We start from the raw sequence: 57671 nt of genomic DNA, 5'->3' as shown, positions 1-57671 counted from the left end.
CGATGGAATCGACGGTGACGCAGGTTATCGAGCAGCAGCTCACCGGTATCGACAACCTGCTGTACTTCAGTTCGACCTCGGGCAGCAACGGCACGGCAACGATCACGCTGAGCTTCGCAACGGGCACGAATCCGGATATCGCCGAAGTGCAGGTGCAGAACAAGGTGCAGCTCGCGCAGCCGCTGCTGCCAACCGCCGTGACCGAGCAAGGCGTGGTCGTGGCCAAGGCCAGCCCTGACATCCTGTTGTTCATCGGCCTGACCTCCACCAACCCCGCCATCGACGCCGCTCGCCTGAGCGACATCGTCGCTTCGCAGATCCAGCCGGTGGTCGCGCGGATCAACGGGGTGGGTAACACCTTCGAACTCGGGTCGGAATACGCGGTGCGGATCTGGATCGATCCGGACAAGCTGCAAAGCTACGGGTTGTCGACGACCCAGGTCGTCAACGCGATCAGCGGACAGAATGCCCAGTTCGCCACCGGGTCGCTCGGCGCGGACCCCGCGGTCAAGGGGCAGACGTTCACTGCGACCGTGTCCGGCGATGCGTTGTTCTCGTCACTGCAGCAGTTCCGCGACATCATCCTGACGTCGACCAACACCGGTACGGTCGTCCGCCTGAGCGACGTTGCGCGCATCACGTTCGGCGCGCAGACGTACGGCTCTTCCGCGACCTATAAGGACAAGGAAGCGGGCGGCCTCGGCCTGTACCTGCTGCCGGGTTCCAACGCGCTGGCAGTCGCCAAGGCCGTCAAGGCCGAGATGGCGATCCTCTCGAAGGATCTGCCCACTGGCGTGAGCTGGGACGTGCCTTACGACACGACACCGTTCATCACGGCGTCGATCACCGACGTGGTCCGCACGCTGATCGAGGCCATCGTGCTGGTGTTCTTCGTGATGTTGATCTTCCTGCAGAACCTGCGGGCGACCATCATTCCGACGCTGGTCATTCCGGTCGCGCTGCTCGGTACGTTCATCGGCCTGAAGGCGCTGAACTACTCGCTCAATCAGCTCACGCTGTTCGGCATGGTGCTGGCGATCGGGATTATCGTCGACGATGCGATCGTGGTGATCGAGAACGTCGAGCGGATCATGTCCGACGAGAAGCTCGCGCCAAAACCCGCGACGCGAAAAGCAATGGGCCAGATTACCGGCGCCATCGTTGCGATTACGGTGGTGCTGATCGCAGTGTTCGTGCCGTCCGCCTTTCAACCGGGCGCGACCGGCATCATCTATGCGCAGTTCGCGCTGACCATTGCGATTTCGATGGGCTTCTCGGCGTTCCTCGCGATGTCGTTCACGCCGTCGCTGTGTGCTGCGATCCTTCGGCCGACGCACGATGAGAAACCGAACAGGATCTACCGGTGGTTCAACGCGGCATTCGCCAAGCTGAGCGACACGTATTTCGGTCAGGTCACGCGTGCAGTTCGTCATGCACCGCGCTGGATGGTTCTGTTTGCACTGGTCGCCGTGCTGACCGGGTTCCTGTTCACTCGCCTGCCGACATCGTTCGTGCCTGACGAGGATCAGGGCTTCATGCTGGCACTGGTCAGTCTGCCGACCGGCGCGACGCTCGAACGCAACAGCCAGGTAATGGCCGAGATCAACAAGAAGCTCGAAAACAGCCCGATCGGCAAGGACATTGCCGGTATCTTCAACGTGAAGGGCTTCAGCTTCGTCGGTAACAGCGAAAACGTCGGCATGATCTTTATCAAGCTGACCGACTGGAAAGCACGTTCGAAAACGGCCATGCAGCTGATTCCGGAGGCCAATGGGATCTTGCACAGCATTACCGACGCCCAGATCTTCGTGGTGAATCTGCCGACCATCCGCGGGTTGAGTCAGTTTGGCGGGGTCGACATGTACCTGCAGGCGCGCGCCGGGCAATCGCGTGCTGAACTGGGACAGGCCACGGGCATGCTGCTGGGTCAGGCGGCCAAGAATCCGGTCCTGTTCGGTGTTCGTCCGAACTCGCTGCCTGAAGCACCGCAACTGCAGGTAACTGTCGATCGCGTACAGGCGCAGTCGATGGGGCTGTCGCTGAACGACGTCTACAGCACGATCCAGTCGCAACTGGCGCCCTCCTACATCGACCAGTTCACGTATGCCGGCCGCGTGAAGCGCGTCTATGTGCAATCGGATGCGCCGTTCCGGATGGGTCTCGACTCGCTCCAGCATCTGTACACGCCGACCAATGTGACGAGTTCGTCGTCCACGACCACGAGTTCGAGCAGCACGGCCAGTGGCGTCAACTCGAGTGGCTACCAGACGCCGGTCAATCCGTCGGTCAGCAACAGCGCGATCAGTCCGTACAACATGGTGCCGCTGTCGAGCGTCGTGAAGGCGACCTGGGGTGTGGGTCCGCAGGCACTGCCGCGCTATAACGGCTATTCGGCAATCGAAATCGTCGGTAACTCGGCGCCCGGCTATTCGACCGGCCAGGCGATGGACACGATTCAAGGCATCATCAACAAATCGTTGCCGCCGGGCTTTGCCGCGGACTGGACAGGACAGTCGTATCAGGAAATCCTGGCCGGGAATTCGGCAACCCTGCTGACCATTCTGTCGATCGTGATCGTCTTCCTCTGTCTCGCTGCGCTGTACGAGAGCTGGTCGATTCCGGTTGCGGTGCTGCTGGTGGTTCCGCTGGGCTTGCTGGGCATGCTGACGTTCTGTCTGCTGACCGGTGTGCCTAACGACATCTACTTCAAGATCGGCATGGTGACGGTGATCGGGCTGGCGGCGAAGAACGCGATTCTGATCGTGGAATTCGCGGTGGATGGTCAGGCACACGGCATGACGCTTTTCGACGCGACGTTGAATGCGGCCAAGCTGCGGCTACGACCGATTCTGATGACGTCGATGGCTTTCATACTCGGTGTGTTCCCGCTCGTGATCTCGTCTGGTGCAGGTGCCGCGTCGCGACATGAAATCGGCATTGGTGTGATCGGCGGGATGCTGTTTGCTACGGTCTTCGGCTTGCTGCTGATCCCGGTGTTCTATGTGTCGGTACGCCGCATGCTGGGTGACAAGCTCGATGAAGTGACACACAAGCTGCGGCTCGCCGAGCACGACGGCCAAACCGATACCTGATGAGCAATACCCCTGCCGCTTCCGGCAGGGGGTGCTTCGTGAGCGTTGGCCGGCAACCTGCCGGGAAGCCAGATGGCCCAACGCCACGAATGCACCAGTCAAACTGTTTCGGCGCTACCCCGGCGCTCGCCAACGTTCGGCAGGACTTCCGGCAATGAAACGGACCAGGAAACACGCCCTCGATACCCGCGCGCAGATATTGCAGGCGGCCGAACGCGTCTTCATGCAACGCGGCGTTTCGCGTGCATCGCTATCGGATGTGGCCGAAGCCGCCGGCGTCACGCGCGGCGCGGTGTATGGGCACTTCAGAAACAAGCTGGCGGTCTTCGAAGCCTTGTTCGAAGATGCATCGTTGCCGGTGGATCCGTTTATCGCGGCGTGGAGCGAGTGGGACGACGATCCACTCGGCCAGTTGCAAAGAAACCTCACGTTTCTTCTCACGCAGGTGCTGTCGGCGGGTGCCGCGCGACGCCTCTACACAATCATCCTGTCGCGTTGCGAGCCGGCCGTCGAAACGGAAGTGTTCTGGCACAGGATCGACGAGAGCCGGCGCCATGCCGAAACCCAGATCGAGCACGCCTTACGGGCGGCGATCGATCGCAACCAGTTGCGTCCCGATCTGAACGCGCAGCGTGCTGCCGCAGTCATTCATGCGAGCCTGACCGGATTTTTTCTCAGAAGCCTGCGCGAACCACTGCCCCCGCTACCCGAAGCGGAGGCACGCTGGGTCGTCGCATCGGTCATGCGCGGGTTTAGTTTTTCCTGAGGCATTGCGTTCGCGTTCGCCCTATCTGTCGCCGAGAAAATGCTCGATCGCGAAGTTGAATGCCTCGGGGTCCTGCAGGAACGCAAAGTGACTGGTGTTCGGCAATATCATCAACCCGGCGCCCGGAATCGTCGCAGCGATATATTCGGTGTGCTCGCGGTGGATCGCCTCGTCATGATCGCCATCGAGTACCAGCACAGGCGCCTTGATGCCCTTGAGCTGCGCATCGGTCCAGTTCGGTTGTGATGCCCACATGTGACTGATCTGCTCGACGAATGCGTCATATTCGTTCGGTGTCGGCGACAGATGGCGGTACTCATTGCCCGCACGCTTGATGAATGCAGCGAACGTCGGGTTCTTTTCGACATCCTGGATCACACCGTCCGTCTTTGTATTCGCAGCGAACGCGATCACCTTGCCGACCCGGTCCGGGTAACGGATCGCCAGGTCGAGCCCGATGATCGCGCCGTCGCTCCAGCCGACAATGTCGGCCTTCTGCAGCTTCAGTTTGTCCATCAGCGCGACGACATCGTCGGTCATCAAGTCGTATCCGAAGGGCCGCGCGTCACGCGTGCTGCGCCCGTGCCCACGGCTGTCGACGATCACCACCTCGTGGTGCTTCATCAAGGCGCGGATCTGATTGCCGAAGTAGTCGGAATTCGACAGACCGCCGTGCAGCAGGATGACCGGCGAGCCGCTGCCGATCGTCGCGTAATACAGGTGAATGCCATTGACGTCGGCAATGCCGTGGTGCTCGCCAGCGACAGGCGCGGGAGTGGGCGGCAAGGTCTGCCAGCGCGCTTCGGCTTGTGCGTATTGTGCGTAGTGCACGGCAAACACGGTGCAGGCACACAGGAACAGGCGTTGTACTCGCGACCTGCTTCGATTCGATTTTTCTCGCATGGTATGTGCCTCGGACGCTTGATTGGCGGGACATGAAGAGGCTCCAAATATACGCCTCTTCTCCAGATGCAAATAATGCACTGCGAATACCAGATCCTCATCCGCGATTGAAATTCCACTGCCCCTAGTGATACTACGTCAGACAGTACACTAATATGCAACTTGGCTTTTTAACGCTCTATATGGAGATTCTTATTGCAAAAGAGGTACGTTATCTGTCTACTGTGGTTTCGCATTCGATGTATAGCTCATGATTTTCCAGGCAGGTTCGCCGCGGTCCCTTGCATGGCTCATGCATAGCGTCCGCGCCGTTGCCCTGCTCGCTCCGAATGCGATGCTGCGCATTTAAACCGGTGTGGAAACCCATTTACTGGAATGAGCATTCCTATGAGATTCCTTTGTTTCGCATAAATGGAATGCCATCCAATGCAGTCCGGATATCTGTTCGGAGACGCCCTATTGAATCTCCAGAATATCCGATGCAATCGACTGCTTTATTCAACATTCTTATTGTCTTTCCTTAAAGAAATTTGCGGTCATTGACTCAATCGTCCCGGAGATCTTTATGAGCATTTCACGTCGCTCGTTTCTGAAAGGCAGTGCTGCCGCCGCTGCGCTCGGCGCAATCGGTTCGCCATCGATGTCCGGTGCTGTGGCGGCGCCGGCGGCTTCCGGAGTGGCGGCCGTCAGCGCACCTGGCGATGTGGTCGGCAAGGTCACCGTCGGCTACCAGGGCTGGTTTGCGGCACTCGGCGATGGCGCGCCGATCAATGGCTGGTGGCACTGGTCGCAGAACTGGTCGCAACCACCCTCGCCCACGAATGCAGGCATTCGTGCATGGCCCGACATGCACGACTACACGCATACCTATCCGACGAATTTCGCGCCGCTGCACAGCGGCGCAGCCGCCACCCTGTTCTCGGACTACGACCAGGATACGGTCAACGCGCAGTTCGCATGGATGCAGCGGAACGCGATCGATACCGTCGCGCTGCAACGCTTCAATCCCGATTCGAGCGAAGGTCCGACGCGCGATGCGATGGCCACCAAGGTGCGCACCGCGGCGGAGACCTACGGCCGCAAGTTCTACATCATGTACGACGTGTCCGGCTGGACCGACATGCAGTCGCAGATGAAAACGGACTGGACCTCGAAGATGTCCGCGCTGACGGCCTCCCCTGCTTACGCGAAGCAGAACGGCAAGCCGGTGGTATGCATCTGGGGCTTCGGCTTCAATGACGACAGCCGGCCGTTCAGCGCCGATGTCTGTGCCGATGTGGTTGCGTGGTTCAAGAGCCAGGGCGTGTATCTGATCGGTGGTGTACCGACGCACTGGCGCACGGGCGAATCGGTTCGGCCGAATTTTCTCGACGTCTTCCACCAGTTCAACATGCTCTCGCCGTGGATGATCGGGGCGATGAGCACGATCCAGCAAGCCGACGCGTTCGCTGTCGATATCAATGCCGCCGACAAGGCCGACTGCGACGCGCATGGCATCGACTATCAGCCCTGCGTGATGCCCGGCGATCTGTCGCAGCGCGAACGCGTGCACGGCAACTACATGTGGCGGCAGTTCTACAACCTGGCCAATCTCGGTGTGGCCGGTTTCTACATCTCGATGTTCGACGAGTACAACGAAGGCCATCAGATCGCGAAGACTGCCGCGACCCAGGCGGATGTGCCGTCGAACTCGAACTATCTGAGCCTCGACGAGGACGGCACGCCGTGTTCGTCCGACTACTACCTGCGTCTGACCGGCGACGGCGGCCGCATGCTCAAAGGCACGCTCGCGCTGACACCAGTGCGCCCCACAGCTCCGACAGTGGGCAGCAACACAGGTGTAGCGACCGTGGTGAGCTTCACAGCCAGGGTCAACAACCTGATCGTCACCGCCGATAGCGCCGGCACCGCGCCGCTGATTGCAAACCGCACGGCCATCGGCCAGTGGGAGCAATTCGACATGGTCAACGCGGGCAACGGCGACGTCGCGTTGCTTGCGCATGCCAACGGCAAGTACGTCACCGCCGAAAACGCGGGCGCTCAACCGCTCATCGCCAATCGCACGGCGGTCGGCCAGTGGGAAACCTTCCGCATCGTCATTCAACCGGGTACCAACGGCGCAGTGGCTTTGTTGTCGCGCGCTAACGGGTGCTATGTCACTGCGAGCAATGCGGGACAAGGCCCGCTCATTGCCAGTGCCACACAGGTCGGTGGCTGGGAACAGTTCGACATCACGATTTCTTGAGCTGGGGCGTTACTGCATGCGAACGCGAGCGAAAGCATCGACGCTTCGCATGCAGTCATTTCAATCTCGTCAGGAGGATCAAATGAAATCGAAAATTATAAGAGTGCTTGCAATCTGTCTTTCGTGTCTGGGGTTCTCGGCGCACGTTGCCGCACAGTCGGCGACCGCGCAGACCGCCGCGACGTCTGCGGCAACCTGTCAGTTCAGCGTGTGGACCGCCGGCATCGATTATCCGGTCGGCACCGTAGTGCAGTATCCGGCCAACGGCTCGTACTACAAGGAAGTGAACGCCGGCACCAACGGCAGCGACGGTACCGATCCGACCATCAGCACCTGGTACTGGCAACCGACCACCTGCAGCGGCACGAGCACGCCGCCGCCTAGCAGTTTCATCTACAGCCCTTACTTCTACTCGGGCGACTTTGGCGGCAACCAGATGAACACGACCGTTACCGGTAGCTCGCAACTCCTCGTGAACGTCATACCCGCCAAACTTCAGGCCATCACCTGGGCGTTTGCTACCGGCAACTGCGGCAGTGAAAACTGGAATGGCGTATCGGCTTCGGCGTTTGCCAGTGCGAACGTCGGGAGCTTCGTCAACGCGGGCAAGAAGTACATCGTGTCGACCGGGGGCGCGGGCGCAAGCTTCCTCTGTACGTCGGATGCCAACTTCGCCAAGTTTATCCAGACTTACTACAGCGCGAACCTGCTAGGCATCGACTTCGATATCGAGAATGGCCAGTCGCAGAGCGATATCAACAATCTGGTGGCGCGGGTATCGACGGCACAGGCAACCTATCCGAACCTGCGCTTCAGCTTCACGATCGCCACCGACGGCGGCAACGAAAGCAACAGCCTCGGGGGCACCGGCGCGATGGTGATGACCGCGATCCAGAACTACGGATTGAAGAACTACACCATCAATCTGATGACGATGGACTTCGCCTCGTCGGGTCAGGAAAATGCGTCGCTGTGCACGCTCAACAGTAGCGGCAAGTGCAATATGGGGCAGTCGACCATCTCTGCTGCTGAAAGTCTGCACAATTACTGGAAGGTGCCGTACAGCCAGATTGAAGTGACGCCGATGATCGGTGGCAACGACAGCATCGACGAAACGTTCACGCTGGCCGATGCCGTCACCGTGTCGAACTATGCACTGTCCAAGAAGATTGCCGGCATTCATTTCTGGGCGTTCTCGCGCGACCGCGATTGTGCGCCGGCAACCGTTGACGGCAACTCTTCCGACACCTGCAACAACTATGGCAAGGCAGGCACGCTAGGCTATACGAACCAGTTCATTTCGGCTCTGGGGTTGTAGCAAGGGGATGCCTCGGTCGGGCTACCGGCCGGCGACTATCAATCGCCGGCCGGTAGCTGGAATACCTCGCAACCGCACGGGACCGGCAAAAGCGACTAAACGTAGCGCGCCTCATCGAGATCGGCGATCAACGTCGGCCCCGTCGGCTTCCAGCCCAACCGCGCTTGCGTAAGCGCACTCGAAGCCGGCATGTCCAGACCGACGAATATCGCCATCCAGCCGAAATGCGCCTGCGCTTCTTCAGGAGCAATCGATACGACCGGGAGCTTCAGACCGCGGCCAAGCGCCTCGGCAATTTCCCGGGCGCTGACACCTTCCTCGCCGACTGCGTGATAACGCGCACCGCGTTCACGCTTCTCCACGGCGAGCCGGTACAGACGCGCGACATCGGACAGGTGACCCGCCGGCCAGCGATTACTACCGTCACCGACATAAGCTACAACGCCTTTCTCACGCGTAATCGCGATGAGCGGTGAGATGAGCCCTTGCTTGAACGGATTGTGAACCTGCGGCAGTCGCACCACGGACACGTTCACACCCGCATCGAGCAATGCGTTCCCCGCTAGCTCGGACGCAATGCGCGGATTGGGATGACTCGTGTTGAAGACATCTTCGGTCGCCGGTTCGCCGTGGTCGCCGCTGCCCATTCCGGTACCCGAGGTGATAACCAACGGACGATCGGAACCCGCGAGTGCGGAACCCAGCGCCGCGATGACGCGCTTGTCCTTTTCGCAGTTCTCGACGAAGCGCGAAAAGTCGTGATCGAACGCCGTGTGGATGACGGCGTCCGCATTTGCAGCGCCGCTACGCAGGCTCTCTGGATCCTCCAGCGTGCCGCGATGCACCTCGGCGCCTGCTTCGATGAGTGCCTGCGCGCCGGCATCCGAGCGGGTCACGCCGATTACCTGATGACCCGCGTTGATGAGTTCGGGCACGAGGGCCGAGCCGATAAAGCCGGTCGCGCCGGTGAGAAAAATACGCATGATGAGATCTCCTTGGTCGTCACCGGCGTACTATTCACTCGTTTGTTATCCCGTTAAAGTAGTGATCTCATCATAGTAAAGTGACTAACAGGGTCAACGATGTCAGTCGATACAGCACGATCGCTGGGAGATTTTCTGAGGAGCCGCAGAACGCGCCTCGACCCGGCCAGCTTTGGCTTTTCCGGGCGCAGACGCACGCCGGGACTGCGCCGGGAAGAAGTTGCCCAGCGCGCCAATATCAGTCCAACCTGGTACACATGGCTCGAGCAAGGGCGTGGCGGTGGACCCTCGGGAGAAGTGCTGGAGCGGATCTCAAGCGCGCTGATGCTCACCGATGTGGAGCGCGAGCATCTGTTCATGCTGGGGCTGGGACGACCACCCGAAGTCCGATACAAGTCGGTCGACGGCGTCAATCCGCGCTTGCAACGGCTGCTCGATTCGCTTGAAGCGAGCCCAGCCATCATCAAGACCGCTACCTGGGACGTCGTTGCCTGGAACCGCGCGGCCGCCATCGTGCTCACCGACTATGGCACGCTGCCGCCCGGTCAGCGCAATATTCTCCGCTTCCTGTTCTGCAATCCCGCGATCCGCGCCAAGCAGCACGATTGGGAAAGCCTCGCGCGTTTCATGGTCGGCTCGTTCCGGGCCGATGTGGCGCGTGCCGGCCTGGTATCCGAAGCCGGCGAACTCGTGAACGAGCTCCGTAACGCGAGCGCAGAGTTCGACGCGCTATGGCAGGACAACGAGGTCATTGGTCACGCGGACATCGACGGTATCAAGCGCCTGTTGCATCCGAAGCTCGGCCCGATCGAGCTGGAATACTCATCATTTTCCGTCGATGGCCGACCGGACCTGGGCATGCTCGTCTACAACCCGCTCGACAGTGAGATCGCGAGGCAAATCAGGGCACTTGCTCTCGCTGCACAGGGGTGATGTGCCTATCGAACCTCGGCCCGCTGACGCCGTTCAAGCGGAATGTGGCCACCTGTATGCCGCGATTCGCCGCGTCATATTAGCGACTCACCACCTTGCGTTCCGATCGCCGAGCAGATAGTCGATCGATACGCGCCCCGGCCCCCAGGCCGCAATCGCGAGTGCCATCGCTACCCACGTCAGGTGGATCGGCCAGCCGTCCGGCACGGTCAGTTCGATGATGCACGTCATCAGGATCAGGCCGGCCGCGGCGAACCGGGTGCCGAAGCCGAGTACGAGCAGCACGGGAAACGTCACCTCGCCGCAGGCCGACAGAAACGCCACGACAGCCGGCGCCGGAAACGGATAGGGACCACCCGGCAGATGCAGCTGAAATTCCTGCGTGAACAGATCGACTGCCGTATCGCTAAGCTGAAGGAAGCCGTGCCATTTGAGGATGCCCGATTTCCAGAAAGGCACCGCGATAGCGAGGCGCAGCACCAGTTGCACGAGCCACGGCTGCGCGAGCCGCTGGATCAACCGGTTCGCCGCGCAGATCGCGGACGCGAGTACGTCCGGAATGGGAAGTTTCAGGTTCTGTGGGGTCGGCATCTTGATCAATCTCCATGTTGGACGTGGACGGCGGTAAACACGCCGGCTGAGATCATCCCGGCCAGGTTGGCCGGAAGATCGAAGGAAGGGGTTTCCTCTAACGCGGCTGCTACGGCGTCGCCTAACGTTGCGCCGTCGATAAGGGAGATGAGAAACGCCGCGCCGCCGGGTGGCAGGCGCGATACCGTCACGTCATCGTCCGGCCGCGTAACGAGTGCATCTTCCGCGTCGCTTGAGCGAAGCGGCGTAACAACACCATCAGGACTCTCGGTCCGGTTCATCGCAAAGATCGCGACCGCCGGATAGCGCGATCGCACAATGCGGGTCGCGGGATGGGCAATCAAACGCAGCGCTGCGAGCGAAGTCGGCTCGACGCTTGCGAACACCTCGGCGCTCAGCACGGGTACATCGGCAGCGTGGTAGGCATCGAGCCATGCCCGTTCGATGCGCGCAGTGTCCGCAAGCCAGGGCATCTCACACGCGTATTCGTAGGAGTCGATGAACGCGGGAAAATCCCGTCCGTACTCGAACAGCAGCGCAGAAGTGGGCAACGTCGCGCGGATATGGAAACGCGCCATCGCCCTGAAGAAATCGACGCCGGTAATGCGCTGAACCGCGGGATAAATAGCAGCGAGCGCGTCGATCAAGCTCACCGTGACGTTGTTGCGATAAACGTCGTAACGCTTGACTACTCTTTTCCCGGACGCATGGTTCAAATCGTCCGGCACTGCGTGCGTTGGGTCCGTCAAACCCGGTGCAAATGCTGCGGCGTAATCGTAGGCGCTCGGGTCAGGCTGCATCGCTGACCTCCTCTGCGAACAAGTGCGTGGGTTCTTCCATGATTCTTTGGGCCGCGAGTGCCTGAGCCCTCAACACAGGCCAGTCGGGAAGATTGCTGTCCCATTCGATCAGGGTTGGCCGCACACCGATACGCGACACGACGCTGCGATAAAGATCCCAGACCGGTTCAGCAACCGCACGGTCGTGACTGTCGATCAGTAACGGTGCGTTCTCGTCGTCGCGTTGCTCATCGTGTCCGGCGAGATGCATCTCGCCGACCCGCTCAAGTGGAAATTCAGCGAGGTATGTCTCGGGGGAAAAACTGTGATTGACCGCCGAGACGAAAACGTTATTGAGGTCTAGCAGCAAACCGCAGCCGGTACGTCGAGTGACTGCGCGAATGAAATCGGTTTCGCTCATCGTCGACGATGCGAACGCAACGTAGGTTGATGGGTTTTCCAGCAGGATGGGTCGTTTGATCGCGTCCTGAACCTGGGCGATGTGTTCGCACACACGCTGCAGCGTTTCTTCCGTGTACGGCAACGGCAGAAGATCGTTGAAGAACGCCCCGCCATGCGACGACCACGCGAGATGTTCGGACACAAGCGCGGGATCATAGCGTGCGACCAGATCGCGAAAGCGCTCGAGATGCTTCGTGTCCAGCGCGTCAGGTCCGCCGATCGACATGCACACACCGTGAACGGAAAGCGGATAGTGCTCGCGGATCGCCGACAGCGCCCGATGAGGCGGGCCACCGGCACCCATATAGTTTTCCGCGTGCACCTCGAAAAATCCGCGCGTCAGTCCGTCCGCAAGAATCGCGGACAGATGCTGATGCTTGAAACTGGTGCCCGCCAGTATCGCGACGTCGAGTGCATCTGATACGTCTGATACGTCGCGACGGGAGCGACCCCGCTCGTCGATGGCCGTAGCCGCTCTGGCGTTATTCATGGTCGCTCCCATTCCTCTTGTCGTTATCCGGATCAGGACTTCAGTGCGGTGAGCGAGCCGTGGGCGCCGCCCGGCACTTCGATGCTCGTGCAGGTGCCGCCCTGAACGAATTTCCACGAATTGCCCTGGAAATCGACCGTCGACGTCCCCTGGCACGTGGTGCCGGGGCCTGCGGCGCAGTCGTTCTGCCCTTTCAGGGCGATGCCGAAACACTTCTCCTTGTGTGCGGAGATGGCGGCGCTTTCTTCGGCCTTCGTGAGCGGCGCGGCATGCGCGACCGAGGTGAGCAGACTTGCGACAGCGCTGATGAGCAGGGCGGAAGCGACATTGGTTTTTGTAGACATTGCATTTCTCCAGTGATTGAGTGGGTACCCGTGGTGGATACGGGTGCTAAGTCGTGGGGCACTGGGGATTAATGACAACGCGCGCAAAAAAAATTTACCGACTGACTGCTATCGCCCCCATCGACGGTAGTGCCTTTACGCATATCGTTAAATTACGATATATGATTCGTCCTGTAGCGATGCAGCTTCCGATGCAACCGGCATCGGGTCTGCCCGCTGTTCATGGATTCGACACGAAACGATGACGACGATCGACATCGACGCGATTCACAAGGCACTCGCCAACCCGATGCGGCGCGAGATTCTCGTATGGCTGCGCGATCCGCATGCTTATTTCCCCGAGCAGGAATTCCCGCTCGAGCACGGCGTGTGCGCAGGGAAGATCGACGAGCGCTGCGGATTGTCGCAATCGACGGTCTCGGCACATCTGGCCACCCTGCAGCGTGCCGGACTGATCACGTCGAAACGCGTCGGTCAGTGGGCGTTTTTCAAGCGTAACGAGCCCGTCATCGAAGCGTTTCTCGAGCACATGAACACGGATCTTTGATACGCGAGCGGTGTGTGCCGCTCTCTTCCATTACGTTGTTTTGATAGCTGCGGGCCGCTGGCCCGTCCGCATAGGTGAACTGTTATGCCGACACTTTTCGACCCACTCAAGATTGGCGATCTCACACTGCCGAACCGCATCATCATGGCGCCGCTTACCCGTCAGCGCGCTGGCGATGTCCGCGTGCCCAATGCATTGATGGCGCGTTACTACGCCGAACGCGCATCGGCGGGCCTGATTCTCAGCGAAGCCACTGCTGTCACGCCGCAAGGTGTCGGCTATGCGGCCACGCCGGGTATCTGGTCGCAAGAACAGGTTGAAGGCTGGAAACTCGTCACTGAAGCCGTGCACGCTGCCGGCGGCGTGATCTTTCTGCAGTTGTGGCACGTGGGCCGCATCTCCGACCCGATCTTCCTGAACGGCGAACTGCCGGTCGCGCCGAGCGCGATCGCGGCCGAGGGCCACGTGAGCCTCGTGCGTCCGGAGCGGCCATTCGTGACACCGCGTGCGCTCGATCTGTCCGAGATCCCCGGTATCGTCGCGGCCTACCGCAAGGGTGCTGAGAACGCGAAGGCCGCGGGCTTCGACGGCGTCCAGGTACACGGCGCAAATGGCTATCTGCTCGACCAGTTCCTGCAGGACAGCACGAACCTGCGCACCGACGAATACGGCGGCTCGATCGAAAACCGCGCCCGCCTGCTGCTCGAAGTCACCGATGCGGCCATCGATGTGTGGGGCGCCGATCGCGTCGGCGTGCACCTCGCACCGCGCGGCGATTCGCACACGATGGGCGACTCCGATCGCGCAGCGACCTTCGGCTACGTGGCACGCGAACTCGGCAAGCGCAAGATCGCGTTCATCGCCGCACGCGAAGCGGTCGGTGACGATCGCATCGGTCCGTTGCTGAAGAAAGCGTTCGGCGGCCCGTACATCGCGAACGAAAAATTCACGAAAGAAAGCGCGCAACACGCAATCGATGCCGGCGATGCTGACGCGATTGCGTGGGGCAAGCTGTTCATCGCGAACCCGGATCTGCCGCGCCGTTTCGAATTCGATGCGCCGCTGAACACGCCGAATCCGGCCACGTTCTATGCGGAAGGCGAAGCCGGCTACACCGACTATCCGGCGCTCGAAACGACGGCCTGATCGGGCGACGTTCCTCTCGTAGCGTGCTGTCGAGCGCGGCGGTTGCAAACGGAATCTATCCCGGCTGCAACCGCCGTTTGTCATGGCAGAGTCATGAGAATCCGCGAGCCTTACCCCGCGGGCAAGCCGAGGACTACACTGCACGTTCCTGCCTCGACAGACCCCGCTGCGGGGAAAACCTCATGCATCTGTTGCAACTCGTCCTGCACTTCGACCGCAACCTCGGTAGCCTGATCGCGCAGTACGGCACAGCCGTCTACGCGATGCTGTTCGCCATCGTCTTCGTCGAAATCGGCCTGCTGCCGCTCTTCTTCCTGCCCGGCGACCCACTGATTTTTATCTGCGGTGCATTCGCCGCGACTGGCGCACTCAATGTCTGGATCGTCACACCGGTGCTGTTCGTGGCGACGGTGGCCGGCAGCATCGTCTGCTATGCGATCGGTCGTGCGGTCGGTGAAACGGTTTACACCTCGAATGCTCGCTGGATCGACAAGAATGCATTGCGCAAGGCGCATTCGTTCTATGAAGCGCGTGGCGGTCTGACATTTCTCGCGTCGCCATTCATCGCTGTCGTACGCACGTTCGCACCTTTCGTCGCGGGCGTATCGCGGATGACGTTTGCGCGGTTTACGTCGTACGTCACGACGGGCGCCGCGCTGTGGATCGGCTCGCTGGTGGCGGCCGGTTATCTGTTTGGAAATGTGCCGCTGGTGCGCGATCATATGAGTTCGATCGTGCTGCTCGGCGTTGCGCTCGGTGTCGGTTCGCTGCTTGTCAGCGCACTGTGGCGCTTCGTGACGAAGGGACGGCAGCGCGTCTGATATCGCATCGCGATTTCTCTACTCATCGTCATAGCTGTCGAACAAGGAGGCAATTCATGGCGCTTTCCGGTCTGCTCGTCTTCGCGCTCGCGTTGACCATCGCCGCCGGTTCACCCGGTCCCAACATCGCCGCACTGGTCACTCGCGTGCTGACCACGAGCCTGCGCGACGTGCTGCCGTTCCTTGTCGCGATGTGGCTCGGCGAAGCGCTCTGGCTGACCTGCGCGGTGACCGGTCTCGCGGTGATCGCGCACACTTTCGCGGTGGTGTTCACCGTGGTGAAGTTCGCGGGCGTCGCCTACCTGCTGTTTCTCGCATGGAAGATGTGGTTCGCGCCCACCGAGGTGGAGCAAGAAGCATTGCCGCGCGGTCAATCCGCGTGGCGGATGTTTGTCGCCGGTCTGATGGTGGCGCTCGGCAACCCGAAGATCATGGTCTTCTACCTCGCCCTGCTGCCGACGATCATCGATCTTTCCCACGTCGGTGTCGTCGCATGGCTCGAACTGACGCTGACGATGCTGGCCGTGCTGATGCTGATCGATTTCACGTGGGCAATTCTCGCTAGCCGTGCCCGGAAGCTGCTGACAAGCCGCCGTGCCGTGAAGATCGCTAACCGTACTAGCGCAACCGTGATGGCCGGTGCGGCTGCGGCTATCGCGACGCGCTAGATAAACGGCGGCTGTCGCATGTCACACGGCCGTGGCAGCCGGCACCCAATCCGGCGACTGCGCGCGTTGTGCGGCGGCCCATGCATCGACGGCGCACAAGATCGCACCCTGAAGTGCCGCACCATGTTCGAACGCAGCCGGCACGACTTCCGGCGGATATGGCACCGCACGCGCGAGCATCGCGGCGAGTTCGGGCAGAATGCGCGGCACACGCGCCATGCCGCCGCCCACTGCAATACGCGCTGGATCGAGCGTCAAGGCGATGTTCGCGACATGCACTGAGAGGCGATACAACGCATCGTCGATCAGCGCTGCAATGCGCGCATCCGCATCGGCCAGCACGAACGCTTCACGCGCGCTCACCGGCCGGCCGAGCAACGCACCCACACGGTTCGATAACGCGCTCCCGGAAACGAACTGCTCGAGCGGCGTGCCGCCGTCGGCGAACGGAATCTCATCGGCGACGCCACGCAACTGGTAACCGATCTCTCCCGCCGCACCGTGTGCACCGCGCAGCACCTTGCCGTCGATCACCGCCGCCGACGCGAGCCCCGTGCCCAGATTCAGATAGAGCGCGCACTCGACACCCATCAACGCGCCACAACGCGACTCGGCGAGCGCCGCTGCCTTGACGTCGGTCTCGACGACCACACTCGCGCCGTCGAACCCGGCGCGCAAGGTTTGCACGAACGGTAGCGTGTCCCAGCCCGGATTGTTCGGCGCCAGCCTGACGCCGTCCGGTTCCACGATGCCCGGCGTCACCGCGGCCACGACGCGCAGCGCGCCGCCATGGCGTGCTGCGGTTTGCGCAAGCAACGCATGCGCCGCATCGAACATCCGCTCCATCACACGCGCCGCGCCCTGTTGTGCGTGCGTCGGAATCTCCGTTTCGATGAGCCGCACGCCCTGCGGGGTTGCGGTCGACATCGCGATCTTCGTTCCACCAAAATCGACTGCGAGGACGAAGTCTTTCTCGTTGCCGTCCTGCCCGCTACCGTGCCTGCGGTTCGCACCATCGTCATCACTGCCGCCGCTGCCGCCGTGCGGATACCTGTTGTCATCTTGCTGCATGCGTGCCTTGCCGTTTATTGAACACGCGCGTCGGCATCATCCTGCCGCTGACGCTCGAGAAACACTTCTTGCACTTCCTTCGGACCGAACGGCCAGACCCGCGTCACACGTGCCCAGATCAGGAACGCGACAACGCCGGCGACGAGCCATGCGGTCGACAGTATTTGCGACTGGCGATCGGTTGCGTAGTACACGTAAAACCAGCCGACCAGCGCAACCAGGCTCGGCAGCGGATACAGCCACTGCCGATACGGCCGGCGCAACGCCGGCTGGCGCCGGCGCAGCACCGTCAGCGCCGCGATCTGCGCCACCGATTGCAGCAGCACCGACACCGCGACGAGCATGTTGATCACAGTGGTCAGATCGAAGAAGCTACCTGCCGCGGTGATCACGCCCATCACAAGCAACGCGACGTGCGGGAAATTGTGCTTGCTGTGCAGACGGCCGAACGCCGAGAGGAACACCCCGTCGCGCGCCGCATGGAACGGCACCCGCGAACCGCCGAGCAGACCGGCGAACACCGAAGCGAAAGCGGCGATCAGAATCAGGATCGTGACAATCGCCGCAGCCGTATGCCCCCAGTTGCGCGACACGACCAGCGACGCCACCGAACTCGACTTCGCCACGTCCTGCCACGGCACCGTGCCGATCACGCCGACGTTCATCGCGAGATAGAAGACCATCATCGCGGCGATCGAAACGATGATCGAGCGCGGCATGACACGGCCCGGATTCTTCAGCTCATCGCCCATGTAGGCCGTCGTGTTGTAGCCCGCATAGTCATAGATCGCGATGATCAGACCCGCGCCGAGACCGGTGAAGAACTTGCCGAGATCGCCGGAGCCGGGCGGCAGCGACATCGCGAGGTTCAGGTGGAAATCCGAATAGGCGGCCGCGGTCGTGAGCCCGACGGCCAGCACCATGATGATCCACAGCACGGCGCTCAGCGAGCGGATCGATTCGATCCGACGGTATAGCGCGAACACCACCAGCGCGGTGACAACGAGGCCGATTGCATGGCTCTGCCACGGCAGCAGGTTCGGCAGAAAGAACCCCATGTACTGGACAAACCCGATGATGCCGGTGCTCATGATGAGCGGAATCGACAGCATCGCGGTCCAGATGAACAGGAACGGCACGAGGCGCCCCGTGCGGTACTGGAACGCTTCGCGCACGTACAGGTAGGTCCCGCCCGCGCCCGGCATCGCCGCGCCCAGTTCGGCCCAGACGAGCCCGTCGGCCATCGCGAGCAAGGCCCCCACCACCCACCCGATCACGGCGAGCGGACCGTTCATCACCGCGACGATCGCCGGAATCGTAATAAACGGACCGATCCCGCAGATCTGGATCATGTTCACCGCGATCGCCGGGAACAGCCCCACCGAACGCTGGAAGTGCGGTGCGTCGGGCGTCGCCGCAGGCGCCTCGCTGGCGGAACGGCCGTCGGGCCACGTCGAAGAAGAATCGCTCATCGGGGGATGTCTCCATGCGGCGAAGCCGCGTTTGTCGTCGAAGGATGCCTGGGTCGCGCCGCGGTGTTGTTATCGGGTTGCGGTGTCGATGGGCGGATAATAGGAAAGTTTCTTTACGAATGCAAATGCGTCAATATTCGCGGCAAAATTCCACCGCCGTTGTTGCCAGGTCGTCCCGCGAGACTTGCCCCGACCGAACGTGGTTGTTAGCATCGCCCGTCACCCGCTCGAATCCGTCATGACTCTGCATACTCGCAAGCGCACCCGCCCGACGCCGCCGGTCACCCGCGGCCCCGCCTTCGTGCGGCAAGGCAACGAATGGGCGATCTACCAGCATCTGCTGGACCTCGCACCGGCATCGAGCCCGCAGCTCGCGGAAACGATCGGCCTGTCGAAGGTGACGATCTCCGCGGCTTTGAACAATCTGGAGCGGCTCGGCCTCGTCGAGCAAAGCGGCGTGCGTGCGGGTAACGCCGGACGCGCACCGCGGCTCTATGCGCCGCGCGCGGAAGCCGGCTTCGTGGTGGCGATCGACGTCGGTGCGGAGTGGATTCGCGGCGCGCTTGCGGATCTGACCGGACGCGTGGTCGCACGGCTCGACAAACGCACGCCGGCGCGTGTCGCACGGCTCGTTGCGCAGATCGTCGAACTGGTCGCGACGATGCTCGATGAACGCGGGGTCAAACGCAGCGACGTGCTGGCCACCGTGCTCGGCTCACCCGGCGTACTCGATCCGGAAAAAGGCCGGCTGCTGCTGGCGGCAAACGTGCCGGGCTGGGAACGCAGCGGCCTGATTTCGTCGCTGCGTGAAGCACTCGGCACTGACATCGTGATCGAAAACGACATCAACCTCGCGGCGCTCGGCGAGCAGAAACATGGCATCGGTCGCGGCGTCGATAACTTCGTGCTGATGTCGGTCGGTACCGGGATCGGTCTTGGCATCGTCGCGGATGGCAAGCTGCATCGCGGCGCACACGGGTTCGCGGGCGAGATCGCGGTGTTGCCGCCCGCGCCTTCTGACGACGACACACCACCTGCCACGCGCCATCGCGGGCTATTCGAAGTCCGCGCCGCGGCCAAGGGGATCGTCGCGCACGCGCACCGGCTCGGTCTGCATGCCGCGAGTGCCGAGGATGTGTTCGCCGCCGCGCATGCGGGCGATCGCCGTGCGCTTGAATGCGCGGCTGAGGAAGCGCATCAGCTCGCGTGGGCGCTCGCATCGATCGTGCCGATTCTCGACCCGGCGCTCGTCGTACTAGCCGGCGGTATCGGACGCAATGGCGCGCTGCTCGTGCCGATCATTCGCGACTATCTGGCAGCGCGTCTGCTGATGCCGGTGCCCGAGTTCGCGATCTCGACGACCGGCACCGACGGCGTACTGCTCGGCGCGGTCGAGCATGGGCTCGATCAGGCGCGGTTGCGCGCGTTCGAACGTCTCGGTTACTGATCGGTTACCGATCCACGTCGTGAAACCGCGCGTGATACGACGCGAGCAGCGCCTGCCACCACTCGGCATGGCGCTGCAGATAGATGCGGTCCGGGAAATGATGGCGCGCGACATGCTCCTGCGGCACGCTGTCCCAGCCGCGATGTTCGACGGTCACACGGGTCTCGGCGGGCTCGGCTTCCACCTCGTCGAAGCGCACTTCGACATGCGTGAGTTGATCCGCTGCGAAGCTCGCTTGCCGCCAGCTGAACGCAATGCGCACGCCAGGCTCCCACGCGGTGATGCGACCGACTTCGAACACCTCGCCATCCGGCTGCGTTTCGATCAACCGCCCCTCACTACCGCCGGCCGAGTGCTCGAATGACAGCACGCCGGCACCGTGCGGTGTGAACTGGAAGAGATCGTTTGGCCGCCACCATGCAGCGATATCGCGTGTGAAGACATCGAACGCATGCTGCGCAGACGCGGCAACGCGCAACGACACCAGCACACGCGAGCTCATGGTTTGCGCTCCACGTGCGCCTTGAACGCCTGCAATTGCGTCGCCCAGAGCTGTTCGGTCTGTTCGAGCCACATCTTGAGTTCACGCATCGCCACCGACTTCAACACATAAATACGCACGCGCGCATCGAAATCGTCGGATGACTCTTCGATCAGCTTGCTCGCGCGCAACACGCGCAGATGCCGGCTCATCGCCTGCGGGCTCAGGCCGGTGGCCTCAGCCAGATCGCCGGCGCGCATGGGCCGCTCGCGCAGCAGATCGACGACCTGCCGCCGATTCGGATCGGCAAGCGCGGACAAGGTTCGATCAAGCGATGCTGCAGTAGCCTGTTTCACGCTTTATACCCAGCCGTCGATCTTGAGCCCGCTAGCCTGCTCCGCTTCCTCGCGCGATACCGGGCGCACCGTCTGGCCGAAACTCCACTCGTGGCCTTCGAGGTCGCGGGCTGCATAGACACGGTCGCCGTAGAACTGATCTTCCGGCTCGCGCGTGACGACTGCGCCCGCGGCGCGCGCCCTTGCGCAATGCGCGTCGAGATCGCGCGATAAATGCACGTGCACGATCTGGGTGTTCTTGCCGTTCGCCGACGACGGGCTTGCCGTGTGCTCCGCATACTCGCCGCCGATCATCAACAGCCCATCGCCGAACTTCATTTCCGAGTGCACGATGCGCCCCTCCTGGTCGGTGATCACCATCGAGCGTTCAAAGCCGAATGCTTTTTCGAGCCAGTCGAGCGCAGCGGCCGGGTCGCGATAGAACACGGCGGAGGTCATGGTCGGACGGCGGAATGGATCGGACATGGGCGTCTCCTTGATTAACTTCTGGATTGATATTTAACATCGTAGTTAAGCAAATTCGAAAGTTCAAGGGGAGTTTCCGAGTGTCACCGCGTACGCGAGTTCTAGATGAATGTGGCTGGGAGGCATCGCTTATTCTCGATACGCGGAAATTTCTATACGATTGGACAGGCAAGCTTCAGCTTCCATAGCGGAGCTCTCATCTCCCGACACACCATTCCAACTTTCAGGATGCATGCTTTGACCTCTTCTTCTGCGCCCCGCATCCCGGGCACGTTTTTCCTCCATTCCCCCGGTCCTGTACGACTGCCGCAGCAAGTAGCGAATGCTCTCGGCACCCAGCCGTTCGAGCTTGGCGATCCCGCGCTGGATGCGCTCATTGCTCGCTGCGAAAGTGGTCTAAAGAAGGTGTTCGGCACATCGCGGTCGGACGTCTTCCTGTATGCGGCCAACGGTCACGGCGCGTGGGAAGCTGCCATCTGCAACCTCGTCGCTCCCGGAAAATGCGTGGCTGTGGCGGGTAGCGGCGCATTCTCCGAAGCCTGGGCACAGTACGCCGAAGAACTTGGCGTACAGGTGCGCCGCACCGCCTGTGAAACCGGTCATGCTGCGGACCCCGCCGCCGTGGGACAGTTGCTGCGTGCCGATACCGCACACGAGATCGTGGCGGTCTTCGTGGTTCACACCGACACAGGCGCTAGCGTCACCAATAACCTGCAGGCGTTTCGCAACGAAATCGATGCCGCCTCGCATCCCGCGTTGCTGGTAGTCGACGTTGTGGCCTCGCTGGCCGCCGAGCCGTTCGACATGGACACATTGGGTGTCGATGTCGCCATTGGCGCCTCGCAGAAAGCGCTGATGATCTCTCCCGGCCTGAGTTTCATGGCAGTCAGCGAAAAAGCCATGCGGGTCGCGGAAGCCAACAAGACGCCGCGTGTGTACTGGGACTGGCTGCGCCGACGCAGTGATCTCAGCTACCGCAAGTTCTGCGGGACACCACCGCAGAACCTGTTAATGGGCCTGGACGTAGCGCTCGCACTGATTTTCGAAGAGGGTCTGCAGAACGCGATTGCACGACATCGTCTGCTTGCCGGCGCGGTACATGCCGCCGTGGAAGGCTGGAGTGAGCGCGGCGACGTGGGGTTTTTCGTACGCGAGCCGCGTTCGCGTTCTGTGTCGGTTACCGCCATCGAAGTACGCCCAGGCATCGATCCGGAAAAGCTACGCACCGTCGCACGCGAGCAGTTCCAGGTCGGTATCGCCGGCGGCGTGGGTGCACTTGTGGGGCGAATTTTCCGCATCGGCCACCTCGGCGACCTGAATGCACCGATGATATTGGGCTGCCTCGCGGGCGTTGAAGCTGCGATGAGCATCAGCGGTATTGCCTACGGTCCAGGCCTCGAACGCGCCGTGCGCTTACTGTCGGCATCGACAACGGAAAATACGCAGTAGTGACCCGACGAAACCAGCGCAGGCCACGCGGCTAATCAGCCGCGCGGCCCAGCGGTATTTCCAGTACATGAAAACCTGGTCAACCGGGAATCCTGTTCACGGCCGGCCCGCGCCAGGCACCTCGACCTGCACCGCCCACAGCGCCGCCTCGCGTGACGGCGAGCGGCTGTGCTCCGAGGAATCGGGCGCCACACACAGATAGAGCGTCCGGCGATCCGCCCCACCCAGAGTGCAGGCAAACACACCCATGTCTCCCGTGGAAATTTCCTGCAGGATGTGCCCGCCTTCGGCGACGCGCAGCACACGGTGGTGAGTCACGTCCGCACACCAGACGGCGCCTTCGGCATCGAGCACAGCACCGTCGGGTGTGACCACGGCCTGCTGGACGACAGTCGTCGCATCGGTCGATTGCGGCAGCGGGCCGAACACCGCCCAGTCGCGACGCGGACCGAGTTGGCCCGGGCCTACGATATCGAAAGCCGAGATGCGGTTGCCGGTGGACTCGCAGACGATCAAGGTCTTGCCGTCGGGCGTGATCATCGAGCCATTGGGAAAGTGGAGGCCCTCGGCCGCGACCCGGACCGTGCCGTCGAGCGTCACCGAGGCCAGCCGGGCAGGCGCAATCGGCGCGCCGCCCATCAGATCGAAGCCGAAGTTGCCCACCCAGGCGGTGCCGTCCTCGCCCACTACCATGTCGTTAATGTGGCCGGTGGCGATGCTCGAAAGGTCGGCATGCTCTACGAGCCGGCCATCGGTTTCCAGGCGCAGCACACGCCGATCACGCATCGAGCTGACGAGCAGCCGCCCATCGGGCAGCCAGCCCAGGCCCGAGGGTTGGCCGGGCACCTCGGCCACCGTCGTGACGCGGCCGTCGGCGTCGATGCTCATTACCCGATGCATGTAAAAGTCCGACAGCCATAGCCGGTCATCGTGCCAGCGCGGACCTTCCAGAAAGCTGAAGCCCGAAACGATTTCTCTGATGCGTGCATCCATTGTGTGGCCCCTGACGGTTGGCAAAACCAGTTTGTCACGCTGCTGGACTGAACGAGTCGCGCAAGATGCGTCGACTCGTCAACTCGACAATGCCGCTAGATATTGATGATGTAGTTGGTTGCTGCCATACCCCCGTCCACTTGCAGCGTGTCGGCGGTAATGTATGAAGCTTGCTCCGACGCCAGAAACGCGGCCGCCGCGGCGACTTCCCGCGTGCTCCCATAACGTCCGATCGGAATCCTTCCAACATAGGCCGCGCGGATCGCTCCAGTGTGCATCTCCTGCGTGAGTGGCGTATCGATTGGACCGGGAGTAATCGCATTGACGGTAACCCCATGTGATCCCAACTCAGCCGCCATCACTTGTGTGAGACTGATCAGCCCGGCTTTGGACGCTGCATAGGCTGCTCGTCCCGGTATGCCGCGCACACCCGCACCCGAAGAGATATTGACGATACGTCCGTAGCCCCGCTTCACCATGCGCCTGGCAGCGGCTTGTCCGCACAGGAACGCACCCGTCAGATTGACAGCCAGAACCCGGTTCCACTCGTCGAACGTTGTCTCCAGGAAATCCTTGCGCAGTCCGATACCCGCCGATATCACCAGGATGTCCGGCCCGCCGAAGGCGTGTTCGACCTGGGCCACCATCGCTTCGACCTCCTGCTCAATCGTAACGTCCACCCGCAACGCGATGACTTTTGCAGCGGCATCAGCCTGTAGCTTCTTGACCAGTGACTCCGCAAGGTCGATGTCACGATCGGCGATGGCAACCGCAGCGCCCTGTTGGACAAAATGCTCGACTATCGCAGCGCCGATACCGCTGGCGCCACCGGTAACGACTGCCACGCGACCCTTTAGATCTTGCATTTCTATCTCCGAAATTTTCCGGTCGCCGAGGCAATCTTGAACCCCTCTTGACGACTATTCAGTGTCATCCCTGTCTGCGCGTGTGGGTTGCGGTTTACGAATACGTGCCGAGCGGTTTGATGTAAGGGCCAAGCATCTCTTGAACCTGCTGACGGCTAATCACTTCACCTGGATCGGCTTTGCGGACGGTGCGATCCGCTCCGCGATAGACATGCTCGCCCATCATCCGGCCATCCTTTGAATACGGCCAGAACATGCCGGTCAGATTGCTCGTGATGTACCACGCTTCGAGGTCGTCGATCTGCTCGCCAGTGGCCGCAAGATACTTGCCTTGCCAGAGCCGGTGAGACACGGCCTCGGAGGCGAACCCCCAATCGCTAAGCATGATCTCTTCCTTCTCGAGGAAGATGACCGTCGAGTTCGTTTCCACATACGAGCGATATAGACCAGAAACCGCGTCCAGGCCGTCAAGTACGGTTACGCCTTTGGCGCTGTGAATGACATAGCGAGGGCTTTCGACCGTCATGTCCGGAGACATGATTTCCTCCCATCTCCCGCAGACCTCGAGCTGCGCGTGGCGTCGATAGTTCTCGAGAATCTTTCGATGGAACGGGTTCTTCTCTGTTTCAAGCAGGCGGTCGGCTGCCGCAGTGAGTAAGGGCATCTCAAAGTGCATGGCTTTCCTTTTGGGGTGATGGCGAATCTGTCTCTTGAGTTTAGAAAACCAGCATGAGGCCGTGACGGCGGTGCATCGCATTGTGGTGAGCGGTGAACCGTCTGTAAAATACCTGCAAGAGCTTATTGGTAGTCGTTAAAGCTATATCGGCAATAACCCTGATACCCTGAGTCTCGCGACTGGCACTCTCTACGCGTTATGGATATTCGTCATCTGCGTTATTTCGTAGGGGTGTGCGAAGCGGGTAGCCTCTCCAGAGCTGCCGACAGGCTGCACGTGGCGCAGCCTTCACTGGGCCAGCAAATCTCCGCACTTGAAACCGAACTGGACACCCAGTTGTTCGAGCGTTCTCGCCGCGGAATGGTGCTGACGAACGAAGGACGAGTCTTCCTCGATCATGCACGCGTGGTATTGGCGGATGTGGACCGCGCACGAGAAGCTGTGAGAAACGCTAACGCCGTCCCGATGGGAGCGGTCTGCCTCGGCTTGCCAACTACAGTGGGCCTGATGGCAACTATTCCGATCCTGGCAGTCTGTCGCTCCGAGCTGCCCAACGTGCATCTGAAACTGATCGAGGCATATAGCGGCACACTTCAAGAGTGGTTGCAGGCGGGCCGGATCGATATTGCCATTCTCTATGGCGACGCCGTTGAGGTTGGCTTGAAGAAGCGCGCCTTGCTCGATGATCAGCTTGCTTTCATCGCGGGGAACGGAACGGACGTTCCAGCGACTTTCACACTCGAGCAGTTGGAGAACTTTCCGCTCATTCTGCCAGGGGTCGAGCACGGGCTTCGCCGCATGGTCGAAAGTGCCTGCGCTCCACTCCATATCAAGCTCAACGTCGTCGCGGAGATCGATTCGCTCGGAACCGTGAAGCGTGCCGCGGAGCTCGGTCTGGGCTGCACGGTTCTGCCGCCCATGGCGGTTGCTGCGGAAGTAGCTGCCGGCAAGCTTAAGGCGGTGCCGATCGAAGGGCCGCAAATGAGGCGACGCGTCGTACTTGCCATCAATGAAACGAGGCCTGGCAGTCTGGCGAAATCTCGTGTCATTGAGATCGTTGAGCGGGTCATCGCCGATATGGTCGCAGGCGGTGCATGGCCGGCGGAACAGCTGGGTGTGATGGCTCAACAGATTGTTCACCCGTGAGACCGGGATGACCCGACGTGGCGGACCTATCTGAATGAGAGAGACTTCTCCGACACGTTCTTCGATGCTGCAGACTCGCTGTCCGCGCGGGGCCGCGTCCATCATGCTGCTCTTGATGTGGGCAATGCCGTTCTCCGCTGCAGCCGGCGATATCGCCAGCACGCCCGCACTTCCACCGCTGACGCAGGAAGACGTCCAGACCCTGACGCAGGCATACGACATCATCCAGCGCGACTATGCGAGGCCAGTGGACGGCAAGGCTTTGATGTACGGCGCAATCAAGGGCATGGTCGCCGAACTCGATCCGCACTCCGAATTCCTGACGCCCGACGAATTTGCTCCGCTAGTCGACCAGTTAGCGGGCGGATTCGCGGGTGTGGGTTTGCAGGTCGGCGAACAGGATGGCCGGTTGCTGGTATTCGCGCCGATCGACCAGGCACCCGCACAGCAGGCCGGCATCCGCGCAGGCGATGTCATCACGCGGATTGACGACGCACCTACGCAAGGAATGACGGTTCGCGATGCAGTCGCGCGTATGCGGGGTCCGGCAGGAACAACAGTGAACCTCAGCGTCTACCGTGCCACCGGAAACGAAACCCGCACCTTCGAAATCACACGCGCGCTGATCCACACCTCCAGCGTCAGCTCACGTATCGCTGTGCCTGGTTACGCCTACATTCGCATCAGTGGCTTCGATGAACAGACTGTGCCAGACCTTGCGAACCGCTTGCGCGATCTCGCTCGCGCAACGCCGCCGTTAAAGGGCATGGTGCTGGATCTACGCGCAAATGGTGGTGGGGTGTTGCAGGATGGCGTGGGCGTAGTCAGCGCCTTCGTGCCGGCCGATACGCTGGTCGTCACGGTCCGGGAACGTGAGCCCGGTTCGGGGCATGTGTACCGCGCTACTTACGAGGATTATCGCCGGCCCTCGTTTACCGGCGACCCGCTCGTCGATTTGCCGGCGATGTTCAAAACACTACCGCTCGTCGTGCTCATCGACGCACAGTCGGTCTCGGTTACCGAAGTTGTCGCCGCCGCACTGCACGATACGCACAGGGCTACGGTCATGGGTCAGCCTTCGTTTGGCAAAGGCACGATTCAGGTCACCGGGCCATTGAGCGGCGGTGCCGGCCTGATGCTTACGAGGGCCCGCTATTACACGCCGGACGGTGGCTCCATTCAGAATCGCGGAGTCGTGCCGGATGTGCCCCTTGCAGCGTCTGCAGGAGCCGATAGCAGCAACACGTTGCCCAGCGTGCGCGAAGTCGATCTTGCTCATCATCTCGCCAATCCGCTTGACCCAGATGAAGCCGCTCATGCGATGTCCCATGCACGGGAAGTCGTGAGTCAGCTACACGCCATCGAGGCACGCAATGAGCACGCGTCTTCGAGCACACCGTCGACGCCCGCTCATCCCGCGTCGCCCCCTCAAGCTGGGTCGAACGATTTCATGACCGAGCAGGCGTTGAACTGGCTTCGTGGTCAACCTGTCATTCAGCCGCCGAAATAGCCTCTTTGATCCACGTGGTGAACGCATCCATCGTGGCCTGCGTCCGTGTCGCTAGATGACGGTCTCGCCGATAGAGAATCGATACTTCGGGCGCGGGTGTCTCCCACGACGTCAGAATCCGCTTGAGCTTGCCTTCGCGTAGTGCGGGCGCGGCGATGAACGAGAGACTCTGCACGATACCCATGCCCGCGATGGCAAGTTGCAACCGCGCTTCGGCGTCACCGATCGACGCGATGCTGCGTGGAAATAGCGTTTGCTGTTTCCCGTCCTTGTCGAATTCCCACTCGAGCCGGGCGCCGCGTTGCGGCAACAGGAAATCGATCAGATGATGTTTCGCGAGGTCGTCCGGAGACTCCGGTGTACCCATTTTTTTCAGGTACGCAGGGGACGCAACTGTAACGCGGCGTGGACGCCCTAATGGACGCAGCACCAGGTCCTGATCCTCGAGTCCACCAATGCGTACCGCAAAGTCGATCCCCTCGTGCACAAAATCGCTGCGCTGGTCGTTCATGACCAGTTCGACGTGAATCCCCGGATGTTGTTCGAACCAGGCAGGCAAGCGAGGGACAAGAATCGAGCGCGCAATCGAGACGTTCGCGCTGACCCGGATCCGGCCCGCCAGCATGTCTTGAGAACCCGCGAGTGAGGTTTCAACTTCGTCCAGTTCGCCGAGCAGCCGACAACACAGCTCGTAATAGCGCGCACCCGCCTCGGTAGGCGCAACCGCACGCGTCGTCCGGGCCAATAGCCGCACGCCAAGAATTTCCTCGAGGCGAGCCATGCGCTCCGTTGCATTCGAAGAAGACATGCTCATCGATCGGGCCGCCTTACCGAACGAGCCCATTTCCACAATCCGCACGAACAGGCGCATAGCCGCCAACTGATCAACACGCATCTGATTACTCGCTCAGACCGAAAAGTGTCTTCGCATCTTACGCTCTAGGCCGCTTGACGGCGAAACCCTATCGTGTGGGCTGTTTTCAACGTATGGGGGATTTGCTGTCATGAACTACTGCACATTCGGCCGCTCCGGCCTGCGCATTTCCCGCCTCACACTGGGCGCCATGACGTTCGGTGCGGGGGATGGTATCTGGGCATCGATTGCTGGCCTGAATCGCGAGCAGGCAGCTCGTCTTGTCGGTCTTGCCGTAGATCAGGGCGTGAATCTGATCGATACCGCCGATGCTTACTCGCAGGGGCAATCGGAAGTGGTGGTTGGCCAGGTGCTGGCCGATCTGGGTCTCGACGAAACGCGTATGTTGATCGCAACCAAGGTCCGTCTGCGCACAGGCCCTGGCCCGAACCAGGTGGGTCTTGGTCGCTCGCATATCATCCGCACCGTCGAAACGAGCCTGAAGCGAATCGGCCGCGATCACATCGATCTGTTGCAACTGCACGATCGCGACGCACTCACACCGCTCGATGAGACATTGCGTGCACTCGACGATCTCGTTGCACAAGGCAAAGTGCGGCATATCGGCGTGTGCAATTTCAGTGCGTCCGAACTCGAACGGATCCACTCGATCACATCGCACGCACATTGGGCACAAGCGACCAGTAACCAGGTGCACTACTCGCTCGCCGCACGCGACATCGAGCACGAGATCGCGCCTGTCGCACGGCAACACGACATGGCGTTGATGGTCTGGAGTCCGCTTTCAGGCGGTTATCTGAGCGGTAAATACACCGCGCAGAACGGTACGCCCGAAAAGGGTCGCCGTACGAATCTCAACTTTCCGCCCGTCGATCCGCACAAGGTCGATCCCATCGTCGACGAACTCCGCGTCGTGGCACATGCATTGAACAGTACGCCGGCGCAGGTCGCGCTTGCCTGGTTGCTTGGGCGCGACGAAGTCGCAACTGTGATTGTCGGGGCAAGTTCCGAAGCGCAGCTTGGCGCCAATCTGCAAGCGGCAGAGCTCGTGCTTCCGCCGGAGCATCGCGAGCGGCTCGATCGCATCTCGCAACCGGAAGTACCGTATCCGCACTGGATGCAGCGGTTTCATGACAAAGACCGCGTCTGATTGCACATCTTCCCTATGAGAGAAAGCGGAAAGGACGATCACATGACCGAAAGAAAAATTGCTGTTTATCGTGCTCTTGTATTGCTGAGCATCACTGGGGCCGCGCTTGCAACATTGCCCGCATTTAGCCAGGACACTATGCCCTCCCCTGTACAACCAACGACAAACGACGTCAAAACGATGAAGTTCGATCTCCAGCACCGTTCACGTGAGATCCATTGGCCCGATGGTTTCAATCCGGAAACAGCTGACCTGTTTTCGCATAACGAGGCCGTCATCCATGCATCGTGCGAACGCGTATGGGACAACATTGTCGATGCCACTAAATGGCCTCAGTGGTATCCAAATTCGAAAGACGTCAGCATCGTCGGCGACAGTCCCGTCCTTACTCGCGACGCCGTGTTTCACTGGACGACATTTGGCCTGAAACTGGAAAGCAGGATTCACGAATTCGTTCCGTACACGCGTATTGGCTGGTACGGCTATGCGCCGGGTACGTCGCCCAGCTTCTACCACACGTGGTACCTGACGCCAGCAGGCGACTCCTGTCGTGTCGTGATGGATGAAGTGGGTAACGGTGCCGACGCGGCTCATCTGCGCGAGACCGATGAGAGCCTCATGCATCGCGGCCACGATCTGTGGCTTGCTACGTTGAAGTGGGTTTCTGAAGCACATTGATCAGCGTGCGGGTTTCAATCCGAGCGCATTTCCAGCCTCGAAATGCGAAGCTGATGAGCGAGAAGATCAAGCTTGTCCAGCAGCTCGCGCGATATCAACAGCCCTTCACGGACGCGCTCGGCACGCCTGCGTGCGCGTTCCGTGCCCGGTAGCCTTATCCCGGCCATTGCGTCAGCACGGCCAGATGTGGTCATCTCATCGACCTGTCGCTCCACGATTGCCAGAAACGACGAAAGAGGAAGGAAGCGTTCGACATCGAGCGCAACGATGAAATGCCCGGAGTTGTTTCCAAACCCACCCCCTGCCGCGAAATCCGGGATGTCCTTGCCGAATGCAGCACCATTCAATGGCCCACCTAGCAAGCCAAGCATGAATGCGAGGCCGAGCCCCTTATGCCCGCCCATCGATGTCAGCAGACCCCCGTTCACCCTCTTCGGATCGGTAATCGCTTCGCCAGTGGCGCGATCGATCACCCATCCGTCAGGCATCGTGCGACCTTGCAATGCAAACGCCGCAATTACGCCTGATGCGACCGTCGACATACCTATGTCGAGGACGAAGGGCGCATCGCCAGGGCCCGGCACGGCAATCGCAAGTGGGTTCGTGCCGATCAGCGGTTCAGCACTCCCCGCAGGCGCCATGTGATTGACCCCTGACACGGCGCTGTAAATCCCTATCATGCCGTGCGCGCAAGGCATCGACGCATAAACACCGCCGGCGCCGGCGTGGTTCGATCCACGAACACCCACCCAGGCGACACCCGTCTCGCGAGCAATCTGGATGGCCTGCTCTGCGGCGAAGGTCATGATTCGATGACCAGGACCATTGTGTCCGTCGACCAGCGCCGTCGATGGCCCGGTTCTCGACAACACGGGTTGTGCAGTGGGACTTATCTTGCCCGACAAAAGAGCGACCGCATATTGCGGCAGCCGGAAAATACCGTGCGCATCTGCGCCGGTTAGATCCGCTTCGATCATCTGAATCGCAACGCACTCTGCGTCCGCTTCGCTAACGCCAAGCGCCTCCAACACATCGGCAATGAAATTTCTGGCCCGCGCGGCGTCAATCCTGACCGGATTATCTGGAGCGTCCGCTTTCATCGTTGTGCTCCCAGTTCGCGCATCGTTTCGCCAACCCAATCTGCAATGGAGTCAACGCCGAGGGAAATGTTGTCGATGCTGCAGTGCTCCGCGCCGCCGTCGTCAATCGAATGAATTTTCAGCTCGCGCTTGACGCTGTTGACGCAATCGTCGAAGGTCTGCTGCGCCTGCTCGAGTTTGATCTGCCGGTCATTGCCACCGTGTTCAATGAGAATCGGGCAACGGATACGATGGAGCACACCGGCAAGCGTCATGCGGTCGGCCGTCTCCAGCAAATCCTCGACACTCTGTGAGCCAAACACCCACATCGCGTGATTCCAGTAGTGGGGCACGGGAAGACTCCGATCGCGGCTCTCATAGCGATAGCGCTGCGTCGCTCCCCAGTTGTAGTTCGCTCCCCACGCAACACAGCACGCAAGCCGCGGCTCAAACGCCGCCGCGCGCGGAGCATGATAGCCACCGAGCGAAAGCGCCATGATTCCAATGCGACGGGGATCGACATCGGGACGTGACTCCAGATAATCGACACAGGCGGCGGCCGGAACTTCAGCCTCCGGGAAATTCTTCAGCCCGCGCCGCCTGAGCGACTCTCCGACTCCAGGATTATCGACAAGGAGCGCGCTCACGCCGCGGCGACTCAGTTCCGGTCCCATCCCAACGAGATAGAGAATTTCCTTGGTGACGTCCAGTCCGTCGAAGTGAATCATGCAAGGCGTCTGCGCATCCCGATCGTTTGCTGCCGGTACAAACAGGGCCGGTAAAAACGTATCTTTGTAGGGCACTTCAACTCGCTCGCACTTCTGACCCGTCAACTGCAGGTACTTCTCGAAACATTCGAGGACTTTCTGATAAGCCTGTTTCCGGGGCTCGAAGTCCGGTGCCTGCATCCGCTCGGCCTGCAGGTAGTAAATGGTCGCTCGCCGATACTTCATCCCGGCGCTGTACGAATGTCCCTTCCGTTCGTCTTCTCGTGCGAGTCGGGTCAGACGCTCGCCGAGCGACGACCATGCCGTAAACAGCTTCTCGCTTGCAGCTGGATCTCCGCGGTTCGACGCTTCACGTACCGGCCCCGACACGCTGTCGATCTCTCCAATCTGGCCACCCATGCCGAGGCAAAGGTTGACCGCCATATTCCATGTGTAGTTGCCAGGAAAATATTCAAACATTGCGGATCCTGAAGTTTGATGTTTCGTTGTCGTGCCGACGCGGCACACTCCGATCATGATCGGGCCTATCTGATAAGCCGGTAACCGTCTATCGCTCGACCTTACAAGCGCGTCCGCCGGACTGCGGACAATTGAACCGTCAATGCTCCGGCAACCACTGGAATCATCGTCAGCACGTAGGCGATAGTCGAGAAGCCCCACTGCTTATGCACGAGACCGCCGACGAAAAGGGACGCGCATATCTGCCCAAGGCGACCCGCACCCATTGCCCAACCCACTGCCGTTGAACGGGCCACTACCGGATAAAGGGTGGCGCACAGCGCCATGATTGCCGAGGCGGCCAGATCGAGCAGAAAGCCGGTCAGCAACATGCTGAACGCGGCAGGAAAAATGGCGCCACCGGCCGCGGCAAAACCCGCCATGCAAACCGCAGCCGAAGCGAAAGCGACGAGTAGTACGCGTACGCTGCCGAAACGCATCATCAGCACACCGGCCACAAGCATGCCGGCTACACCGCCCAGGTTCTCGAGACCGACCATCCATGCCGCGGTTGACGGCCTGACACCAGCGAGATGAAGCAGCGACGGATACCATAAGAAAATGGTGCTGAGCACGCCGTAGGTGGCAAAAAATATCGCCCACAGCGTCAAGGTCTGCATCGTCCAGTCATCGCGAAACAGCAGGAACAGGGAACCGGTATCCGCTTTCGTACTGTTCGCCCGCAGATCCACTTCGCCTCTTACTGCGTTACCTCGAAGATGTGCGACCACAGGCGCCGCGCCCGCAGAAATTCCCCGTGTCGACATGAATTGCAGCGACTCGGGCAACATGGCGAACATGCCGATAACAAGCGCGAGCGGTAAGCCACCGACCAGATAGAACAGCACGTTCAAGCCGAATCGCGTCACCATGTACGAGCCAAGAAAGCCACCGAGCATGCCGCCGATTGGATAGGCCGCGAACAGCGCCGTCACCATGACGCGCCGGAATCGTTCCGGTAGATACTCCGATGCAAGCGTGATGAAGCACGGGGTCGCACCGCCGAGGCCAATGCCTGCGATCAGGCGGATCAACGCCAACGTGCCCAGCGTTGGCGCGAACGCGGTTGCAACCGTCAGCATGCCAAAGAGCAGCACGGAAAGAATCAGCATGGGACGGCGACCGAAGCGATCGGCAAGAAGACCGATCAACAGCGCTCCGATCATGTACCCGGCCTGTCCCGCCGCGAACACTGTCCCCAGTGCTGATGTTCCAACGTGCAAACGGTCCGCGAGCAAAGAACCGGCTACGCCGATCGCCTGGCTATCCATCCCGTCAAGAAGCGCAACGAGCGCGCACAACGCATACGTCCGCTTTTGCAATGGCCTGAGCGGAATACAACCGTCGATCAGGTTGTCGACATCGACCGTCTCCCTGCCCGTACGTTGCAATGTGGTCGCGGTAGCCGCGGCGCCACCGCTGCTGCCCGATATCGGCCCGGACTTGCAATCGTGCGGCACCGCCGATTTCACCGCCCTGTTCCCAACACAGTCACTCACCAATTGTCTCCAGTGCGGCTCCACGCGTCTCGATTCCAAACAGGAGGAAGCTCAACCCGGCCACGAGATAGCACGTCGCGAGAAAACAGAAAGCGGGGATGAGCGATGCGAGTGAAGCGGCAGGATTGATTACGTTGGACGATCCGACGATCAGAGCAAGTCCAAGTGGACCGATGATTTTCCCAAGACCTCCGACCCCATACGCCCATCCCATGCCCGTGGCACGCAGCGACGATGGCCATATTTCTGACGAGTAGGGGCCGACCACCGCAAAAGCACCATCGACAAACACGTTGGCAAGGATCAATCCGCTCACGAACGCTGACAGCGTGCCAATCGTCGTGGCGTGGCCGAACGCTGCCGCGGTTAGGAGGAATGCCCCACCTAATCCGGCCATCGCTCCACATGCGCGACGTCCAATGCGGTCCGCCAGGATCGAAAAGAAGATCCGGCCGGAGAACCCCGCCAACGTAACGAAGATCATCAAAAATGACGCTCGCGCCGGCGACACGCCTAACTGAAGGACGAACAACGTTGGCGCCCACATCAGGAAACCGTAGTAACCCGTTTGCGCGGTCAGATTGATCATCCAGGTCAGCGCGACGCGCCGCGGATAAGAGAAAAGATCGCGCATACCCACCTGCATCCGCCGTATCGGTGCGGGCGCGGCGGGCAAGGTGCAAGGGTCTACCTCAAGTGCCCACGCGATCGAACGCCGCGCCTCGTCGACCCGTCCCACAGAAAGCAACCAGTGTGGAGATTCCGGGACCCACGTGCGAATAAGCAGCGTCAGCAGCGCAGGAGCGAGCCCTACCCCGAAGAGACCGCGCCAGCCGATCCAGTGCGACAGGAAAGCAGCAATCACTGACCCAAGCAACATCCCGACCGGCACGGCAGCGGTAACCAGTCCCCCGACCAAACCGCGCTTCGATGCAGGCACAAACTCCTGCGTAAGCGGAAGATCCACACAGTAAAGTCCGCCCACCCCGAATCCGACGATAAAGCGAAACACGGCTAAATACACCCATCCGTGATCCGGCGTGAAGGCCAACGCACCGCTAGCCAGCGAAAAATTGACGACCGTCGCAAGAAATACCTTGCGCCTGCCGAACCGGTCGGCAATCCGTCCGTAGACAATGGCGCCTCCCATTGCGCCAACACCCGACGAAAGCAGGATGAGCGCCGATTGACCAAAGCTCAGGTGCCACGGACCAACGACAAAGGCGAGTACAAATCCAACGACGAAATAGTCGAAAAACTCCAGCATGTCGCCGAGTATCGCCGCAGTGATGACGCGCCACTGGTTTCCCGTCAATCGCGTCTGCTGGTCGAGGCACGCCAATAGCGCGCTACGTCCGGCGATAGCAGGGTTCAGATTTGTGTCTACGTCACCCTTGCTTGCATGTCGGGTGAAATGCTGATCCATCAATCGTCTTCCTCTCCTGGTGCGCCTGTGGCTCGGTCAGGTTGTCCTCACGGAGGTGTGTATTTCCTCTTTTAATTATTGTTTGATAATTTAAGACGTGAAACGCTGCTTGTCAATCTGGAAACAGCATCACATTGCGTTGCACGGGTAAACGATCAGCCTCGTCCTCAGCGGCAATGTTTCACCAACAGATCAACCGGATACGAGACGGAAAATGGTCGCCAGACACACGCTTATTGCGGGTGTCGAGCGCAGTGTTCCAGACGAGGTGGGATGTGCGTGCGGGTGCAAGAAGTCGTGCTGGCAACGGGTTGCACGACGAGGCAGTCAAGGAAAGGAATTGCTCTTGTAACGCACCGTGGAACTCACTAGGACAACAGCGCACCAATTGCGTCGTTGCGGAAAATTCAGGGGCGGCGAGCCTCGGCCGTGAACCGCGCGATTGCGTGAGGTGCTGCGTCGATGAAGGCATCGATTGTTACGTCAAGAACGTTCTGGCTTAGCTCGTGGTCGGTCGATGTGCCGAAGGCACAACGCCGGATCCCATGGTAGAAGATCCCACCGTGAAAGGACCATACGAAGTCGAGTTCGTCTTCCGTAATGGGAATCTCGAGTCCAGACACCATCCTGTACTCGGCGCGTAACTCCTCGCACAGCGGCATCAGGATGCGCTGCTCAAGGATACGGAAGTACCGGCGATTGATTTCCACACCCGAAAGTCCGGCGAAAACATAAAGCCGCATCCAGTCACGATTGAAGACGACCTTCAGGTATGAGTTATAAAACTGGACGAGGCGTTCCCGAAGTGAAAGTGACCGGTCACGGATCAGTTTGGGCCATTGGCTGTCCCAACGCTGGGTGAACACGGCATCGAACACGGCATCGACCAGATCATCTTTCGATTCGAAATAACGAAACATAAGCGGCTGGGTCACGCCAATCTGTTTCGCCAGGTCATGCGTCGAGCCACTAAAGCCATGTTCGGAAAAGAAATTGATACTTTCGCGGATGATCTGCGCCCGCCTCTCGTCCGGCGATTGCCGGCGCCGCTTTTCCGGCACCGCGGAAACAGCAGCACGGGTGCGCGTCGATCTGGCTTTAGCGTTCACGTTACCTTGCGTCCTCTCGAAAGTCAGTTGCCATATTCTGAACGGCTACTGTGCGTGAATCCTGGTCGGCGGTCATGCGCCACGTTGCCAGCAACATACCGTCGTCGACACGGGAACCCCACGCATTATATCGACTCGTCGACGCAGTGCCTGCTTCGTGTCAAGGCGTGGCTTTCCCGATAAAGCGCATCGCTTCGCTGATGACAGTGGAGTGATCCACCATTCGATTGTGGCCAAAGCCATCCGTTGAGTAAAGTTGCGCATCGGGCCATAGTTCAGCGAACCGCGCGCCCTCTTCCCATGGCGTCACGCGATCCTGTCGGTCGTGAATGATCAATGCCGGTTCGGTGCGAACTCTCAGGTAACCTGACGCATCGTAATCAGAAAAACGCTGGCCGGTTAATTTGTGTACCCACTCCTCAAACAGAGCAAAAACTTTGGGCGAAATGCCTAACTCACGAAAATGGCGACGTGTACCTTCCTCCGCAGCCAGCATCGGAGCGATCAGGACATATCGGAGCGGCGGTGTCGCATCTTCTCGCGCGAAGACAGCGGCGGTTGCTCCAAGTGAGTGGCCGATCAAGACACTGGGTTGACCGAAACGCCGGCCTATTTGACGGAGCACTGACGTAAAGCGAGCGAGATGGCTGACTCGACCACCGCTCAAGCCGTGTCCGACCTGGTCGAAACAAACCACCGCGTAGCCAAGCGCGAGTAAGTGTGGCACCCACGGAGTAAAGCGCAGCGCGTAACTCGACCACCCATGCGATATCAAGACGAACGGTTGGCACGATGGATCACCCCATACGTAGATCTCAATCCACTCTCCGTCGAGTTGGATTCTTGACCTTTGAACATCTCCCAGGGACGCAAGTTTACTTTTGGCATGCTTGTACGTTGAGGGATCCGGCGTGACAAACAGTTTCCCCAAGTATTGAACCACTAGCCTGGGTGCCAGCTTGCTGGCTACCGACAAGACCAGTCGTAGCCCTCGCAAGCGAACTACCTTGATAGCTTTACCCATTCTGTTACCTCTGTACGAGTCACTGAGCGGCCCTCAATCCTTTCAACGACAAGGTTCGAAGTTATTGGCACGGTGCTCAGAATTTCCCGCGATCGCGATGCATCGATGACCGTTTCTTGTCTTCGTTCTCGCAAACATAGACGGTCTCCGCCTGGGCTCGTAGACGGATCGACTCCGCGAGCCAGCGGCGTACCTCGACAGCAATCCGGCGCCATTCATCATGTGTTAAGACTCGCTTCATTGCGCATCCCTCTCGATCTTCCATTCACGCATCAATGTCTGGGGCAACACTAAACGGATATCTCGTCTGAATGAAGAGCTATGCCGTCATGAATCCAATGACTTTCGGTCATTGATTGATCATCACCGTGTCTGGTCACACCGCGTCGCCTTCATGCACAAACGACCGTCAGGATATGATCTGGGCTTACTGCACTCCGAGTCACCGCAAGCCAGTAACGCAGGCAACGATTCAATGGAAGCCACCGATGAAGCCGGATCCAGTCAAGATGGAAGCGGAACCCGAACGACGCCCCGCTACGGCCTATGAGGTCGCGGAACTCGCGGGCGTATCCCAGTCCGCGGTATCGCGCGTCTTCACGCCCGGTGCCAGTGTTTCCACGGGCATGCGCGAGAAAGTTCTGGATGCGGCGCAGCAACTTGGCTACCGCCCTAACCTCGTTGCCCGCTCGCTCATTACGAGGCGATCGAGTCTCATTGGCGTCGCGGTACCCGGTACCGCCAACCCCTTCTATCAGGCGGCGCTTGACGCGCTCTCCACGTCCTTTGCCAGAATCGGCTATCGGATTTTGCTATTCACCTCCGATCCCCTTGCCGGCTCCGACCCGATCCTCGAAGAAGTATTGCGCTATCGCGTGGATGCGCTGGTTCTCATCTCGACGAGTCTTTCATCTCACTTCGCCGATGAGTGCCTTCAACAGGGCCTCCCGGTCGTCATGCTCAACCGCAAGACAGACGGCGATTCTGTGCCCAGTGTCGCAGGAGACAACCGGCGAGGCGCAAAGGAGCTCGCCGCCTTCCTGTTCGCCGGCAAACATCGGCGTTTCGCGTACGTCGCCGGGCTTGAGCATTCGTCGACGAACCGGGATCGGGAGGCCGGATTCCTCGAAGGTCTAGCCGAACGCAAGGTCCGTCATGTCGATCGTGTGACTGGAAATTATTCCGCTGACGATACCGCGTCGGCTGTGCGCACACTGCTGTCGTCTACAACACCACCTGACGCGATATTTTGCGCGAACGATTACATGGCGCTCGTGGCCATCAATCTTGCCCGAACCGAATTCGGGCTTAACGTGGGCACCGACGTTTCCATCGTCGGATTTGACGACATCGACATGGCGCGGTGGCCGATCTTCGGGCTGACCACCTACTCGCAACCGGTGAAATTGATGGTCCAGCGCGTCGTTCAGGTGGTGGAGCGCCAGCTTTCCGCAGCAGTCGTGCCCGCCGTGCAACACGTCATCGACGGAGAGCTGATCGTGCGCGGCTCCGCACGCGTACCGCAGACCGGCGTGGTGCAGTCCGCAGACCAGTGGACCTGGCGCTCGCGCAAGCGCCAGGACATATCGCGGTGAGCGTCATTTTCGTGCTCACATAGATATAAATTATCACTTGATATCTTGAATTTCCTCCGAGGCAGGTCTATCCTCAACCGAGGATTGCATTCGTATGCAATCACATTTGCATTCGAATGCAAAATTCCCGAACCCATACCCGAAGGAGAAGTTCAAATGGCCAGATGGCTCAAGCATGGCGCAGAGGCTGACGTGATCAAGTCTGCCGCGAAAGAAGTCCGCGATACGGTGGAAGCAACCCTCGCGGACATCGAAACGCGCGGAGATGAGGCAATACGCGAACTGTCGATCCGGTTCGACAAGCTGGACCGTGACGATTACAGACTGTCGCAGCGTGAAATCGACGATTGCCTCTCCCAGTTGACCACGCGTGACATTACGGACATCGAATTCGCTCAGAAGCAGGTAGAAAACTTCGCTCGACACCAACGCGCATCAATCCTCGACATCGAGGTTGAGACGCTTCCAGGCGTGATCCTTGGGCACAGGAACATTCCAGTCAACTCTGCAGGTTGTTATGTGCCGGGCGGTAAATATCCGCTACTCGCTTCTGCTCACATGTCGGTCATCACGGCTCGTGTTGCCGGCGTGCCACGCATCATCACCTGTGCACCGCCCTTTCACGGCAAGCCTGCTCCCGCGATTGTCGCTGCACAGCATATGGCCGGGGCGCATGAAATCTATTGCCTCGGAGGCATCCAGGCAGTCGGTGCCATGGCGATCGGCACAGAGAAAATTGCACCTGTAGACATGCTCGTCGGCCCGGGTAACGCATTCGTCGCGGAAGCCAAGCGACAACTTTTCGGTCGCGTCGGCATCGATCTCTTCGCCGGACCGACCGAGACGCTCGTGATCGCAGACGAATCGGTCGACGGCGAGATGTGCGCGACGGATCTGCTTGGACAAGCGGAACATGGTCCGGACTCACCCGCCGTCCTGCTGACAACCTCAGAAAAACTCGCGCATGAAACGCTGACGGAGATCGAGCGCCTGCTCAAGATCCTCCCGACCGCCGATATTGCGCGCAAGTCGTGGGACAAATACGGCGAAGTCATCATTGCGGACAGTGACGAGGAGATGGTCAAGATCGCCAACGACATCGCGTCTGAACACGTTCAGGTATTGACGCGAGATGTCGACTACTTCCTCAAGAACATGACCAACTACGGCGCGCTGTTTCTCGGTCCGCGCACAAACGTTGCGTTCGGCGACAAGACCATTGGCACGAACCATACGTTACCCACAAAGAAGGCGGCGCGTTATACGGGCGGGCTATGGGTCGGGAAATTCCTGAAGACCTGCACGTACCAGCAAGTTCTGACAGACGAAGCGTCCGCGCTGGTCGGTGAGTACTGTTCCCGCCTATGTGCGCTGGAAGGTTTCGCGGGGCACGGCGAACAGGCAAATCTGCGCGTGCGTCGCTACGGGCACCGCGATGTGCCATACGGCGGAGCCGCGGTCTGAAAACTTCCGGATCGCCCGATTTCCGGTTGGCACTGCGCATACGTGGCTACTCGCGGGTCGTCCCGTATCCAGTCGGGTAGTAGCGGCTGCTACGTTCGCAAAGGATTGTGCATATGGCTGGGCGGAAGTCAGCTTGCACGGTTGCAAGCTGACTTTTATAAGGGAACTGGCGAGGAGACACGAGATGAATCAGGAGCGAAGCGAAATACGCGACGGCATGCAGATCACGTGGGACGCTGCGATTCAGATGGATGACGGCGTGGTATTGCGGGCAGACATCTTCAGGCCCGTCGACGCAGGAAGATATCCCGTCATCATGAGCTACGGCCCATATGGCAAGGGGCTGGCGTTTCAAGACGGCTACAGGACAGCGTGGCAATCGATGGAGCGAGACTATCCCGACGCGGTTACCGGAACCAGCAACGCGTACGCGAACTGGGAAGTCGTCGACCCGGAAAAATGGGTTCCGCACGGTTATGTCGTCGTGCGCGTCGATTCGCGCGGCGCAGGGAGATCGCCTGGCTACCTCTGCCACAACAATCATCGAGAACAGAAGGACTACCACGAGTGCATTGAATGGGCGGCCGCTCAGCCATGGAGCACCGGCAAGGTAGGGCTGAATGGGATCTCATACTACGGCGCGAATCAATGGCGCGCCGCCGCGACTCAGCCTTTGCATCTTGCTGCAATCTGCGTTTGGGAAGGTTGGCATGACAACTATCGTGACGGCAATCGGCACGGCGGCATTCTGTGTACGTTTCGCAAGAACTGGCAGGACATGCAGGTCAAGACGGTCCAGCACGGCGTTGGCGAGCGTGGCGCGACTAGCAGACTGACAGGAGAGCTGGCGTGCGGGCCGGAGACCTTGACGAACGACGAACTGGTCAGGAATCGAGAGGACATGCACCATGAAATGCTCTCGCGAGCGCTGCTAACCGACTACTATAAAGAGCGTTCGGTCGACCTCACGAAAGTACAGGTGCCGCTGCTCTCCGCTGCCAACTGGGGTGGACAAGGATTGCATGCGCGCGGCAACTTCGAAGGATTTATCGGCGCCGCGTCTACCCAGAAATGGCTTGAGGTACACGGTGGTTCTCATTGGGCGCCTTTTTATACCGACTACGGCGTAGCACTGCAGAAGAGATTTTTCGATTGCTTTCTGAAGGGTGAAAACAACGGTTGGCAAGACCAGCCGAAAGTACAGTTGCAGGTACGCCACCTCGACAGGTACGTGCTTCGTTACGAGGATGAGTGGCCGCTTGCCAGAACGGCATGGACGTCGCTCTACCTCGATCCCCACACTCTCCAGTTGAGCGACAGCCGTCCTCAGTTTGTCAGTACGGTGCAGTACCGGGCGATGGGAAAAGGCGTGACGTTTATGACGTCGCCGCTTACGGTCGATACGGAATTCACGGGCCCATCGTCCTTGACGCTGATCATTTCGTCCTCGACTGCCGATGCGGACTTCTTTGTCGTTCTTCACGTTTTCGATCCGACTGGAAACGAAGTGACATTTCAGGGAGCACTCGATCCCAAGGCCCCTCTGACACAAGGATGGCTACGCGCATCGCAGCGAAAGCTGGATCCGGACAGATCGCGGCCGTACCGGCCATTTCATTCCCACGATGAGACGCAGCCCCTGGAGCCGGGGGTTCCCTATGAAGTCGACATCGAGATCTGGCCAACGTGCGTTGTTCTTCCAAAGGGTTATCGGCTCGGTCTTACGATCATGGGAAGAGACTACGAACACGGTCTGGAACAATCGACCCTTTCGAACATGAAGAATCCGATGAAGGGATGCGGTCCTTTCTTGCACGACGATCCGGTCGATCGGCCGTCGGAGATCTTCGACAACATCGTGACTTTGCACTTTGATCCGGAACGGCCAGCCACGCTATTGGTCCCCGTGATACCCGAACGAAGCTGACGTGAACTATCGAGTATCGTTTAACTGCGTCCGCTGGCCTATCCAGCGGGCGCCGCATTCCCATGCTGACTGTCAGATCGCCCAACACGCCGGAGCGGTTATTTCGCCTTCGGCACTATCGGTAGAAGCACGTAGTTTTCACGCCCACCACCCAGGTGCAGTGTCGTTGTTCCACCGAATACATCAGCAGGCCGGTCACGGGGATCGTCGTGGAGGAACGGGCCACAACCGGTGAACTCATTCTTCATGTTCGACAGCTTGCCACCGCTTCCACCTGGGTAGACGTAATCCTTGCCTCGCACGCTCAAGGCGATACGCGCTCCGGGTGGTACAACAATTGAAGTCGGCCACAGTTCGATGTCGAGTTCGTAGATCTCGCCAGGCGTGAGAGGTTGAATCTCGTCGTGAGTGTGATACGGCCGGAAAGGTAGCGATCTAGCCAGATCAAGCTTGCGGTGTGATGCACGCAACCAGCCCTGCGCGATCGGTGTATGAGGATCCAGTGCTCCGACGAACACCACCTCATTGAAGTCAGCCGAAAACACGCGGAGTACGAGGAACAGGTCCGCATCCTTCGTGCTCGAGGAAACATTGAGTTTCGCGGCAATCGGCCCAGTCAGTTCTGTCTCCTCTACGAGTGGAGGTGTCACGAACGTAAAGCCATCGCCAAGTGCATCGAACGCGAGGGTCGCGGCTGCCTGCTGCGGCTCCGTCGACAATGCGCTGTTGTCAGCTTCGAGATGGTAGCGGGTCCACTGTGTCCGGGGAAGCGGCCAGTTTTCCTCGGTGCGTTCGACGAATGTCTCCCCTGGGTGCCGAACCTGTAAGCGCACCTTCGGCTCCCGATCCCAGCCGTTGTTTTCACCCTTCAGGAAGTAATCAAAGAACCGCTTCTGGATGGCGATGCCGTAATCGGTGTAGTAATGCGTCCAGTGCTCGATACCGTGAACCTCGAGCCATTTCTGCTTCGAGGCAGCAAGCATGTACCCTTCGAAATTACCGCGCGGATGAAGCCCCTGCCCGCCCCAGTTAGCGGCCGACAGCACGGGCACTTCAATATCGTTCCAGTCGGGCGTGCGGCACGTGTGAAATTCGTCGATCAATGGATGCTTGATGATTTCATCCCACATGTCGATCCGGTTGCTACCGAGTTGCTCCTCGGACAGCGTCACCGGGCCAGACACCCATTCGCCATTCAGCCGGCTACGATAACCACGCTTGCCGACACCGTGCTGCACGGTCTTCACCTGCATGTCGTACCAGTTCTGCGCGAACGTGCAATAGATTCCACCATGGAAAAACATCTCCCGGTAGTAATCCTGGAAGCCTTCCCAAACACAGATTGCAGCCAGATGCTTCGGCTTTTCCGCCGCGACCTGCCACTGATTGTTTGCGTAGTACGAGATGCCGCTCAAGCCAACCTTTCCGTTACACCACGGTTGTACCCCCGCCCAATCGATGCAGCGCGCAAAGTCCTTGATCTCCTGAGCCGACCAGGTCTCGAGGTAACCTGGCGAGCGCCCCGCGCCGCGACTGTCGACGCGGATGCAGATGTAATCGTGAGGCACCCATTTCTCGGGGTCCGCGACTTCCCAACTTTGATACCTGTTGGAGGAGCCTGCTTCTACGTCAGGATGCTCGTGCACCATGCGGTCCCACGCCGTCTTGTAGCCGTCTTCGAAATGCAACAGCTTCCCATACGGTCCATGCGACATCAAAACCGGGAAACGCCCTTCTTTGGCCGGCCGGAATATGTCCGCCCTCAAGACAATGCCGTCGCTCATGCGGATCGGCACATCCCATTCGATGACCATATCCAGCCTGATCTCGGTCCTCAGCGCCCGTGATTCATCGTCGGACGTGTGGTCGGGCTCAAATCTCTGCGAAGTCATTTTTCCTCTTCCTCTTTCAGGTGATTCCCATGGCCGCAGTCGCAGCCATTGCTCTATCTCGACCCTGTTCAATGGGCAATGCGGTTGATTGCGGGTCCTCGCGGGTCCGATAACGTGTCGATACCGGTTTCGCCCTGTTCGGAAGCGTCAGCGGGCGCCAGCACGGCGAACAGAATCCCGATCAGAAGGCCGCAACCGGCAAGGAACAGAAATGCGGGAAGGACCGCATCTGTTGTTGCACGTGGGGTGATGACGTTGCCCGTTCCTGCAATGACAGCAAGGCATAACGGACCGAGAATCTTGCCGACGCCGTTCGCAGCCTGCCCCACCCCGATCGCGCGGGCTGCGAGCCGTGTCGGAAAAATTTCCACGGAATAGGGCCCCACCACGCACCAGCCGCCGTCAAAAAATAGAGCGCCCACCGCAACCATGACCACAAAAACAGGGAATCCTGCGACGCTATGCTGGGCACCCAACCCCGCGGCACCCAGCGAGACCGCGATACCAAAACCGAAGATCGCGCAAACCTTCCTGCGCGTCATCCACCTGGGTAGCAAGGAAAAAAGCAGACGACCTGCAATGCCGGCGAGGGCTATGGCGATGAAATGTTTTGCGGCTTCGGCAGGCGATATCTTCAGCAGCAATGCAACGATCGTCGGCCCCCAGAGATAGACTCCGTAGCCGGCCGTACTGAGTGCAGCCCACGTCACCACCACCAGCAGTGTCCGGCCGGGAAACAGCAATAGCTCGCCGATCCGCCCATTGGGCGCAGGCGCGGCTGTAACGCCCGTCGCTGTAGTCAATGCGGGTAGGTCGGATGCATCCATTCCGAGTAGGCGCGCGAATACGTTGCGCGCCTCGCCCAAGCGCCCTTTGCTGATTAGCCACTGTCCTGATTCGGGAACAAACAGCGCAGCAGACACTGTGACGAGTAGCGGTGCAAAACCCAGCGCCGCGACACCGCGCCAACCGAACGCATGCAAGAGGGTCGCGGCGGAAATAGAGGCAATCAGCGATCCGACCGAAGCGGCGACGATGGGAAAACCCGTCAGCCGTGTGCGATAACTCGCAGGTGTGTGCTCGACGAGCAGAACCGTCTGCGTCGTCGCCGCGCCGGCAAGCCCACAGCCGACCAGAAAGCGCAGCGCGGCGAAACCCAGCCACGCTCCTTCTGGCAAAAAGGCAGCTGCGCCTGCGCTGAACCCACAGATCGTGGTGCTGATCAGCAACACGCGCTTACGACCAAACGCATCCGCCAGCGAGCCGCTGAATAGCGAGCCCACGATCGCACCGGCCCCAGCGCTAAGCAGAATCAGCGATGATTCTCCGTATGTCAGGTGCCATCCCGGACCGAGAACTGCGAGCAGGAATCCGACAAGATAGAAGTCGAAGAAATCGAGTGTAAAGCCGAGGCAAAACACGGAGAACGCGCCGAAGTAGCGCTTCTTGGGCCGTGAGCTCGCGTATAGATTCAGCAAGTCCCGCCGCTGCGTACCAGGTTGCATGAGCTGTCTCCGTCCATAATCTTGTCTGTGTAGTGATAGCTGCACTGCTAGCGATTCCGATGCATCTCAAGCGGTGCTCGAGATGCATTACTGAGCGGTCCATCCTCCGTCTATCCGCAGACTCGTTCCTGTCACCATGGCAGCGGCTGGTGACGCCAGGTAGCAAACGGCGGCCGCAACATCCTCCGCCGGCAACAGCCGCCTCATCGGCAATCGGTCCATGACCCAGCCATAAAATTTTTCGTCCGCGAAGAACGATTTCGTCATAGAGGTCTCGACGAAGGTTGGCGCGACCGTATTCACGCAGATACGATTCGCAGCGAGCTCCAGTGCCATAGCCTTGGTCAATCCTTCGATCGCATGCTTTGTCATGCAGTACACCGATCGACGGATAGCACCTACATGCCCCATCTGAGACGACATGTTGATAATCGAGCCTCTGGCTATACCGCTTTCGATCATTTTTCGCGCACATGCTTGCGCTACCGTGAACATCGATCGAACGTTGAGCAGCAGCATGGCATCGAGCTGCTCCAACGTAACGTCGACAAATTCGATCGGGAAATTCGTTCCCGCGTTGTTCACCAGGATATCCAGACGGTCCATTCGATCGATCGCCGCAGAAAACGCATCGACGTCCGTCACATCGCACACGATGGCCGAGGCTTGACCGCCTTCGTTGTGTATCCGGGTTACGACGTCGTCGAGTTCGCTTGCGCTACGACTTAGCGCGTAGACCGTGGCGCCGCGTTGTGCAAGCGCGCTAGCGATCTCCGCACCAAGCCCTCTTCCGGCTCCCGTCACGAGCGCCGCCGCACCATCAAGACCCGAAGACAATTTCTGCGACCCCATCACGATTCCCCTGGGATGACCGGCGGCATCACGTTGTTCCGACGTACCGGTCAAGCCGCTACTTGATGGCAAGCGGATTGAGAGGCGAGCCCACCGCCTTCGTAATTGGCAACGGCGGGGCGGTGAACATGAACTCGTACACGCCATCCTTCGCGCAGTCTTCGGCGAGTTCCTTCACGTAGAAGATCTCTCCCATGCTGATTCCGATCATCGGGATCACGACCCAGTGCCATGGTTGTGTGCAATCGTCGGTTTCGTTCGGGCGTACTTCACATCCCCACGTGTCGGTGCAAATGGCGGCAATCTGTTTGTCGTGTACCCAGTTTGCCGTCTCGAACGCGAGACCAGGGGCCGAACCACCGGCATATCCGCCCCAGTCTCCCTCATGGAGACAACGTTCCATGTGGCCCGTTCGAACGATCACAAAATCGCCACGGCGGACACTCACACCCTGAGCGCGTTGTGTCGCCTCAAGATCGGCGATCGAAATCGCATCGCCGTCTCGCAGCGAATCGACACCCAGGTAGCGCGCAACGTCCAGCAATACGCCGCGCCCCACCATCTTCGCCTTCGTCTTCTCAATGCCGTTCTTCTGGGCGCCGTCGCTGTCCACCAGTCGAGCGTCGTAGCCGTTCCACATCTTGTCGTCGAAGAAGATATGACTCAGGGCGTCCCACTGGGTGCCACACTGCAACGGAAACGATACGGCGTCGTCCGCGTACCTGAGACCACCAGCGTCCTGATTTCCCGCAACCGCATCGGTCCCGGTGGCGAGCATCGTGTGGATCGGATTGAAGCGATTACCCCAATGCCCCTTCTGCGGACCGTCGCGGTCGAAGTTCAGGCCGAGGGAGAACACCTTGCCTTTGCGAACGAGCTGCGCTGCGTTCTGGATGTCCTCCTCCGATACGTAGTTGAGTGTCCCGATTTCGTCATCGGGACCCCACTTGCCCCAGTTCTTGCAACGTTCTGCGGTACCACGCACGTGGTCCAGGGTGAATTTGTTTGCGTCGTAACGATGTACCATTTTCGTCTCCTTGTTTATTGATTGATAACTTATAATTCGTCGAAGCGAATGTCAAGAGCCTCACGTGTCGCGAGCCAATCTCTTCGCTAAATTCAGGTTGATTCCTGGTACGCCGTTTCAGGTTTTGACGAGCTTGTCCGGTGTGATCGGTAGATCGCGCACACGCACTCCGATAGCATCGAATACGGCATTCGCTATCGCCGCTGCGACGCCTGTCGCGCCCAGTTCACCGATCCCCTTGGCACCGAGCGGACCGGAGTTCGCGTCAAATTCGTCGACAAACGCTACGTCTATGTCAGGCGGAATGTCGGCGTTTACCGGAATAGGTACCCCTGCAAGATCTTTTGCGAGCCATCGCCCAAGTGTCGGCTCGTAATGACTGCCCTCCATGGCGGCCATGCCCCATCCCCAGACAATGCCCCCTATCATTTGAGAGCGTGACGTCATGGAGTTGATGATTCGACCCACGCTATACACACCTGTTGCCCTGCGAAGTCGTAGCAACCCCAGCTCGGGATCGACACCGACCTCCACGAAGACGACACCGAAAGAGCGTGTGGGGAATCCTGGAGAGCCCATATCTACCGGCGCGTTACCGGGTAAATCAAACGCACCGTCCGACGCGAGTTCGGCCACACCAGCCTCACCCAGAACGTCCTGGATGGTACGGGAGGTCCCGGCGTAAGCGATACGTCCGCCCTTTAGCGAAACCTGATCCGCAGGCCAGCCGGCTAGCCTCGCCAGTTTGGATCGAACATCCTGTGCCGCCCTTTGCACCGCGGCACCCGTGCTTATCGTGGTGGCTGAGCCGTAGGTAGGCCCGGCATACGGCAGGTTCGTGTCGCCCGATAGCGCGGTCACCTGGGACGGATCCAGGCCGAGTACCTCGGCAGCGATCTGGGGGAACGCGGTGGCAGGCCCCGTCCCGATGTCGCAGAAGCTCGATTCAAGTTGAGCCGTACCGTCAGCCCGTAGCCTCACCTTCGCGGTCGAGTGAAACCGTGCCTGTCCCTGGCCGCAGTCCGCCACCCCGCAACCGATCCTCCAGTGACCATCGAGCGTTCCACCTTTCGGACGCTCGCGCCACCGGAAGCGTCGCGCACCTTCGTCGTATGCCTCTCGAAGTTTTTTCGACGACCACGGTTTGCCGCTCTCCGGGTCACTTTCCGTGTAGTTGGTCAATCGTAGATCGAGAGGATCGATGTTGAGCGACCTGGCCAGTTCATCCATGGCCGAGCCAAGTGCCCAGGATCCTGGACCATCCCAGGGGGAACGCATGAAAGTTGGCAGTACAACGTGACCACGGCGAATTCGATGGGTAGCAGAAATGTTCTCGCACGCGTAGAAAGATCTCGCGGGGACTGTGCCGAATTCCACATAGTCGTCGGTCATACCGGTCACGTTCACGACCTGGTGGCTGATACCGAGAAGCTTGCCCTGTGAATCCGAACCAAGCTGCACGTCCTGGGTCATCTGGGGCTGATAGCCGACCATGCCGTATTGCTGCTGGCGTGTCAGCGCCATCTTGACAGGTCGACCCACGACACGGGCGGCCATGCTGACCAGGATTTCATGAGGCCATACGAAAGCCTTGGTGCCGAATCCCCCACCCGTGTGTGGTGCAATCACCCTGACGTGTGCGTTATCGATTCCGAATGCGGCCGCCAGTGTGTTCTGCACTGCCGGAAGATGCTGTACGGCGTCGTACACGGTCAGCTTCTGCCCTTCCCAAACTGCGAGGATGGCGCACGGCTCCATCGGGTTGCCATGACGAGAGGGTTGCGTATATTCCCCGCCCACACGGAAAGCCGCAGCCGCAATCGCCCCGGCAGCGTCGCCCTTGTGGAACTCAAGTGCGTTCGCTTTCGAATAATGCCCCTTCTCTGGAGCAACGTCCGCGGCGGGCGCGTTGTCCGGTACGATGAACGGGCGTCTCTCATAGCGTACGCGGACGACAGCAGCGCCCGCCTCGGCCGCCTGCAGACTCTCGGCCAGCACCATCGCAACCGGCTGTCCTTCATAGGCAATCTCGTCCGATTGCATGGGAATGAATCGCGTTGCAAGCGGCGGCACACTGATTTCGTCGAGCTTCCGATGCACACGCGGCATATCGGAGGCCTTCAGCACCCTGACTACTCCGACTCGCGCGAGAGCCGCGGTCGCATCTATCGAAACAACACGGCCGGCCGGAATGGTCGCGCTGACGAACACCGCATAGAGTTGAGTCGGCAGGTTCCGGTCTCCCGCATAGAGTGCGGCACCGGTTACCTTGATAGGCCCGTCATGTCGGGGGATGGCTTCACCCAGATTGTTCATCATGCCCTCGCTGCCGTATCGATAGTGCGCAGTACCGCGTTGCGCGCAATAACGATCTTGTAGCCGTTACGCGAAAGTGGACGCGCGTCGACAAAACCTGCATCGACGGCTGCATTGACACCAGCAGAACCTAGACGCTGGCCGACCAGCCTGCGCTCTGTTTCGTCCAGCCTCCACGGTCGCATCGCCACCGATCCCAACGCGATCCGTGCGTTCGCGATGACATCCCCGTCGAGCTCTAACGCCACCGCTGCCGACACAGTCGCGTACTCGTAGCTTTCACGCTCGCGAATCTTCAGATAGGCGGACTTTGGCCAGGCCTTCGGTATTTCGACCGCCGTAATCAACTCCCCTCCTCCGAGCCTGTTATGCGCCGCCGGGTTTTCGCCCGGCAGCACATGAAAGTCACGGGCTGGAATTCGCCGGCCGCCGCCGGGACGTTCGGTGATAAACACGGCGTCGAGCGCCGCAAGCGAGACCGCTGGGTCGGATGGCTGCACCGCCACGCAGTCCTCAGTCCAGCCGAAAATGGCGTGCTTTTCATTCAGGCCGTGCAGCGCGGCACAGCCCGAACCCGCAACGCGTTTATTGCAGGGAGTTGGCTCATCCGCGCGAAAGTATGGGCAGCGCACACGTTGTAGCGGATTTCCGCCTATCGTCGCGAGATTGCGGATTTGCGCCGATGCAGCCTTCAGTATTGCCTGCGAGAGGACGGGGTAGTCACGCATGATCTGTGGATGCTGCGCGATATCGTTCAGCTTGCTCAAGGCACCAATGGTCACCGCACCAGACGGCGCCTGGTGGATTTCCGACAAGCCATCGATCCGGCCAATATCGACGATCTTCGTCGGTTTTTCGATCCCGATACGCATCCAGTTCAATAGCTCTGTGCCGCCCGCGAGGAATGCCGAGCCACTGGAACTGCCACGTGCGAGTGCTTCGCCTGTCGACGACACCCGCTCGTATTCAAACGGCTCCATGTGCGCCTCCGAGCATTTCGAGCGAGGCCGTCTCGACCGCCGCGGCGATCTGCGGATAGGCCGAACATCGGCAGAGATTTCCGCTCATCCACTCGCGGATCTCCACGTTGGACCCTGTGTGCCCTTCTTCAATGCAGCCGACCGCAGACATGATCTGCCCCGACGTGCAGAACCCGCACTGGAACGCGTCGCAGCTTATGAACGCACGCTGCACCGGATGCAGCGAATCGCCTGCAGCGAGTCCTTCGACCGTCGTCACACGGCGTCCCTCCAGGGTCGCAGCAAACACAAAACAGGAGTTGACCCGTCGCCCATCCAGCATAACGGTGCAGGCACCACACTCGCCGCGGTTGCAGCCTTTCTTCGCGCCGGTGAGATGCAGTTGCTCTCGCAGCAAGTCAAGCAACGTGACGTCCGAGCGCACCTCGAGACGATGTCCAACGCCGTTGATCGTCACCGATATCCGCACCAGATTGTTGGTGCGTGGCGTGTGCGACCGGTTCTCCGTCAACGCAGCAACGGGTGTTGCCTGTACGCCGTTCAGCGCAACTGACGTGGCAGCCGCCAGAGTCGAGCGGAACAGACCGCGACGAGTCATGACCACGCCGGTCGCCTGTTGAGGTTCATCGGCATCGGTTGAGTCCGGTTTCGATTCCGGGTCGTTTCCCATGTGTTTCCCCAAATAGTTGAATCACGCTATGCGCAAAAAATCGCTTCGTTCATGAGGGCGAAGACAACTCAAGAGCTCGTCAGTCAGGACACATCCGAGGCGGGCATACGGATTGATTATGCCCACGCAAGGCTCACGACTCGATATCGCGGATGTCATCTAACAAATGACAATTAGTCATGGTTACAGTCACGAATAGCCCGCTTGCTTCGTAGGGAGATCGCCTTCACCTCACCCCTTCACACCGGGAATGGATTCGGCGGTGCTGCGATTTCCATTTAAATTATTGAACGATAAATATGGGATTGCAAGCGAGGCAGACCCCAGGACTTCCACGAACCAGCCGTTCAATCCGGAAAGAACCAGCGACAGTCCCTACCAGGGCAGGATTTCCTTGCGATAGTTCGTGAACACCAGCCCGGACGTTCCCCGGTAGTGCTCCAATGCATCTACGACGCCGGGAATACTCGTTTCGATGTCAAGGAGCGCTTCCGGGCCACCCATGTCCGTACGGACCCATCCCGGCGCGACTACATAGAAAGTGCGCGTATCCGCTATACGACGTGCAACCAGGCTCTTCATCAGCGTATTGAGTGCGGCCTTGCTGCCGCGATAGACCTCCCAGCCTCCACTAGTGTTGCCAGCGATACTGCCCAGCTCGGATGACATCACGGCAATCATTCCCTTCGGGCAAACGCACTCGACCAGGCGCTCAACAACGCGCATGGGACTCAAGGAATTCGTCACCATGACTCGCACGAATTCCTCTGTCGAAACCTGGTCGACCGTCTCTTGCGGATCATTGGTCACGCCTGCGTTAACGAAAAGAAGTTCGAAACTTCTGTCCCGGCAACGTGCGAATAGCGCGTCCACTTCGTCAGGCTTCGTGATGTCGACGGTTTCAATTTCTAGTGCGTGGTAGGACTTCTGCAATTCGTGCAAGGCTGTTTGACCGCTCTCGCTGCGCACCGTGGCAACCACACTCCACCCGCGACGCAGATACTCACGTGCAAGACCCAGACCAAGCCCGCGGGACGCGCCGATGATTAAAGCAGTTGATTTTTCGGACATGGCATAACTCCCTTGAAGCAATTTGACTAGCTGCGCTCACACTGCGCACTGGATACCGGAAAAACGCACCGCATGTGAACGGAGGAAAAGCAGCGCCACCGGATGTCTGAGCCTCACACCGTTTCGAAAGTGTGATGAATCAGCCCGCGCACAACGACTTCTAGCGGAACACTACCCTTGACGGTATTTTTCGGGAATTCAAAGTCGATCCATCCTGCGTTGAGACCATCCAGCATCTGGATATGTAGCAACGAGTTCTTCATTCCCTGCGAGGCGAACACTTCCTCCCATGTGTCGCGAGCCACAGGTTGCATCCGAATATCACGGCCCAGCAGTCGGGAAAATACTTCTGCGACATCGTTAGGGGAGGTTCGATGTGGACCCTCGATCTCTACGATCTTCTTACCGATCCAATCCTGGCGAAGAAGACGCGCTGCCATTCGACCCACGTCGGCGATCGCCACCATAGGAACCGGCTTCCCGAGCGGAAAAAGGAAGCTTGGAATTGCGCCGGATACGAGTGCGGATGCAATGTCCGAAGCTGCGCTCTCCATGAACCATGCAGCGCGCAAAAAAGCGACTGGCATAGGCAGCGAACCGAATTCGCGCTCTATCGAGCTGTGTTGTAGCAGGGTACCTGGCTGCGTTGCGTGGGCACCAATCGTGGAGAGACAAACTACCCGCTTCGGCATTGCTGAAGTTAGCGCGTGCCTCAATGCGGCGATCGAGACGGTCGACTCTGGAGATCCAGGCACCGGATCAAAATTCGCTGACAACAGAACGAAGACCCCTTCGACACCGCGAAAAGCACGTAACAAAGCGTCTGCATCGTTCATCTCCGCTACAGCCACTTCGCAACACTGGTCGACCCATTCCACTCCTTTAGCTGCTTCGTCAACGATCGCGCGCACGTCCAACCCAGCCGCAAGCAGAACGCGTGCAACCACTCCTCCCACCGGATCGACGATTCCGGTAATCGCAAACATTGCGCCCTCCATGATTCGCAGTATTTGATGGATTTTGTGCGTAGGCACGTCGTTTAGCGATAACATCAGTGTCATTTGATACATGACAGGAGAGCATCGATGGCCGGCTTCGATGAACGCATCTTGAACGGTATGGGCGTGCTGTCCGCGATTGTCGATACCGGCAGTTTTGCGGCAGCGGGAGACATACTTGACATGTCGCAATCGGGAGTCAGCCGTTGCATAGCGCGGCTTGAGGGACGACTCGGCGTTCGCCTTCTTGACCGCACAACGCGCTCGGTCACGCTAACCGATGAAGGCCGCCGTCTCTACGAACAGGTCATGCCACTGCTTGCCGCACTCGAGGAAGCGGCGACGTCGGCGACTCAGGGCGTGACCGCCGTGCGTGGCCGGCTAAGGGTGAACGTCGATCCGTTTTTCTCCCGACTACTGCTCGCTCCGAGGCTGGGATCATTTATCGATCAATATCCGGAACTCCGGGTTGAACTGATCACGAAGGACCAGCTCGGGGACATGATCGCCGACGGGTTTGACGTTGCGGTCAGATTTGGCGAGCCTCGACCTTCCAGTCTTGTCGCACGAAAGCTCCTGGATACGCGCAACCTGACTGTTGCAGCACCCGCCTACCTCAAGCGCAAGGGTCGCCCCGAACAGCCCTCCGAACTTGAAAGCGACGCCCATCAATGTATAAGGTTCCGGGATCCCGAAACAGGGCGGCCTTTCGACTGGGAATTCCATCGCGGGCGCAAGAAAATTACCGTCGAGGTCGCGGGACGACTCACAGTCAACGACGTGGTCACAATGCATAGCGTCTGCCTGGCCGGCCACGCGATTGCTCAGGTCATGGAACTTGGTGTGGAACAAATGCTTGCGGATGGCAGACTTGTCGAACTGTTTTCCGACTGGCCCGACGACCGGTTTCCCCTTTACGCACTCTACCCGTCCCGGCATCATGTTCCGGCCAAGGTACGCGTGTTCCTCGATTTTATTAGTTCACTCAGCGCGCCCCCTAGCAGGCCGATTGAGAAACGCACCAAGCCTGGCCGCGCGTAGCCGCTAGCGTACCTCCGCCCGAACTCTGCATAAATATAGCCACCTGCGCGCGGCGCCTTCCCTAGCCGCGCCATAAACACCTCCCCAGTCGATCGCCAGAACCATCGTGGCAGACAAAGAGCCGCGGGCAATCGACATCCTCCGGGAAAGGCACATGCACCGCGACCTCGACGAAATCTCTACTGCGGAAGTTTCCCGCGATACGTCCCGGTAGCAGCGATCGGCACATCCTGCAGATTTTCTCGCTTGTCCATTAAATGACATTTACGCATCGATTTTATTACTTTGATGCTATTTCAGTTTGATCTCCTTTTGCCCAGAATTCATTTCAAGCGAAACGTTCGCTTACCAACCAACCGAAGGAGATTTGCCATGAACATCCGTCAACTGACCCTCGTAGCCGCTACCGTCCTTGCGTTCCCGATCGCCAGCCATGCCCAGGAAACCGGCTCAGGCCTCACCCGCGCACAGGTACGCGCCGATCTCGTTCAGATCGAGAAAGCTGGCTATCGCCCAGGCCAGAACGACCGCTACTACCCCACCGACATTCAGGCAGCCGAGGCGAAACTCGCTGCTACCAACGGTACCTCGGTCAACACCGACTCTGGTGTGGGTGGCGTCGCTTCCGGGACATCCGATTCCAGTGCCCGGGTTGCTTTCACTGACAACTCGCGCTCACTGTTCGCCCACCACTGAGACGACAGACAACCCTTCCAGCACGATCCGTGCTGGAAGGTCTCACTGACCGACACAGGACTCACGAAATGAAAACCGTCACGATCAACCTGATCGCAGCCGTCGTTATAGCGCTGCCAATCGCTAGCCACGCCCAGGGGCCGGAGACCGTTACTCGCGCCCAGGTGCGTGCCGAGCTGGTGCAACTCGAGAACGCCGGCTACCGTCCGCGCGCGAACGATCCGCACTATCCCGACGACATCCAGGCAGCCGAAGCGAAGATCGCTGCGAGCAATGCAAATGCTTCGGTCTCGACAAACAGCGTCAGTGGCTCGCCGGCCGGCTCGTCAGCGTCGGGCAATCGCGCCAATGCGGTGGAGATGTTCGGTTCTGTTTATGCACGTCATTGAAGGGCACGCACAGCGGTCTTCCCATACAGGATGAGCGCACCATCTTGATGATGTGCTGGGAATCGAACTAATGATTTTTCGTCATTATATTTCTGACTAACGGGCTCTTTAAGTCACGTGCCCTTCCGGCTTACCCTGAAAGCAGCTTCAATCGTTGACTACACGGCCGCCACGAATGCAAAACCAGGACACGCATCGGTCCGCGAGCAAGGCACGGAACGGCGACGGCCGCTTGATCTTCAATTCAAAGGAATATTTCAATGTTTGCGATTACAGGTATTACAGGCAAAGTCGGCGGTATCGTTGCGCGTTCGCTGCTAGCGAAAGGGTTGCCGGTTAGGGCAATCGTTCGAGATGCCGAGAAGGGTAAGCCGTGGGCAGATCTCGGCTGCGAAGTCGCGATAGCGGAAATCGAAGATTCCGACGCGCTAGCTAGCGCGTTCAAAGGTACCGACGGTGTATTTTTCATGACGCCGCCCAACTACAATCCGGAACCCGGTTTCCCGCAGACTCAACGAAATTGCGTGTCCGTCAAGCGCGCAATCGAGATCGCCCGACCCGGCAAGATCGTGTTCCTTTCCACGGTCGGTGCACACGTCTCCGAACCGAACCTGCTGAATAATTCCAGCATGACGGAAGAAATGCTGCGTTCGGTCGATATCCCGGTCTGCATGCTACGGGCAGCGTGGTTCATGGAGAACGCTGCGTGGGACGTCGAAGACGCACGTTCGGGTGTCCTTTCCTCGTTCCTTCAGCCGCTCGATCACCCGATTCCCATGGTGGCCGCAAAAGACATTGGACATACCGCAGCCGGGTTGCTCACCGAGTCCTGGAGCGGACATCGGATCGTCGAACTCGAAGGCCCAGGTCGCTATTCGGCAAACGACATTGCGGCAGGTTTCTCTGCAGCGCTCGGTTCTGCCGTGCGTGTACGAGCTGTTCCGCGCGACACGTGGGAAGCACTCTTCAAATCGCAAGGCATGAGTTATCCGATGCCGCGCATCCGCATGATCGATGGCTTCAACGAAGGGTGGATCGACTTCGAAGGCGGGAATGCTATCGAGCGTCGGTTCGGCACGATCGCTCTCGACACTGTCCTGCGAGAACTGATCTCGTAAGCCAGCGAGGCGTTCCTGCTTGCGGGAACGCCTCGTTTTACCGCT

Annotated in this window: 54 protein-coding genes (2 of these 54 running past the window's edge); 22 read left to right on the top strand and 32 right to left on the bottom strand. The window is 59.8% G+C overall.

From position 1 onward, the window contains the following. A protein-coding gene (locus tag M0D65_RS17275) for an efflux RND transporter permease subunit (RefSeq protein ID WP_091015759.1) crosses the window boundary here: on the top strand, window positions 1-3092 show its 3' portion. 166 nt of this gene lie to the left of the window's left edge; only the last 3092 of its 3258 coding nucleotides appear in the window; its start codon lies beyond the left edge, outside the window; it ends in the stop codon at window positions 3090-3092. 154 nt (window positions 3093-3246) lie between these two features. After that, the gene (locus tag M0D65_RS17270) at window positions 3247-3858 is read left to right on the top strand and encodes a TetR family transcriptional regulator (protein WP_091015757.1); all 612 of its coding nucleotides are present in this window, start codon (window positions 3247-3249) and stop codon (window positions 3856-3858) included. Between the two features lie 21 nt (window positions 3859-3879). Here M0D65_RS17270 and M0D65_RS17265 read toward each other — a convergent pair whose 3' ends face one another. After that, window positions 3880-4689 carry an alpha/beta fold hydrolase gene (locus tag M0D65_RS17265; RefSeq protein WP_266253754.1) on the bottom strand — a complete coding sequence of 270 codons (810 nt, stop codon included), beginning with the start codon at window positions 4687-4689 and terminating at the stop codon, window positions 3880-3882. Window positions 4690-5326: 637 nt separating this feature from the next. On the opposite strand from M0D65_RS17265, the gene M0D65_RS17260 reads away from it, so the two are divergent. Both M0D65_RS17260 and M0D65_RS17255 read left to right on the top strand, forming a co-directional pair. Further along, window positions 5327-7006 (top strand): twin-arginine translocation signal domain-containing protein, encoded by a 1680-nt coding sequence (locus tag M0D65_RS17260; protein ID WP_266253753.1) that lies wholly within the window; start codon window positions 5327-5329, stop codon window positions 7004-7006. A gap of 82 nt (window positions 7007-7088) precedes the next feature. Beyond that, the gene (locus M0D65_RS17255; RefSeq protein ID WP_266253752.1) at window positions 7089-8324 is read left to right on the top strand and encodes a glycosyl hydrolase; all 1236 of its coding nucleotides are present in this window, start codon (window positions 7089-7091) and stop codon (window positions 8322-8324) included. A gap of 95 nt (window positions 8325-8419) precedes the next feature. Here M0D65_RS17255 and M0D65_RS17250 read toward each other — a convergent pair whose 3' ends face one another. Then, entirely contained in the window at window positions 8420-9307 is an 888-nt protein-coding gene (locus M0D65_RS17250) for an SDR family oxidoreductase (RefSeq protein ID WP_266253751.1), read from the bottom strand. 99 nt (window positions 9308-9406) lie between these two features. On the opposite strand from M0D65_RS17250, the gene M0D65_RS17245 reads away from it, so the two are divergent. Further along, window positions 9407-10240 (top strand): helix-turn-helix transcriptional regulator, encoded by an 834-nt coding sequence (locus tag M0D65_RS17245; RefSeq protein WP_266253750.1) that lies wholly within the window; start codon window positions 9407-9409, stop codon window positions 10238-10240. Between the two features lie 87 nt (window positions 10241-10327). Here the strand turns inward: M0D65_RS17245 and M0D65_RS17240 are convergent, their stop codons facing one another. The 4 genes from M0D65_RS17240 to M0D65_RS17225 are packed head-to-tail and all read right to left on the bottom strand — an operon-like array spanning window position 10328 to window position 12906. Next, window positions 10328-10831: a DoxX family protein gene (locus M0D65_RS17240; protein ID WP_266253749.1), complete on the bottom strand. Its 504-nt coding sequence runs from the start codon at window positions 10829-10831 to the stop codon at window positions 10328-10330. Between the two features lie 5 nt (window positions 10832-10836). Beyond that, window positions 10837-11631 (bottom strand): DNA-binding domain-containing protein, encoded by a 795-nt coding sequence (locus M0D65_RS17235; RefSeq protein WP_266253748.1) that lies wholly within the window; start codon window positions 11629-11631, stop codon window positions 10837-10839. Beyond that, window positions 11621-12562, bottom strand: coding sequence for a DUF692 domain-containing protein (locus M0D65_RS17230; protein ID WP_266253747.1), 942 nt, complete (start codon window positions 12560-12562; stop codon window positions 11621-11623). Before M0D65_RS17230 ends, M0D65_RS17235 begins: the two co-directional genes overlap by 11 nt. Before the next feature lie 32 nt (window positions 12563-12594). Further along, complete coding sequence (locus M0D65_RS17225; RefSeq protein WP_091015739.1) at window positions 12595-12906, bottom strand: DUF2282 domain-containing protein; 312 nt, start codon at window positions 12904-12906, stop codon at window positions 12595-12597. Between the two features lie 241 nt (window positions 12907-13147). Here M0D65_RS17225 and M0D65_RS17220 point away from each other — a divergent pair, with 241 nt between their 5' ends. From M0D65_RS17220 to M0D65_RS17205, 4 genes are all read left to right on the top strand, one after another. Continuing rightward, entirely contained in the window at window positions 13148-13453 is a 306-nt protein-coding gene (locus tag M0D65_RS17220; protein WP_266253746.1) for a helix-turn-helix transcriptional regulator, read from the top strand. An 84-nt stretch (window positions 13454-13537) separates the two neighbouring features. Next, window positions 13538-14599, top strand: coding sequence for an alkene reductase (locus tag M0D65_RS17215; RefSeq protein ID WP_266253745.1), 1062 nt, complete (start codon window positions 13538-13540; stop codon window positions 14597-14599). A gap of 182 nt (window positions 14600-14781) precedes the next feature. Then, window positions 14782-15420 carry a VTT domain-containing protein gene (locus tag M0D65_RS17210; RefSeq protein ID WP_266253744.1) on the top strand — a complete coding sequence of 213 codons (639 nt, stop codon included), beginning with the start codon at window positions 14782-14784 and terminating at the stop codon, window positions 15418-15420. A 56-nt stretch (window positions 15421-15476) separates the two neighbouring features. Continuing rightward, window positions 15477-16088: a LysE family translocator gene (locus M0D65_RS17205; protein WP_266253743.1), complete on the top strand. Its 612-nt coding sequence runs from the start codon at window positions 15477-15479 to the stop codon at window positions 16086-16088. Between the two features lie 21 nt (window positions 16089-16109). On the opposite strand, the gene M0D65_RS17200 is transcribed toward M0D65_RS17205, so the two are convergent. Together M0D65_RS17200 and M0D65_RS17195 are read right to left on the bottom strand one after the other, a co-directional pair. Next, on the bottom strand, window positions 16110-17159 hold the full coding sequence (locus tag M0D65_RS17200) for an ROK family protein (protein ID WP_266253742.1): 1050 nt from the start codon (window positions 17157-17159) through the stop codon (window positions 16110-16112). A gap of 14 nt (window positions 17160-17173) precedes the next feature. After that, complete coding sequence (locus M0D65_RS17195) at window positions 17174-18631, bottom strand: APC family permease (RefSeq protein WP_266253741.1); 1458 nt, start codon at window positions 18629-18631, stop codon at window positions 17174-17176. Between the two features lie 238 nt (window positions 18632-18869). Here M0D65_RS17195 and M0D65_RS17190 point away from each other — a divergent pair, with 238 nt between their 5' ends. Beyond that, the gene (locus M0D65_RS17190; RefSeq protein ID WP_091015727.1) at window positions 18870-20078 is read left to right on the top strand and encodes an ROK family transcriptional regulator; all 1209 of its coding nucleotides are present in this window, start codon (window positions 18870-18872) and stop codon (window positions 20076-20078) included. A 4-nt stretch (window positions 20079-20082) separates the two neighbouring features. Here M0D65_RS17190 and M0D65_RS17185 read toward each other — a convergent pair whose 3' ends face one another. Genes M0D65_RS17185 through M0D65_RS17175 form a run of 3 tightly spaced genes read right to left on the bottom strand, consistent with a single transcriptional unit; the run spans window position 20083 to window position 21380 of the window. Further along, window positions 20083-20580 carry an SRPBCC domain-containing protein gene (locus tag M0D65_RS17185; protein ID WP_266253740.1) on the bottom strand — a complete coding sequence of 166 codons (498 nt, stop codon included), beginning with the start codon at window positions 20578-20580 and terminating at the stop codon, window positions 20083-20085. Continuing rightward, window positions 20577-20915: a helix-turn-helix transcriptional regulator gene (locus tag M0D65_RS17180; RefSeq protein ID WP_266253739.1), complete on the bottom strand. Its 339-nt coding sequence runs from the start codon at window positions 20913-20915 to the stop codon at window positions 20577-20579. The genes M0D65_RS17185 and M0D65_RS17180 overlap by 4 nt, the downstream gene beginning before the upstream one ends. A gap of 3 nt (window positions 20916-20918) precedes the next feature. Then, the gene (locus M0D65_RS17175) at window positions 20919-21380 is read right to left on the bottom strand and encodes a VOC family protein (RefSeq protein ID WP_091015720.1); all 462 of its coding nucleotides are present in this window, start codon (window positions 21378-21380) and stop codon (window positions 20919-20921) included. A gap of 237 nt (window positions 21381-21617) precedes the next feature. Here M0D65_RS17175 and M0D65_RS17170 point away from each other — a divergent pair, with 237 nt between their 5' ends. Then, entirely contained in the window at window positions 21618-22829 is a 1212-nt protein-coding gene (locus M0D65_RS17170; RefSeq protein WP_266253738.1) for an alanine--glyoxylate aminotransferase family protein, read from the top strand. A 96-nt stretch (window positions 22830-22925) separates the two neighbouring features. Here the strand turns inward: M0D65_RS17170 and M0D65_RS17165 are convergent, their stop codons facing one another. The 3 genes from M0D65_RS17165 to M0D65_RS17155 form a co-directional block, all read right to left on the bottom strand. Beyond that, window positions 22926-23822, bottom strand: coding sequence for an SMP-30/gluconolactonase/LRE family protein (locus M0D65_RS17165; protein ID WP_266253737.1), 897 nt, complete (start codon window positions 23820-23822; stop codon window positions 22926-22928). A 95-nt stretch (window positions 23823-23917) separates the two neighbouring features. Beyond that, on the bottom strand, window positions 23918-24688 hold the full coding sequence (locus M0D65_RS17160; protein WP_266253736.1) for an SDR family NAD(P)-dependent oxidoreductase: 771 nt from the start codon (window positions 24686-24688) through the stop codon (window positions 23918-23920). Window positions 24689-24782: 94 nt separating this feature from the next. Then, window positions 24783-25364, bottom strand: coding sequence for a hypothetical protein (locus M0D65_RS17155; RefSeq protein WP_266253735.1), 582 nt, complete (start codon window positions 25362-25364; stop codon window positions 24783-24785). A 198-nt stretch (window positions 25365-25562) separates the two neighbouring features. On the opposite strand from M0D65_RS17155, the gene M0D65_RS17150 reads away from it, so the two are divergent. Together M0D65_RS17150 and M0D65_RS17145 are read left to right on the top strand one after the other, a co-directional pair. Next, window positions 25563-26510: a LysR family transcriptional regulator gene (locus M0D65_RS17150; RefSeq protein WP_091015711.1), complete on the top strand. Its 948-nt coding sequence runs from the start codon at window positions 25563-25565 to the stop codon at window positions 26508-26510. Between the two features lie 103 nt (window positions 26511-26613). Next, window positions 26614-28020, top strand: a complete 1407-nt coding sequence (locus tag M0D65_RS17145; RefSeq protein WP_266253734.1) for a S41 family peptidase — start codon at window positions 26614-26616, stop codon at window positions 28018-28020. Here the strand turns inward: M0D65_RS17145 and M0D65_RS17140 are convergent. After that, window positions 28001-28891 carry a LysR family transcriptional regulator gene (locus M0D65_RS17140; protein WP_266253802.1) on the bottom strand — a complete coding sequence of 297 codons (891 nt, stop codon included), beginning with the start codon at window positions 28889-28891 and terminating at the stop codon, window positions 28001-28003. The two genes, M0D65_RS17145 and M0D65_RS17140, sit on opposite strands and share 20 nt — an antisense overlap. Window positions 28892-29024: 133 nt before the next feature. Here M0D65_RS17140 and M0D65_RS17135 point away from each other — a divergent pair, with 133 nt between their 5' ends. After that, the gene (locus M0D65_RS17135) at window positions 29025-30044 is read left to right on the top strand and encodes an aldo/keto reductase (RefSeq protein ID WP_266253733.1); all 1020 of its coding nucleotides are present in this window, start codon (window positions 29025-29027) and stop codon (window positions 30042-30044) included. 42 nt (window positions 30045-30086) lie between these two features. Beyond that, the gene (locus M0D65_RS17130; protein ID WP_266253732.1) at window positions 30087-30722 is read left to right on the top strand and encodes an SRPBCC family protein; all 636 of its coding nucleotides are present in this window, start codon (window positions 30087-30089) and stop codon (window positions 30720-30722) included. A gap of 14 nt (window positions 30723-30736) precedes the next feature. On the opposite strand, the gene M0D65_RS17125 is transcribed toward M0D65_RS17130, so the two are convergent. The 7 genes from M0D65_RS17125 to M0D65_RS17095 form a co-directional block, all read right to left on the bottom strand. Further along, the gene (locus M0D65_RS17125; RefSeq protein WP_266253731.1) at window positions 30737-31822 is read right to left on the bottom strand and encodes an Ldh family oxidoreductase; all 1086 of its coding nucleotides are present in this window, start codon (window positions 31820-31822) and stop codon (window positions 30737-30739) included. After that, window positions 31819-32988 carry a S9 family peptidase gene (locus M0D65_RS17120; RefSeq protein WP_266253730.1) on the bottom strand — a complete coding sequence of 390 codons (1170 nt, stop codon included), beginning with the start codon at window positions 32986-32988 and terminating at the stop codon, window positions 31819-31821. Before M0D65_RS17120 ends, M0D65_RS17125 begins: the two co-directional genes overlap by 4 nt. A gap of 101 nt (window positions 32989-33089) precedes the next feature. Then, complete coding sequence (locus M0D65_RS17115) at window positions 33090-34526, bottom strand: MFS transporter (RefSeq protein ID WP_266253729.1); 1437 nt, start codon at window positions 34524-34526, stop codon at window positions 33090-33092. Continuing rightward, window positions 34519-35952, bottom strand: coding sequence for an MFS transporter (locus M0D65_RS17110; RefSeq protein ID WP_266253728.1), 1434 nt, complete (start codon window positions 35950-35952; stop codon window positions 34519-34521). Before M0D65_RS17110 ends, M0D65_RS17115 begins: the two co-directional genes overlap by 8 nt. A 407-nt stretch (window positions 35953-36359) precedes the next feature. Next, on the bottom strand, window positions 36360-37061 hold the full coding sequence (locus tag M0D65_RS17105; protein WP_170275702.1) for a TetR/AcrR family transcriptional regulator: 702 nt from the start codon (window positions 37059-37061) through the stop codon (window positions 36360-36362). A gap of 160 nt (window positions 37062-37221) precedes the next feature. After that, complete coding sequence (locus M0D65_RS17100; protein WP_266253727.1) at window positions 37222-38085, bottom strand: alpha/beta hydrolase; 864 nt, start codon at window positions 38083-38085, stop codon at window positions 37222-37224. 76 nt (window positions 38086-38161) lie between these two features. After that, a complete protein-coding gene (locus tag M0D65_RS17095) occupies window positions 38162-38326 on the bottom strand; it encodes a hypothetical protein (RefSeq protein ID WP_266253726.1) in 165 nt (54 codons plus the stop codon). 247 nt (window positions 38327-38573) lie between these two features. Between M0D65_RS17095 and M0D65_RS17090 the strand changes: the two genes are divergently transcribed. The 3 genes from M0D65_RS17090 (at window position 38574) to M0D65_RS17080 (ending at window position 43071) form a co-directional block, all read left to right on the top strand. Further along, on the top strand, window positions 38574-39680 hold the full coding sequence (locus M0D65_RS17090) for a LacI family DNA-binding transcriptional regulator (protein WP_266253725.1): 1107 nt from the start codon (window positions 38574-38576) through the stop codon (window positions 39678-39680). Window positions 39681-39836: 156 nt separating this feature from the next. Beyond that, on the top strand, window positions 39837-41144 hold the full coding sequence (gene hisD, locus M0D65_RS17085) for a histidinol dehydrogenase (protein ID WP_091015682.1): 1308 nt from the start codon (window positions 39837-39839) through the stop codon (window positions 41142-41144). Between the two features lie 184 nt (window positions 41145-41328). Beyond that, entirely contained in the window at window positions 41329-43071 is a 1743-nt protein-coding gene (locus tag M0D65_RS17080) for a CocE/NonD family hydrolase (RefSeq protein ID WP_266253724.1), read from the top strand. Window positions 43072-43169: 98 nt separating this feature from the next. Here M0D65_RS17080 and M0D65_RS17075 read toward each other — a convergent pair whose 3' ends face one another. From M0D65_RS17075 to M0D65_RS17035, 9 genes are all read right to left on the bottom strand, one after another. Further along, window positions 43170-45035, bottom strand: coding sequence for a CocE/NonD family hydrolase (locus tag M0D65_RS17075; RefSeq protein ID WP_308076681.1), 1866 nt, complete (start codon window positions 45033-45035; stop codon window positions 43170-43172). Then, window positions 45032-46468 carry an MFS transporter gene (locus tag M0D65_RS17070; RefSeq protein ID WP_266253723.1) on the bottom strand — a complete coding sequence of 479 codons (1437 nt, stop codon included), beginning with the start codon at window positions 46466-46468 and terminating at the stop codon, window positions 45032-45034. The genes M0D65_RS17075 and M0D65_RS17070 overlap by 4 nt, the downstream gene beginning before the upstream one ends. Window positions 46469-46555: 87 nt before the next feature. Next, a complete protein-coding gene (locus M0D65_RS17065; RefSeq protein WP_266253722.1) occupies window positions 46556-47374 on the bottom strand; it encodes an SDR family NAD(P)-dependent oxidoreductase in 819 nt (272 codons plus the stop codon). A gap of 4 nt (window positions 47375-47378) precedes the next feature. Continuing rightward, window positions 47379-48347, bottom strand: coding sequence for a cyclase family protein (locus tag M0D65_RS17060; protein WP_091015673.1), 969 nt, complete (start codon window positions 48345-48347; stop codon window positions 47379-47381). Between the two features lie 117 nt (window positions 48348-48464). Next, window positions 48465-50666: a xanthine dehydrogenase family protein molybdopterin-binding subunit gene (locus tag M0D65_RS17055; RefSeq protein ID WP_245811599.1), complete on the bottom strand. Its 2202-nt coding sequence runs from the start codon at window positions 50664-50666 to the stop codon at window positions 48465-48467. Beyond that, entirely contained in the window at window positions 50663-51643 is a 981-nt protein-coding gene (locus M0D65_RS17050; RefSeq protein WP_091015671.1) for a xanthine dehydrogenase family protein subunit M, read from the bottom strand. The genes M0D65_RS17055 and M0D65_RS17050 overlap by 4 nt, the downstream gene beginning before the upstream one ends. After that, window positions 51630-52100 carry a 2Fe-2S iron-sulfur cluster-binding protein gene (locus M0D65_RS17045; protein ID WP_308076680.1) on the bottom strand — a complete coding sequence of 157 codons (471 nt, stop codon included), beginning with the start codon at window positions 52098-52100 and terminating at the stop codon, window positions 51630-51632. Before M0D65_RS17045 ends, M0D65_RS17050 begins: the two co-directional genes overlap by 14 nt. Window positions 52101-52688: 588 nt before the next feature. Next, complete coding sequence (locus tag M0D65_RS17040) at window positions 52689-53384, bottom strand: SDR family NAD(P)-dependent oxidoreductase (protein ID WP_091015668.1); 696 nt, start codon at window positions 53382-53384, stop codon at window positions 52689-52691. Window positions 53385-53497: 113 nt separating this feature from the next. Continuing rightward, window positions 53498-54370, bottom strand: coding sequence for an NmrA family NAD(P)-binding protein (locus M0D65_RS17035; protein WP_091015932.1), 873 nt, complete (start codon window positions 54368-54370; stop codon window positions 53498-53500). Window positions 54371-54469: 99 nt separating this feature from the next. Here M0D65_RS17035 and M0D65_RS17030 point away from each other — a divergent pair, with 99 nt between their 5' ends. From M0D65_RS17030 to M0D65_RS17015, 4 genes are all read left to right on the top strand, one after another. Then, window positions 54470-55423, top strand: coding sequence for a LysR family transcriptional regulator (locus M0D65_RS17030; RefSeq protein WP_091015666.1), 954 nt, complete (start codon window positions 54470-54472; stop codon window positions 55421-55423). A 372-nt stretch (window positions 55424-55795) separates the two neighbouring features. Next, a complete protein-coding gene (locus M0D65_RS17025) occupies window positions 55796-56119 on the top strand; it encodes a DUF4148 domain-containing protein (RefSeq protein ID WP_091015663.1) in 324 nt (107 codons plus the stop codon). A 68-nt stretch (window positions 56120-56187) separates the two neighbouring features. Next, window positions 56188-56508 carry a DUF4148 domain-containing protein gene (locus M0D65_RS17020; protein WP_091015660.1) on the top strand — a complete coding sequence of 107 codons (321 nt, stop codon included), beginning with the start codon at window positions 56188-56190 and terminating at the stop codon, window positions 56506-56508. Between the two features lie 260 nt (window positions 56509-56768). After that, entirely contained in the window at window positions 56769-57626 is an 858-nt protein-coding gene (locus tag M0D65_RS17015) for an NmrA family NAD(P)-binding protein (RefSeq protein ID WP_091015658.1), read from the top strand. A gap of 43 nt (window positions 57627-57669) precedes the next feature. On the opposite strand, the gene M0D65_RS17010 is transcribed toward M0D65_RS17015, so the two are convergent. After that, window positions 57670-57671, bottom strand: partial view of an SDR family NAD(P)-dependent oxidoreductase gene (locus M0D65_RS17010; protein WP_266253721.1) — a 2-nt sliver only. 772 nt of this gene lie beyond the right edge of the window; only 2 of the gene's 774 nt are visible here; the start codon falls outside the window, past its right edge; only part of the stop codon is in view: it crosses the right edge, with 2 bases visible at window positions 57670-57671.

This window comes from Paraburkholderia sp. CHISQ3, assembly GCF_030464945.1.
Lineage (GTDB): Bacteria > Pseudomonadota > Gammaproteobacteria > Burkholderiales > Burkholderiaceae > Paraburkholderia > Paraburkholderia megapolitana.
Note: the sequence above shows the minus strand (reverse complement) of the source record. Positions and strands in the feature narration are given on the sequence as shown.

Bases quoted from the DNA above. Each gene is read 5' to 3' on its own strand.
- M0D65_RS17025 (WP_091015663.1), top strand. From the start codon at position 55,796: ATGAACATCCGTCAACTGACCCTCGTAGCCGCTACCGTCCTTGCGTTC.
- M0D65_RS17155 (WP_266253735.1), bottom strand. From the start codon at position 25,364: ATGCACTTTGAGATGCCCTTACTCACTGCGGCAGCCGACCGCCTGCTT.
- M0D65_RS17270 (WP_091015757.1), top strand. From the start codon at position 3,247: ATGAAACGGACCAGGAAACACGCCCTCGATACCCGCGCGCAGATATTG.
- M0D65_RS17220 (WP_266253746.1), top strand. From the start codon at position 13,148: ATGACGACGATCGACATCGACGCGATTCACAAGGCACTCGCCAACCCG.
- M0D65_RS17050 (WP_091015671.1), bottom strand. From the start codon at position 51,643: ATGGAGCCGTTTGAATACGAGCGGGTGTCGTCGACAGGCGAAGCACTC.
- M0D65_RS17040 (WP_091015668.1), bottom strand. From the start codon at position 53,384: ATGTCCGAAAAATCAACTGCTTTAATCATCGGCGCGTCCCGCGGGCTT.
- M0D65_RS17160 (WP_266253736.1), bottom strand. From the start codon at position 24,688: ATGCAAGATCTAAAGGGTCGCGTGGCAGTCGTTACCGGTGGCGCCAGC.
- M0D65_RS17250 (WP_266253751.1), bottom strand. From the start codon at position 9,307: ATGCGTATTTTTCTCACCGGCGCGACCGGCTTTATCGGCTCGGCCCTC.
- M0D65_RS17200 (WP_266253742.1), bottom strand. From the start codon at position 17,159: ATGCAGCAAGATGACAACAGGTATCCGCACGGCGGCAGCGGCGGCAGT.
- M0D65_RS17055 (WP_245811599.1), bottom strand. From the start codon at position 50,666: ATGATGAACAATCTGGGTGAAGCCATCCCCCGACATGACGGGCCTATC.
- M0D65_RS17190 (WP_091015727.1), top strand. From the start codon at position 18,870: ATGACTCTGCATACTCGCAAGCGCACCCGCCCGACGCCGCCGGTCACC.
- M0D65_RS17110 (WP_266253728.1), bottom strand. From the start codon at position 35,952: ATGGATCAGCATTTCACCCGACATGCAAGCAAGGGTGACGTAGACACA.
- M0D65_RS17035 (WP_091015932.1), bottom strand. From the start codon at position 54,370: ATGTTTGCGATTACCGGAATCGTCGATCCGGTGGGAGGAGTGGTTGCA.
- M0D65_RS17230 (WP_266253747.1), bottom strand. From the start codon at position 12,562: ATGAATAACGCCAGAGCGGCTACGGCCATCGACGAGCGGGGTCGCTCC.
- hisD (WP_091015682.1), top strand. From the start codon at position 39,837: ATGGCCAGATGGCTCAAGCATGGCGCAGAGGCTGACGTGATCAAGTCT.
- M0D65_RS17185 (WP_266253740.1), bottom strand. From the start codon at position 20,580: ATGAGCTCGCGTGTGCTGGTGTCGTTGCGCGTTGCCGCGTCTGCGCAG.
- M0D65_RS17255 (WP_266253752.1), top strand. From the start codon at position 7,089: ATGAAATCGAAAATTATAAGAGTGCTTGCAATCTGTCTTTCGTGTCTG.
- M0D65_RS17150 (WP_091015711.1), top strand. From the start codon at position 25,563: ATGGATATTCGTCATCTGCGTTATTTCGTAGGGGTGTGCGAAGCGGGT.
- M0D65_RS17215 (WP_266253745.1), top strand. From the start codon at position 13,538: ATGCCGACACTTTTCGACCCACTCAAGATTGGCGATCTCACACTGCCG.
- M0D65_RS17125 (WP_266253731.1), bottom strand. From the start codon at position 31,822: ATGAAAGCGGACGCTCCAGATAATCCGGTCAGGATTGACGCCGCGCGG.
- M0D65_RS17210 (WP_266253744.1), top strand. From the start codon at position 14,782: ATGCATCTGTTGCAACTCGTCCTGCACTTCGACCGCAACCTCGGTAGC.
- M0D65_RS17020 (WP_091015660.1), top strand. From the start codon at position 56,188: ATGAAAACCGTCACGATCAACCTGATCGCAGCCGTCGTTATAGCGCTG.
- M0D65_RS17235 (WP_266253748.1), bottom strand. From the start codon at position 11,631: ATGCAGCCTGACCCGAGCGCCTACGATTACGCCGCAGCATTTGCACCG.
- M0D65_RS17195 (WP_266253741.1), bottom strand. From the start codon at position 18,631: ATGAGCGATTCTTCTTCGACGTGGCCCGACGGCCGTTCCGCCAGCGAG.
- M0D65_RS17240 (WP_266253749.1), bottom strand. From the start codon at position 10,831: ATGCCGACCCCACAGAACCTGAAACTTCCCATTCCGGACGTACTCGCG.
- M0D65_RS17245 (WP_266253750.1), top strand. From the start codon at position 9,407: ATGTCAGTCGATACAGCACGATCGCTGGGAGATTTTCTGAGGAGCCGC.
- M0D65_RS17120 (WP_266253730.1), bottom strand. From the start codon at position 32,988: ATGTTTGAATATTTTCCTGGCAACTACACATGGAATATGGCGGTCAAC.
- M0D65_RS17100 (WP_266253727.1), bottom strand. From the start codon at position 38,085: ATGGGTAAAGCTATCAAGGTAGTTCGCTTGCGAGGGCTACGACTGGTC.
- M0D65_RS17175 (WP_091015720.1), bottom strand. From the start codon at position 21,380: ATGTCCGATCCATTCCGCCGTCCGACCATGACCTCCGCCGTGTTCTAT.
- M0D65_RS17145 (WP_266253734.1), top strand. From the start codon at position 26,614: ATGCTGCTCTTGATGTGGGCAATGCCGTTCTCCGCTGCAGCCGGCGAT.
- M0D65_RS17140 (WP_266253802.1), bottom strand. From the start codon at position 28,891: ATGCGCCTGTTCGTGCGGATTGTGGAAATGGGCTCGTTCGGTAAGGCG.
- M0D65_RS17130 (WP_266253732.1), top strand. From the start codon at position 30,087: ATGACCGAAAGAAAAATTGCTGTTTATCGTGCTCTTGTATTGCTGAGC.
- M0D65_RS17165 (WP_266253737.1), bottom strand. From the start codon at position 23,822: ATGGATGCACGCATCAGAGAAATCGTTTCGGGCTTCAGCTTTCTGGAA.
- M0D65_RS17060 (WP_091015673.1), bottom strand. From the start codon at position 48,347: ATGGTACATCGTTACGACGCAAACAAATTCACCCTGGACCACGTGCGT.
- M0D65_RS17080 (WP_266253724.1), top strand. From the start codon at position 41,329: ATGAATCAGGAGCGAAGCGAAATACGCGACGGCATGCAGATCACGTGG.
- M0D65_RS17015 (WP_091015658.1), top strand. From the start codon at position 56,769: ATGTTTGCGATTACAGGTATTACAGGCAAAGTCGGCGGTATCGTTGCG.
- M0D65_RS17095 (WP_266253726.1), bottom strand. From the start codon at position 38,326: ATGAAGCGAGTCTTAACACATGATGAATGGCGCCGGATTGCTGTCGAG.
- M0D65_RS17260 (WP_266253753.1), top strand. From the start codon at position 5,327: ATGAGCATTTCACGTCGCTCGTTTCTGAAAGGCAGTGCTGCCGCCGCT.
- M0D65_RS17090 (WP_266253725.1), top strand. From the start codon at position 38,574: ATGAAGCCGGATCCAGTCAAGATGGAAGCGGAACCCGAACGACGCCCC.
- M0D65_RS17030 (WP_091015666.1), top strand. From the start codon at position 54,470: ATGGCCGGCTTCGATGAACGCATCTTGAACGGTATGGGCGTGCTGTCC.
- M0D65_RS17205 (WP_266253743.1), top strand. From the start codon at position 15,477: ATGGCGCTTTCCGGTCTGCTCGTCTTCGCGCTCGCGTTGACCATCGCC.
- M0D65_RS17070 (WP_266253723.1), bottom strand. From the start codon at position 46,468: ATGCAACCTGGTACGCAGCGGCGGGACTTGCTGAATCTATACGCGAGC.
- M0D65_RS17225 (WP_091015739.1), bottom strand. From the start codon at position 12,906: ATGTCTACAAAAACCAATGTCGCTTCCGCCCTGCTCATCAGCGCTGTC.
- M0D65_RS17135 (WP_266253733.1), top strand. From the start codon at position 29,025: ATGAACTACTGCACATTCGGCCGCTCCGGCCTGCGCATTTCCCGCCTC.